This is a genomic window from Actinoplanes sp. KI2 (assembly GCF_025630775.1).
Taxonomy (GTDB): domain Bacteria; phylum Actinomycetota; class Actinomycetes; order Mycobacteriales; family Micromonosporaceae; genus Actinoplanes.
This window is the reverse complement of the sequence record NZ_JAOSZE010000020.1, coordinates 57,672-115,342: the sequence shown is the minus strand read 5'-3', so window position 1 is coordinate 115,342 and position 57,671 is coordinate 57,672. Positions and strand designations below refer to the sequence as shown.

The following is a 57,671-nucleotide window of genomic DNA, read 5'->3' as shown; positions in this document are numbered from 1 at the left end:
CTGGCGGGTGCTGGGCTTCGTCGACGACGACCCAGCGTTGCACGGCACCACCCGGGCGGGACTGCCGATCCTCGGCCCGGTGGACAGCGTGCGGGAGATGGCCGCGGCCGTCGTGGTCTGTGTCGGCAACCCGCGCAACTACACCGCCCGCAAGCGCATCGTGGAACGCCTCGGCCTGCCCGCCGACCGGTACGCCACGATCCTGCACCCGTCCGCGTCGATCGGCGCCGGCAGCGTGGTCGGCCCGGGCAGCGTGCTGCTGGCCGGGACGGTGCTCACCGCCGACGTGACGGTGGGGTCGCACGTGGCGGTCATGCCGCAGGCGGTGCTCACCCACGACGACCGGGTCGGGGACTACGCGACCATCGCCTCCGGTGTCCGGCTGGGCGGTGGCGCGGTGCTGGAGACCGGCGCCTACGTGGGCGCCGGCGCGCTGGTCCGCGAGGGCGTCCGGGTGGGCGCCTGGTCGCTGATCGGGATGGGCTCCGTCGTGCTGACCGATGTTCCGTCCGACGAGATCTGGGTCGGCAGCCCGGCCCGCAAACTACGCAGCGCCGACCTGACAGCTTCACCGAGGAGTTAACGAACCATGACCCGAATCCCGCTCGTCGACCTGGCCGCCGCCCACGCGGAGGTGGCCGAGGAGGTCGAGACCGGCTTCAAGCGTGTCATCGCCGAGACCGCATTCATCGGCGGCGCCGAGGTGGCCGCGTTCGAGCAGGAGTACGCCGCGTTCTCCGGCGTGCCGCACTGCATCGGCGTCGCCAACGGCACCGACGCGCTCGAGCTCGCGTTCCGCGCGGTCGGCGTCGGCCCGGGCACCGAGGTGATCCTCCCGGCCAACACGTTCATCGCGACCGCCGAGGCGGTCGCGCGCACGGGCGGCAGCGTCGTGCTGGTCGACTGCGACCCTCGCACGTACCTCATCGATGTCGAGGCCGCGCTCGCGGCCGTCACGCCGGCCACCCGCGCGATCGCGCCGGTGCACCTCTACGGCCAGATGGCGCCGGTCGAGCAGCTGAAGGCCGGCCTGGCCGGCCGGGACATCGCCATCGTCGAGGACGCCGCGCAGTCGCAGGGCGCCAAGCGGCACGGCCTCGGCGCCGGTGTCGACGGCATCGCCGCGACCAGCTTCTACCCCGGCAAGAACCTCGGCGCGTACGGCGACGCCGGCGCTGTCGTGACGGCGAACGAGCAGTGGGCCGACACCGTCCGCACGCTGGGCAGCCACGGGGGGCTCAAGAAGTACCACCACGACCTGATCGGGGTGAACAGCCGCCTCGACGGGCTGCAGGCGGTCGTGCTGCGCGCCAAGCTGGCCCGCCTCGACGACTGGAACGCCCGCCGCCGCGCCGCCGCCGCCCGCTACGAGGAGCTGCTCGCCGGACTCGACGTCGTCACCCCGGTGACCCTCGACGGCAACGAGCACGTCTGGCACATCTACTGCGTGCGCGTCCCGCGCCGCGACGAGGTGCTGGCCAAGCTCAACGCCGCCGGCATCGGCGCGGGCATCCACTACCCGTTCCCGATCCACCGGACCGGGGCCTTCGGCTACCTGGGCGGCTCGTTCCCGAACGCGGAGCGGACCGCGCCGGAGATCATGTCCCTGCCGATCTACCCGCAGATCACCCCGTCACAGCAGGCGGCGGTCGTCGAGGCCCTCGCGACCGCACTAAGGTAACCGAAGGCACCTATGTACCTGTCCCTGAAAGACCGACCGGGCGATGCCGGCACCGCCCAGCGGCTGAAATCGGTCGCCGTCCCGGCCACCGTGGTGATGCTGGGCGCGGTCAGCCTGCTGACCGACGTGTCCAGCGAGATGGTGAACGCCGTCCTGCCCATGTACCTGACCGCCAAGGTCGGGCTGGGCCTGCTGGCGTACGGCTTCATCGACGGTCTCTATCAGGGAGTCAGTGCTTTCCTGCGCATCGCCGGCGGGTACCTGGGCGACCGGGTTCGCCGGCCCAAATGGGTGGCGGCGGCAGGCTACGGTGCCAGCGCGGTCAGCCGGATCCTCATGCTGCCGGCCACCGGCCTGCTGACCATCACCGGCGTCGTCACCATGGACCGGCTGGGCAAGGGACTGCGCACCGCACCACGGGACTCGATGATCGCCGAGTCGACCGAGCCGGACCAGCTCGGCCGCTCGTTCGGGGTGCATCGCGCGATGGACACCGTCGGGGCCGCCATCGGGCCGCTGGTCGCCTTCGGCATCCTGCTGTGGGTGCCGGACAGCTACAACTCGATCTTCGTCGTTTCGTTCGCGTTCGCCGTCGTGGGTGTCGCCGTGCTTCTGCTGTTGGTGCCGGACGTGCGCACCCGTGCTGTTACGGGGGCGAAGAGCCGGGCTGCCATCCTCAAGGCCGCCGTGGCCCCCGGGCTGCGCAAACCGCTGGTGGCTTTCGGTCTGCTCAGCCTGCTCACCGTCGGGGACGGCTTCCTCTACCTGTCGCTCCAGCAGCGTGACCAGCTTGCGGTCGAGGTGTTCCCGCTGCTGTACGTCGGCACCAATGTCGCCTTCCTGGCGCTGGCCGTGCCCCTCGGCCGGCTCGCCGACCGGATCGGGCGAGGCAGGGTGCTGGTCGGTGGCCACGTGGCGCTGCTCATCGCCTATCTCTGCGCAGGCGGGCCGCTGATCGGTCCGGCGATGACCATAAGCACCCTGGTGTTCCTGGGAGTCTTCTACGCCAGCACCGACGGCGTGCTTTCCGCCCTCGTCAGCCGGATCGCTCCGGCAGAGGGCCGGGGGAGTGCCATCGCCGCCGCGCAGACCGTGGTGGTTCTGGCCCGGTTCGGTGCCTCGGTAGCGTTCGGCGGCCTGTGGGTGTTGATAGGCCCGGAAAAGGGGTTGCTGGCCGCGGCGGTCGCCCTGCTCGCTATGCTGCCGGTGGCGGCGTGGCTGCTGCGCGAGCGGCGGCCGGCCACGCAGCAGCTAGGAGCCACTCAATGACCGAAGAAGCCTCGTCGCCGGCTGGAACCCGCAGCCGGTGGCGGCTCCTCGCGCTTGTCGTGATCGTGGTGGCGGCCCTGGTTGGTTCGTTCGTGTTCGTGCAGCACGCCCGCAACCGGCAGGAGAAGGCGGCGGAGGCGCCGCCGGTGAACCCGGTCAGTGCGGACCTGGCCGCCGTGGAGGCGGTCCCGCACATCGTCTTCCGGAACACCACGCAAGGTCAGGGATACGGCCGGGTGGCGGTAGTGCCCATCACCGCACCGGCCGGTCCGCGCGCGCTGACCCCGGCGACCTGCGATCGGGTGTACGCGACGGCGAAGGAGAGCATCTGCCTCTACGCCAAGACCGGCATTGTCACTTCATACCATGCCACGCTGCTGGGCCAGGACTGGTCACCGATCCGCGAGCTACCGCTGTCCGGCATCCCGAGCCGGACCCGCCTCTCGCGTGATTCGACCCTGAGCGCCACGACGACCTTCGTCTACGGCCACAGCTACGCCTCCCCGGGGCAGTTCTCCACCGCGACGCTGATCAACCGCACCGACGGCAGCCATACCGACAACGTGGAGAAGTTCACGCTGCTGGTCGACGGCAAGGAGATCACCGCGTCGGACCGGAACGTCTGGGGCGTGACCTTCACCCCGGACGACGACCATTTCTTCGCCACGGCGGCTTCTGGTGGCAAGACCTGGCTGGTGTCCGGCAGCATCGCCGAGCGCAAGCTCGTGGCGCTGCGGCAGGATGCGGAGTGCCCTTCGCTGTCGCCGGACGGTACGAAAGTCGCCTTCAAGACACGCGACGGGCAGCCGCCCGGGAACTGGCGGGTCGCGGTCTACGACCTGAAGACCCACACGGCCGTGAAACTGGCGGAGACGCGCAGCGTCGACGACCAGGTCGAGTGGCTGGACGACAAGCAGATCATGTACGGACTGCCGCGCGGGGGCGAGGGCGCCAGCGCCACGGACGTCTGGCTGACCAACGCGGACGGTTCGGGGAAGCCGAAGATGTTCATCGCGGACGCTTGGTCGCCGGCTGTCGTGCGCTGACACGTTCCGTCGCCTCGACATGAGAAACGCCCGGCTGGGAAACCCAGCCGGGCGTTTCATTCGTTTGTCAGGCGGCGATGGATTCCCGCGAGTCGGTGGGCCGCAGCCGCACCGGCGCCTCCAGATAGGCCAGGATGGCATCGGCGACCCGCGCACCCGCGTGTCCGTCCCAGAGCGACGGTGCTCGCTTGGGGGGCGGGTCGGCGAGCACCTTGCGGGCGGTGGACACGATGCGCTCCGGATCGCGCCCGACGAGGAGATTGGTGCCCTCGGTGATGGTGATCGGCCGCTCGGTCGAGTCCCGCATGGTCAGACACGGCACCCCGAGTGCGGTGGTCTCCTCCTGCACGCCGCCGGAGTCGGTCAGCACCAGCCGCGCTGATGCCTGCAACGCGATGAAGTCGAGGTAGCCGGCCGGCGGCACCAGCCGGATACCGTCCGGCAGCCCCACCTCCTCCAGCCGGGTGGCAGTGCGCGGGTGCACCGGCAGGACCACCGGCAACTCCCGGGCGATTTGGCCGAGCGCGTTCAGCAGCCCGGTGAGCATGCCGGCGTCGTCGACGTTGGCCGGCCGGTGCATGGTCGCCAGCGCGTATTCGCCCGGGACCAGCCCGTGCCGGTGCAGCACGTCCGAGGCGAGCGCCCGGTCGAGGTTCGCGTACAACGTATCGATCATGACGTTGCCGGCCAGATGGATCTGATCGTCGTGGTAGCCCTCGGCGCGCAGGTTGTCCACGCCGTCCGGGGACGGTGCGAACAACAGCTCGCTGAGCCGGTCGGTGACGACCCGGTTGACCTCCTCCGGCATGCCCCAGTCGCGGCTGCGCAGGCCGGCCTCGACGTGTGCGACGGGCACCCCGGCCTTGGCCGACACCAGCGCGCACGCCAGCGTCGAGGTGACATCGCCGACCACCACGACCGCGTCCGGCCGGAGCTCGTCGACGAGCGGCTCGAACGCCGTCATCACCCGGGCGGTCTGCTCGGCGTGGGTGCCCGACCCGGTGCCGAGGTGCCGGTCCGGCGGCCGGAGGCCGAGATCGGCGAAGAAGACGTCGTTCATCGCGGCGTCGTAGTGCTGTCCGGTATGGACCAGGACCACCTCGGCGCCGCGCGCCTCGAGGGCGTCCATCACCGGTTTGACCTTCATGAAGTTCGGCCGCGCCCCGGCCACGCAGATGATCCGCGGCATGGTCAGATCACCTCGACGGTGGGGCCGGCGGTCAGTCGGCGGCGGGTGTCGAGGACGCAACGCGATTCGGCCGCGATGAGGTCGTAGTCGAATGCGTCGTGGTCGGCCAGTAGCACGACGGCGTCGGCGGCCCGCAGTTCCTCGGCATCTGCCTTGACCATGGTGAGGTCGGAGGCGCCGTGCACGGCCTCGACCACATGTGGGTCGGCGACCCGGACCTCGGCTCCCATCTGGCGCAGCAGTTGCACCACGCGGACCGCTGGTGACTCTCGAGCGTCGCCGGTGTTCTTCTTGTATGCGAGGCCGAGCAGCAGGATGCGGCTGCCGGCGACCGAGCGGCGGCGGCGGTTGAGGGCCTCGATGAGCCGGCGTACGACGTAGTCGGGCATGTGGTTGTTGATGTCGTTGGCCAGGTCGACGAAGCGGAAACTCTGTCCCAGGGCGCGTTGCACCCGCCAGGACAGGTAGGACGGGTCGATCGGCAGGCAGTGGCCACCGACGCCCGGTCCCGGGGTGAACCGCATGAAGCCGAACGGCTTGCTGGTCGCCGCGTCGATGGCCTGCCACACGTCGATGCCGAGGTCGTGCGAGATCATCGCGATCTCGTTGACGAGTGCGATGTTGACGTGCCGGAAGGTGTTCTCGATGAGCTTGGCCAGTTCGGCTGCGCGCGTGGAGGGGACGCTGACGGTGGTGTCCACGACGGTTTCGTAGAAGGCCTTGACCCTGGCCAGGGATTCCTCGTTGATGCCCGACACGATCTTCGGGGTGTTCACGACGTTCCAGGTGGGGTTGCCCGGATCGATCCGCTCGGGGCTGAAGCCGAGGTGGAAGTCGACGCCGGCGGTGAGCCCGGACTTCTCCAGCAGCGGGCGGACCACCTCGTCGGTGGTGCCCGGGTACGTGGTCGACTCGAGGATCACCGTGGCGCCCGGCCGCAGGTGCGAGGCCAGCAGCTCGGTGCTCGCCTCGACGTAGGACAGGTCGGGTGCTCCGTCGCGCAGCGGGGTCGGCACCGTGATGACCGCGATGTCGTACTCGGCGCAGTCGGCGGGGTCGGTGCTGGCCCGGTATCGGCCGCTGTCGAGCACGGCGCGCAGGCGCTCCGCGGTGATGTCCTCGACGTACGACTCGCCCGCGGCGAGCAGACCGATCCGGACGGTGTCGACGTCGTAGCCGACGACATCGTGGCCGACCTCGGCGGCGCGGACGGCCAGCGGCAGTCCGACGTAGCCCTGTCCGGCGATGACGACGCGCATGTGTGCAGTCTCCTTAGTTGCTTTCGCCGGTCTTCGCGGCTGCGGAGCGGAAGGATCGGACCCATTCGCCGGCGACCAGGCCGACGAACGCTACGTTGGTGGTCAGGTACCGCTTGCCGAGCCGGCGCGGCTCCTGAAGAGCGCGGTAGAGCCACTCGCACCCCAACTGCTGCCAGACCCGCGGAGCGCGCTTGACGACGCCGGCGAGCACGTCGAACGAGCCGCCTACGCCGTGCACCACCTTGGCGCCCGTACGGGCTCCGTGGGTGGCCACGAAGACCTCCTTCTTCGGCGAGGTCATGCCGAGGAAGAGCAGATCGGCGCCGCTGCCCCGGATCGCCTCGGCGACGGAGACGGCCTCGTCGTCGGCGTAGTAGCCGTGGTGGCTGCCGGCGATGCGCAGGGCGGGGTGCTGCACTCGGATGCGCGTGATCATGCGCTCGAGCACCTCCGGCTTGGCGCCCAGGAAGTACACGGAGCGGCCCTGTTGCTCGGCCATGTAGAGCAGGCGCTGGAACAGGTCGATGCCGGCGACCCGCTCGGGCAGCGGCCGGCGCAGCGCCCGGCTGGCCCACACCACGGACTGCCCGTCGGCGACGATCACGTCACAGCCGTTGACCGCATCGCGCAGCGCCGGGTCGCGTCGCATCTTCACGATCTTTGCGGCGTTGACCACGCCTACTTCGAGAAGTTCGCCTGTTTCGACAGCACCCATGCACAGCTGTACGGTTTCGCCCAGGGTGATCGCATCGAGCGGGACGCCGAACAGGTCCTGCTTCGGCCGGCTCGGAGTGTAGAGGTCGTTCTCCGCCACGCCCGGCTCACCGTCCACTGTGCTGCGCGGGAAGCTCCGCGAGCCAGGCGTAGTACAGCCAGCCGAATTCGTACGGGCGGCATTCCTGGTCGAGGTCCCCGGGCCGGTAGATGCTGTCGAGGATCGGCAGGCGCAAACCGGATCGTGCGCGGGTGGTCAGGGTGTGCAATCCGCGGACCACCTTGCGGGGGTCGCCGCGATAGACCTTGCGAACGGTCAGGCCCTCCTCGTCGAGGAGCATCGGATCGCCGCCGCGGCGGGGGCCGAGCTCGGCCGGGCCGAGCAGCCAGCGCAAGCCCTTGCGGATCGGTTCGGCGTAGTCGCCGCCGCCGGCGTCGGTGAGGTCGTTCAGCGCCATCGGGCCCATCGCGTGCTGGTGCACGGAGTAGACCGGGTAGCCCTCGACGACGTCGCCGGTGCGGGCGTCGTAGAACCACCACCACTGACCGTCCGGTCCCTGCAGCCGGCAGATCTGCTCGGCGGTGGTACGCGCGGCCGCCAGCGCCTGCGGGTCGTCGCCGGATCGATGCAGCCGGGCCAATGCCTGGATCGGGTACACCTGGTCGGCGAAGCAGGACACGTGGTCGCGGTACGACTTCACCAGACCCGGTCCGGTCACGTGCGGGAAGAGCGGGCTGCCGGGGTGCGCGCTGTCGAGCAGCCGCGTGCGGGCCGCAGTCAGGTGCTCTTCCACGTCGAGATGGGCGCGCGCAGCGGCCAGGGCCGAGACGACCCAGGCGCACTCAACCACGTACTCCGGTGCGGTGCGACGGTCGAACTCGGTGAGCCGGCGGATCGCGTCCGGCAGGAGCGGGTGACCCGCCTCGGCCGCCGCCCAAGCGATCAGCGCGATGTCGCCGAGATTGGTGCTTGCGGCCTGCCGCTTGACGAGTAGGGCGATGAAGTCGTCCAGTGAGTGTCCGCCGAGCAGGGGCGGCTGCTGCTCGGCCGGAAGCCAGCGTACCCCGAGCGCCACGATGGCGGCGTACCGGAGACTGGTGCCCGACAAACGGGTGGCGACGTGATCACGGTCAGTGGTGAAGATCCGCGTGAACGCGAACTCGTCGGTCTCCGCCCGGAACATCTTGGGCAGTCCGCGCGAGGCGAGGGACATGAGACGGTCGGTGAGCTCGGTTGTCTCGCCGTCGAGATGGGCGTATCTCGCAGGTCGTGGCGTCATGTCGTCCTTCCGGAGGGAGGGGGCGGCGGCGCCCGAAAAGGACAGCCGCGGTTGCGGCGACCTCGGCAGGCGGCATCGGCGGCGTGACCGGACTCCCGAGCAGCCGGCTCGCCGTAGCGCGGCTCCTCAGTCGGGAGCAACCTACTGAGGAGCGTCGGGTCACCGGAAGCTGTGACGCCTTGCCGACATTTAGATATGTCTGATTCGCGTGATCGATTCCGATAGCTCCGTCCGACCGGACGTCCCCCAAATCGCCGTAAAGTATGGGGTCTGCCATCCGAGGGGGCTGCCGCGTCGGTGCGGTGGGCGGATGCGGCGGCGTGACCGAGATAACCGGCCGGGGGCGCGGGGAAGGGTGTCGGCGCCGTGGCCGCGGCGGGCGCCTGCGCCGGGCGTACCGGAAGGCCGGTGTTCCCGGCGATGGCGCGAGGAAGCCGGTGTGCCGGCGCGCGCGTCGGACGTCAGCGCGCGGCCGCGGCGGGTGCCTGCGGCGACGGCGCGAGGAACTCGGTGTGCCGGCGGCGCCGGACGAGGAATTCGTCGAGCCAGAGCGCGAGGGCCACCGACAGGCCCGTGCCGAGCAGCAGTACGCCGGCCAGTGCCCGGGTCCGGGAGTTCGGCAGCTTGTTCGCGGTCGGCTCGGCCAGCATCGAGATGGTGATCCGTTCGCGCGCCGCGACGTTCCACTCGTCCTGCAGCGCGTTGAGCTCACGGGTGAAGGCGGTGGTGATGGTCGCCAGGGAGCGCATCGCGCTCTGCTCGTCGGGCTCGGTCACGGTCACCTGGACAGACGCGATCAGGTACTCCGGGGTCTGCCGGGTGCCGCTGTTGCGCGGAGTCAGCACGTACGGCCCGTGGACGCCGGCCGCGCGAAGGGCGTCCTCGCCGCTCGAGCTGGACAAACGCTGGGCCACGCCGGCCGAGAACGTCGCCACCGACGGTCGCAGGCTCGCCAGCTGGTTCGGAATGTCCGGAGTCTGCGGCGGACGCACCGCGAACACCTCCACGGCGCGGTACGCCACGGGAGGCTGGGCCGCCCAGTAGCCGGCCCCGAGGGTGATGAGGAAACCGCAGGCCAACACCCACCAGCGCCGCGTGACAGCGCGGATAACGTCTGGAAGAAACACGATGCCTCCCTCCGTGGCGACAGGTCCACGGGCGCCGCTAGTATCGCGGCCGTCGAGGCCGGATCATATCTTCCCCGCCAGGTTCGCCAGACATGGCTCTTCGTTCGGTCGGCGAGGGACGGAAGACGGAATTTAGACAAAAACGGGGGGTGGTAGCCTCCGGCGGACACCTTGTATTTTGGTGTTCGCGGGTGGCTCCAAACCCCTTCGTCAGCTAGGAAATTCCGGGCGACTTCGGTCATTCGGGAGCAATGGAGAGGGTATGGATCTCGGCGAGATTCTCCGCGTGATGCGGAAACGCTGGTACCTGATGGCACCCATCATGGTCCTCACCGTGGCGCTGACCGCTCTTGCGTACTTTCTGCTCCCGACGAAGTACGAGTCGACGAGCACGGTCAGCCTGCTGACAGCCGAGCGCGCGTCGATCATCAGCAAGAGCGGCAACACCAACCCGTACCTGACCTTCGACACGTCGCTGGTCGCCACGGCCGACTTCCTTTCCCGGAGCCTGTCGTCCAAGGGCGCCCAGGAGGATCTGAAGAAGCTCGGGGTCGGTCAGGAGTACACGGTCGCTCTGGCCGACAACGCGCAGGGCCCGTTCATCACCATCACCGTCGACGGCAACAATGAGTCCCAGGTTCTGCACTCGACGACGGTTCTGACCGACTATGCCGGCCAGAAGCTCGAGGAGATCCAGAAGGCCAGCGGAGTGAAGCCGGAGGACATGATCCGGCTCACCACGATCGTCCCGCCGCAGACACCGGACGCACTGATCAAGAACAAACTTCAGGTGGTCATTGCGATCGCCGGCGCCGGCACGGCGGCGGCCTTCATGCTGACCTTCGTCACCGAGGGCCTCGCTCGATCCCGTCATGCGGCCGGCTCGGCCGGCAGACCGGCGCTCGCCAGCGTGCGGTCGACGGTGTCGGGCCCGCCGCCGGTGCCGGCCCAGCAGAACGGCTCGGCCGTCGAGTCCGATCGCACGGTCGTCATCAAGGTTCCCCCGAAGTCGCGGACGCCGGCACCGCATCTGGAGGAAACCCAACTCATCATCGGCAGCACGGACCGCGTGGGCGCCAAGACGCCGGTCGGCAACCGCCTGGGCGACGGACCCATGTCCTCGGCCGCGGTCTACCGCTCCAACGCCACCAACGGGAAGTCTCAGGACGATGTCGAAAGATCTCGCGAAGGCGACGACTCGAGAGGCAAGCGCAGGACAGGCGCTTGACCAGACCGTGGTGGTGCGGACCGAGCCGCGACGATCGGCAGCCCTCCAGCGGGTAACAGCGCGGGCCCGGGTCCGCACGGGGGGTGTCAACCCGGCGACGATCCTGACCGTTTACGTCGTTCTGCTCATGCTGGTGCCGTCCCGGCTCGTCGTCGGTGGTCTCGGTGCCGTCGGCACCATGGCCACGATCTGGGCGCTGGTGGGACTGCTCTGGATCGCGGGGAGCTGGTTCACCCGCCGGATTCAGCCGCTGCCCGGGTCCCGGGTGCCCCGGCTGGTCATGGTGCCGCTCGCCGTCGCGGTCATGGTGGCCTATGTCGCCTGCGGCCGGCGCGACGCGTCGGCGCTGGAGGTCAACGCGGCCGACCGCGGTGTCATCCTGCTTGCGGCCTGGTGGGGCATCGTGCTCATCGGCTCGGCGGTCGACGATCTGGCCCGGCTGAAGAAGTTGCTGCGGGTGCTGGTGCGCTGTGCCACGGTGGCCGCGGTCATCGGCATCGCCGAGTTCTTCCTGCACCGTGATCTGCTCGGCTGGCTGGTGATCCCGGGGCTGCAGTCGAACGCGGCCACCGACGCGGTGATGACCCGCGGCGCGTTCACCCGGCCCACCTCGACCGCCATCCACCCGCTCGAGCTGGCGACCACGCTCGCGATGATCCTGCCGTTCGCGCTGCAGCAGGCCTTCGACCCGGCGACCAAGGGCGGGGTCGTCCGCCGGTGGGCCCCGGTGGCGTTGATCGCCGTTGCCTCGCTGGCCACCGTGTCCCGCTCCGCCGTGATCGGCATCGTGCTGGTCTTCCTGGTTCTCTATCCGACCTGGAGTTCGAAGCGCCGCTGGCCCGCGGTCGGCTTCCTGATCGTCGCTCTGGGCGGCCTGAAGGTGGCCATTCCCGGCTTCCTCAGCACGATCACCTCCATGTTCACCGCGTGGTTCAACGGCACGGACACGAGCACCCAGGCGCGCGTCATGGACTACCAGGACGTCTTCGGGTACGTCGCGCAGCGGCCCTGGTCCGGCATGGGTTTCGGTTCGTTCCTGCCGGCCATCTACCGCTACACCGACAACATGTACCTTCTCGCCCTCGTGGAAATGGGGATCATCGGGGTGGCTGCACTGCTGGTGCTGTTCATCGCGATGATTCACAACGGTGGCGCGGCCCGGCGTCGGCTCACCGATCCGGCCGACCGCGAGTTGGCACTCTCGTTCGTGGCCGCCGGCGTGGTCGTGCTGATCTGCACCGCCACCTTCGACACTCTCAGCTTCCCCATGGTGTCGGGGTTGTTCTTCCTGCTCCTCGGGCTGTCCGGCGCGCTCAGTGGCCTGTCCGCGCAGCAGCTGACGGCCGAGGGACAGATGCTTCTGATCAGCAAACAGGCCAGCGAAGAGGTCGTGGTTTGAACAACTTACCCGCCAAGGTCGCGTCCGCAGCCCGGTGGAGCGTCCTGAACACGGTGGTGGTCCGGATCGGCAACTTCGCCACCGGCGTCATCCTTGCCCGCTACTTCCTCTCCCCGTACGACTTCGGCCTGTACGCGGTCGGTGCGGTGATGCTTGCGGTGCTGCTGAGCGCCAACGAGATGGGCGTGAGTCTGGCCATCGTCCGCTGGGAAGGCGACGTACGCCGGTTCGCCCCGACCGTCCTGACCCTGTCCACGGCATCCAGTCTGCTGCTGTATGTCGCGCTTTGGGTCTGCGCTCCCTGGGCCGCGTCGGCGCTCGGCTCGCCGGCCGCGATCGACGTACTCCGAGTCCTGTGCCTCACCGTGGTCATCGACGGCATCGCGTGCGTGCCGGCCGGCCTGCTGACCCGCGAGTTCCGGCAGGGCGCTCGGATGATCATCGACCTACTGATCTTCGTGGTCAGCACGGGCGTAACCATGGCGCTGGCCGTCGCCGGCTTCGGTGCGATGAGCTTTGCCTGGGGCGCCGTCGCCGGCAATATGGTCGGACTGATCGCCACCGCGGTCGCTGCGCCAGGCATGCTGCGTTTCGGCTGGCACCGAGAGATCGCAAAGCGGTTGCTTCGCTTCGGTCTCCCGTTGGCCGGCGCGAGCCTGCTCGTGCTGGCCATGGTCAACGTCGATTCGCTCGTGGTCGGCGCCGCGCTCGGCCCGGCAGCACTCGGTTTCTACCAGATCGCGTCGAACATGGCGGGATGGCCGGTTCGCACGATCTCCGAGGCGGCCCGCCGCGTCTCCTTCGCGGGCTTCTCCCGCGTGGCGGAGGGCGGCCAATCGATGGCCGACGGCTACACCCGGGCCCTGGGAGTCTTGATGAGTGTCGCGGTGCCGGCCTGTGTCCTGCTCGGCACGCTGGCCGAGCCGCTGATCCGAGCCGTGTACGGGGAGCAGTGGACACCCGCGGCTGCCGCCCTGCGCTTCCTTGCAGCGCTCGGCCTCATCCGAGTGGCCTACGAGCTGACCTATGACTGCCTGGTCGCGGCCGGGCACCGGAAACTGCTGATGGGTGTCCAAGCGATCTGGCTGGCCACCCTGGTGCCGGTGCTGATCCTGATGGTGCACCCGTTCGGGATCGCCGGTGTGGCGTCGGGCCACGTGCTGGTCGGTGTCCTGGTGGTCATACCGATCTTCGGCTGGGCGCTGGCCCGGGCCGGCATCGCCCCGCGGGCCATCGCTCGCCAGGTGGGGCGGCCGTTCCTCGGCGGCATTGCGGTCGCCTTGACCGGATGGCTCGTGTTCCACGTGGTGGGTCGTGGCCTCCTCGGCCTGGCCGTCGCCGGGATCGCGTCTCTCGTCGTCTATGTGCCGTTCATCCTCCCGCTGCTGCGCTCGACGCGGCCGTCCCGCCCGCCGGAGCCGGAGCCGGTGCTGGCCGTCGCGGAACAGGTGGTTGGCTGACATGCGAGCGGCCAAGAGATTGCTGCGGCGCCACGTCGGCTGGCTTCCGCTTTACGAAATGCGGAACAAGGTGCTGCTGTCGCATACCGCGGTGCCGCTGCGCCGGTTCGAGGACGCCGAGGTGGCCCGGCTGGCCGGCGCGCTGGACGGCAGCCGTCCACGTGCGACAGTGGCCACCGTCATCCTCACTTACCGACGGCCGCACGACCTGCGCCGCGCCATCGATTCGGCGCTCGGCCAGACCTTCCGGGACCAGGTGGTCATGGTGGTGGACGATGGTGGGGGTCTGCCCGGTGACCTGCCGGACGACCCGCGGCTGTCCGCCGTCAGTCTCTCTCGCAACATCGGCGTGGCCGGGGTCAGCCGCAATGTCGGCATCCGGCTCACCGCCTCCGATTACGTGGCATTCCTCGACGACGACAACCTCTGGCATCCCGGGCATCTGGAGACGGCCGTGAGCCGACTGCGAGAGGACCCTGCCGACGGCGCGCCGCGGCCGGACGCGGTCTACACCGCGATGCGGCGAGTCACGCCCGACGGGACGCTCCGGGACATCCTCTCGGTGCCGTTCGACCGGAGCGCGGCCCGCAACAACAGTTTTCTCGACCCCAACCCGCTGGTCGCCAGGCGCACTCCGGAGCTGCACTTCAGCCGGATTCGGCGCGGCAAGGAGGTGGCGCCTCGGGAGGACTGGGAAATGATCTTCCGGTACAGCCGCCGCCACCGCGTCGAGCACGTGCCGGTTCCCACCGTCGATTACCTGGTGAACCCGGATAGCTACTGGACCTCGTGGGAACAGAACTAGGCACGAACCAGGCCCGCGGCGTGACGCTTTGCACGGGCCGCGGGCTTATGGGCAGAGCGCACCTAGTTCTTGCTCGTGCCGACCGCCCCGGCCCGGCCGAGCTCGAGCGTGGACGGGCGGACCAGCGCGCGCAGAGCCTGGCGGCTGCGTTCCTGCCCGAGCGCGGCGCGTAGCGCCTCCCGCAGCGCTACCGCCGACCAGTAGCCCGCCGCGGCCGGCGTCGAGTGTCGCATCCGGTACAGCCGCACCCGGTTGACGGTCAGGAGGCTCCACAGCCGGGGGGAGACCCTGGAGTCGCCGCCCAGGTGGGTCACCTCGGCCTCGGGGACCAGGACGGTGGCGTAGCCGTGGTCGGCGGCCCGCAGGGCGAACTCGGTCTCTTCGGAGTAGAGGAAGAACGACTCGTCCCACGGCCCGCAGTCGGCCAGGCACGCCCCCGACATGAGCATGATGGCGCCGGTCGCCCAGTCCACCACGGTCGGCCGACGGTAGGCATCGTCGTCCAGTACGGTCTCGCCGAACGGGGCCAGCCGCCCGGCACGCTGGCCGGCGAGCGCCTCGCCGAGGGCTCGGGCAATGGTCGGCCTGCGCCGCAGCGAACGGGCCAGGTGCCCGTTCTCGTCGAGGATCCGCGGCACGGCGATGCCGACCCGGTCGGGGCCGCGCTCGCCCAGTGCCGCATACAGCTTGCCGATGACGCCGTCGCCGAGCCGGACGTCGGGGTTGAGCACCAGCGCGGCGTCGAACTCACCCGCGTGGGCCAGGCCCGCGTTCAATGCGGCCGCGTAGCCCGCGTTGCGGCCCATTCGCACGATCCGGCAGCCGGGCACCGCGCTGTCGGCGAGGGTCACCGAGTCGTCGGCCGAGTCGTTGTCGGCGACGATGAGCCGCCAGTCCAGGCCGGCGAGGCCGGCCGGTAGCGATGCCAGCAGACCGGGCAGCGGGCCGGCGCTGTTGTAGGTGACCACCACGACGGCGACCCGGGGTGCGGTCATCGACTTGCTCTCTCTCATGCGGTGCGGCTGCTCTCATCGCGCAGCCACGTGCTGAAGTCGCCCTCGCGGACCGGCTTGCGTGCCTTCAGCCGGGCGATGACGGTGACGGCCAGGAACACGGCCACGTGCGGTAGCAGGGCCGGCTGCCCGCGCGTCAAGCGAACCAGGTCCGCCCGGCTGGTGCGAGCCTGATCGGTATGTTCCGGGCTGATCTCGCGCATCTGGGCGGTGGCGGTCAACGACCGCACGCGTCGCTTGATCAGGTCACGGGTGGTGCGGGGCGGATGCACCTCGACAACCGCTTCCTCGACCACCCGGCGTTCGGTGGGCGCAAACGCCACCGAGGCGGCCAGGTCGTCGCCCATGGCCTCGGGCATCTCGGCGATCCGCTGGTGGCCGCCCTCGGCGATGGCGACGACACCTCGCCCGTACAGGCCCTCGCGCACCGAAGGCAGCAGTTCCCAGACGCGGTAGTACCACCGCACCACCAGGGCGCGTCCGGTCATGTTCAGCCGCCGGGCCGGCGCGGCCGCGAGCACGCCCGGCTCACTGAGCGCGTCGGCGAGATGACGGACCGCCGCGGCGTCGAGGACGACATCGCCGTCGACGTAGACGCGGGGGTGATGACCGGCGTGCCGGTCGCCCAGCCGGAGGGCGTGGTGCTTGTTCGCCACCGGGGTCTCGACCACGGTCACCGATTCACCGAACGAACGGGCGATCGCGGCGGTGTCGTCGGTGCAGCCATTGGGGACCACGACGATGTCGAACTCGCCCGGCCGCGCATCGGCGACCAACGCGGTGAGTAGTCGGCCGATGACTGCTGCCTCGTTGTGGGCGGGGACCACGACGCTCGCGCGGGTTTCTGTTCCGGTCACCGACCGAGTATCCGGAAAGGACGCGGTTCCGCGCCATCGTGATCGGGTGGGAGGGGTATCGGATGTTGGACAAGCGCGTCCGTCGATCGGTCCGCCGAAGGTGTCCGCATGGCCGGGGTGAACGGGCGCCGTGCCTTCAGCGCTGAATGCTAAGGTTCGATCCGCCCCGCCGTGCCTAGCGCTCACGCCTTGACAACGAGGGTCTTTCATGTCTAAACATCGCCGTTTCGGCGTTGCCCGGCTGCTGTTCCGCCCGCTGCTGGTGGTACCGGCCATCCTGCTCATCGTCGCGGCCACGACGGCCGTGGTTTGGCTGTCCCGCGACGACGCCGACGAGAATTCCGGCTGTGCCGCCGGGGGCGTCGACTGCGTGGCCGAGCCGTTGCCGGGCACCTCGTCCGGCTCGAAGTCCGCGGCCGCGCGTTCGGCGCCGTCCTCCGCCCGGAGTCTCGGTCCCGCCGCCACCGCGTCCTCGTCGCCATCCACGGAGGCGGCGTCGGCGCAGACGAGCGGCAAGCCGACCGGGCCCTGCGCGTCCGGTCCGGCCTGCGGCTATCCGAGTGCCGGCAGCACCGGCCCGCGAAAGGCGCCGTCCATCCGTAAGAGCGGCAATATCTCGATCACCAAGAAAGGTCAGGTTCTCGACGGCTGGAACCTTGCCGGTTCACTGGACATCTATGCCAGCAACGTCACAGTGACCAACTGCAATATAACCTCGCGTAACTGGTGGGGAATCAATCTGCGACCAGGTTTCACGGGTCTCGTGGTTACCCACTGCAAAATCACCGACACGCCGGGCGAGGGGCCGGACAACGGTGGCTCCAACTACGCGATTTCGAATATGAGCGACGGGTCCATCGAGGTGGGCTTCAACGACATCTCCGGCTTCGGAAACGTCCTGTCGATGGGGCATGGGACGATTCACGACAATTACGTGCACAATATGTCCACTTTCGTCACCCAGTCGGGTGAATGGCAGCACACCGACTCGGTCATCAGCAACGGCAGCGACAACGGCGGCCTTGTCGTCCGGCACAACACGCTGCTGAACGAGAGCACGATCGACAAGGGCGCCACCGCCGCGGTCGGTCTCTTTGCCGACAACGGCCCGGTGCGCAACACGACTGTGCAGGACAACTGGATGGCCGGTGGGGCATACGTCCTCTACGGCGGGGGCGCGGGGTCGTCCAATGTACACGTGATCGACAACGTCTTCTCGACCCAATTGCACCCCAAAGGCGGCATTTACGGATTTGCCGCCGCGTGGAATCGGAGCGGTCCCGGGAACGTCTGGAGCGGCAATCGAACGTCCGACGGCGTTCCCATTCCGCCGCCCTCGTTGTAATGCCCCGATTTGCGGATCGGCCGCGGGATCACCTTTGCTGGCCGTTGGTATGAGGCGGCCACGACCATTGTGGCGAAGAGCGCGCCCGACTGCGCCATAACGGGCGTCGAGTCGCGGAGTCGATGCGTCGCGGGGGCCGTGTAGGCTCCCGCGCAGCGGAAGCTCTCACCCCCCTTCGGCTCGTGGACAGGCGCTCATACATGAGATCTCGATTCATTCCCTTCGCAATGGTGGCATTGGTCGCCGGCGCGACAGTGTTACTCCCAGCTGCGTCCAGCAGCGCGGCCGACGCGTGCGGCGCCGGCTCCAACCCCGTCGTTTGCGAAAATTCCAAGGCCGGTACGCCCTTCGAAGACTGGTACACACCGAGCGCATGGGGTCAAATCGGGGGATTCACCACGAAGGAGAGCGTCGCGCCCGGCGAGACCCTGCAGTTCAAGGTCCAGTCGCCGGTGTCCTACAAGGTGTCCATCTTCCGGCTCGGCTACTACGGTGGCGACGGCGCGCGGCTCATGCCCACGTCGCCCACGCAGACCTTCCCGGCCAACAACCAGAGCAACTGCGACCACGACACGGGCACCGGCCTGGTCGACTGCGGCAAATGGGCGATCACCGGCAGCTGGGCGGTGCCGTCCGACGCGGTGTCCGGCGTCTACCTCGCCATGTTCGACCAGAGTGACGGCAACGGCGTGATGCCGTACCCGTTCGTCGTGCGTGAGTCGACCCCGCACTCGCAGGTCGTCATCCAGACCGACGACCAGACCTGGCAGGCCTACAACGACTGGGGCGGCCAGGACCTGTACGGCGGAGGCGGCCCTGCGCCCGACGGCCGCGCCTACAAGGTCAGCTACAACCGGCCGATGGACATCTTCGGCGACAACGGCATCTTCGGGGCCGAGTACGCGATGATTCAGTGGGTCGAGCGCAACGGATACGACGTCAGCTACCAGTCCGGCATCGACACCGCCACCCGGCCCAGCTCGGTCCTCGGTCGCAAGATCTTCATGTCCTCCGGCCACGACGAGTACTGGACGCAGGGCCAGTGGGACAACGTCGTGGCGGCCCGTGAGTCCGGGGTGAACCTCGCCTTCTTCAGTGGCAACGAGGTCTTCTGGCGCACCCGCCTGGAGCCCAGCATCGACGGCAGCAACGCCGCCAACCGGACCCTCGTCACGTACAAGATGACGAAGATGGCACAGAACAACGGCATCGCGGACCCGAGCGGTCAGTGGACCGGCACGTGGGTGGACCCCGCCGGCGCCGGCAAGGGCGGCAACACTCCGCCGAACCAGCTCACCGGCACGCTGTTCACCGTCAACGGCAGCCGCTATGACGCCATCGAGGTCCCGTACGCCTACAGCCGCATGCGTCTGTGGCGTGACACCTCGATCGCCAGTCTGCAGCCTGGTCAGAAGGCGACGTTCCAGACCGGCACGCTCGGTTACGAGTGGGACAGCGACGTGGAGAACGCGGTCCGGGCGCCGGGCGCGATCGACCTCTCCTCGACCACGGTCGCCATCAATGACGGCAAGCTCCTCCTGGACCAGGGCAACACCTTCGGCAACGGAACCGCGACGCACAGCATCGTGATGTACCGGGACGAGTCCTCCCACGCCCTCGTCTTCGGCTCCGGCACGGTTCAGTGGTCGTGGGGCCTCAGCACCATTCACGGTGACGGTGCGACCACGACCGAGGACGTTCGGATGCAGCAGGCAACCCTGAACCTCTTCGCCGACATGGGCGTGCAGCCGCTCACCCGTCAGTCCAACCTGCACGCGGAGGTGGCCTCCACGGACACCAGCGCGCCGACCGTGACCATCACGTCGCCCGCAGCCGGCGCCACGCTGCCGGTGCTGTCGCAGGCCACGATCTCGGGCACCGCGGCCGAGGTGGGCGGCGGCCAGCTCGCCCGCGTTGAGGTGTCCGTCGACGGCGGCACCACCTGGAAGAAGGCGACCGGCCTCGGCACCTGGACGTACACCTGGACCCCCACCGCCACCGGTGCGGCGCAGATCAGCGTGCGCGCCGTCGACGACAGCGTGAACATCGGCACCCCGGCCACCCGCGCGGTCACCGTGGGTCCCCAGCAGTGCCCCTGCACGGTCTTCGCCGCCACGGACGTGCCTGGCACGATCAACGCGGGTGACGGCAGCTCGCTCGAGCTCGGCGCCAAGTTCAAGGTGACCACGGCGGCCTCGGCGATCGGTGTCCGCTTCTACAAGTCCACGGCCAACACCGGCACCCACACCGGCTCGATCTGGACCTCCGGCGGCACCCTGCTAGCCACCGGCACGTTCCAGAACGAGACCGCATCGGGCTGGCAGTCGCTGACCTTCGGCAGCCCGGTGCCGCTGGCGGCGAACACCACCTATGTCGTCTCCTACTACGCGCCCAATGGCGGCTATTCGGCCGACGGCAGCTACTTCGCCAACAAGGGTGCGGGTCTCGCGCCGGTGCAGGAGCTTCAGTCGGGCGGATCCACCGGCGGGAACGGTGTCTATCGATACGGCGTGAACGGCGGCTTCCCGTCGTCGAGCTACAACGACACCAACTACTGGGTCGAGCCGGTGGTGGACACGGCCGGGGTGAGCAGCCAGCCGCCGACGGTCACGACAACCGCGCCGGCGTCGAACGCGACCGGGGTGGCGCTCAACGCCGCCGTGACGGCGACGTTCAGTTCCGCCATCGACCCGGCCACGCTGAACTTCAGCCTGACGGTTCAGGGCGGTGCGGCGGTGACGGCCGACACCAGCTACACGGCGGCCACCAAGACCGCCAAACTGACCCCGGACACCCCGCTGCTGACGTCGACGACCTATCAGGTCTCGGTAACCGCTGCGGACGTGTACGGGAACGCCATGACGTCGCCGACCACCTGGACGTTCACCACCGGCAGCACGCAGGGGGCGCCCTCCTGCCCGTGTTCGCTGTGGTCTTCGTCGGCCACGCCGGCCACCGCGAACGTGAACGACAGCAGCTCGGTCGAGCTCGGCCTGAGGTTCAAGCCGGCCATCGACGGCTTCGTCACGGGGGTTCGCTTCTACAAGGGCTCGGCCAATACCGGTACGCACACCGGATCGCTGTGGTCGAGTGACGGTACCCTGCTGGCCACCGGCACGTTCCAGAACGAGACCAGCTCCGGCTGGCAGAGCCTGACGTTCGCCACCCCGGTCGCGGTGACCGCCGCCACGGTGTACGTGGTGTCGTACCATGCACCTAACGGCAACTACTCCGCTACCGGCAGCTACTTCACCAATGCCCGTACGGTCTATCCGTTGACCGCACTGGCCGACGGCGACGGCGGCGGCAACGGCCTCTACCGGTACGGCGCGGCGAGCTTCCCGAACAGTACGTACGGGTCGACCAACTACTGGGTTGATCCCATCTTCGCTACCACTGCCAACTGATCCACCAACCTCTCTCTGGCGCCGGCCGGATGTCTGACATCCGGCCGGCGCTCTTGGTCGATATGACGAAGTGAGGCGATTGATGAGCTCCGTCAGCGTCGTTATCCCGTGCTACAAGTACGGTCAGTACCTGAACGCCTGCGTGCGCAGTGTGCTCGACGACAACCCCGGCGTCGATGTCCGCGTCCTGATCATCGATGACGCCTCACCGGACAACTCCGCGGAGGTGGCTCGCTCCATCGCGGCGGCCGACCCCCGCGTCGCAGTCCGGGTGCACGAGACGAACAAGGGCCACCTGGCCACGTACAACGAAGGTCTTCTCGAGTGGGCCGACGGGGACTACTCGGTGCTGCTGTCAGCCGACGACCGGCTCACTCCGGGCGCGCTGACCCGCGCCGTCGCGTTGCTCGACGCGAACCCCTCGGTGGGCTTCGTCTACGGCCGGCCGGTGCACTTCACCCACCCCGGCCCGCCGCCGCCGGCCAGGACCCAGGTGCGCGGACACAGCGTGTGGCCCGGCCATTGGTGGCTGGAGCGTCGTTTCCGTGAGGGCCACGGCTGCATCACGTCACCGGAGGTCGTGGTGCGTACGGACCTGCAGCGAAAGCTCGGCGGCTACGACCCGCGGCTGCCGCACTCCGGCGACATCGAGATGTGGATGCGGTTCGCCGCGCACGCCGACGTCGGCTATCTCCGCGGCGCCGACCAGGCCTACTACCGGCTGCACAACAACAACATGTCCGCACCGCATTTCGCCGCGCTGGTCGAGGAGCTCGGTCAGCGCCGGGCGGCGTACGAGGTGACCCTGGAACGCAACGGTGACCTGCTTCCCGATCGGGACCGCCTTGATCGAATGATCCACCAAAAACTGGCTCGCATCGCCCTCCGGCGCGCTCTGCGGGCGTACGACCGAGGCCGAACCGCGCTCGTGCCGGTCGATGAGCTGGTGGAGTTCGCCGCGGACTGCTGGCCCGCCTACGAGTCGCTTCCGGAGTACCGTGGTCTGCGTCTGCGCCGCCGAATCGGCACCAGGGCGATGCCGTACCTGCAGCCGCTGGTGCTGAGCGCGGTGTACAACAAGGGCCGCGAGTGGCTGTGGTGGCAGTCCTGGAGCCGGCGCGGCATCTGAAGCGCGGGGTAACGCGAACGGGCCATCGGGGAGCTGCCGGCGGCCCGTTCTTGGTGTTGGGGTTCAGTAGGCTCCGGAGCTGCGGACCACCGCGCTCACGGTACGCGCCAGGATCGCCAGGTCCATCGCGAGCGACCAGTTCTCGACGTAGGTGAGGTCGAGCCGGATCGACTCGTCCCAGGAGAGGTCGGAGCGGCCCGAGACCTGCCACAGGCCGGTGAGGCCCGGCTTGACGACTAGGCGGCGGCGCATGTCGGCGGGGTAGCCGGCGACCTCCCTGGCCAGCGGCGGCCGCGGGCCGACCAGCGACATGTCGCCCTTGACCACGTTGATCAGTTGCGGCAATTCGTCCAGCGACAGCCGGCGCAACCAGCGGCCCACCGGCGTGACCCGCGGGTCGTCGCGCATCTTGAACAGCTCGCCGTCGGTGTCGTTGAGATTGCGCAGCTCCTGCAGGCGCGCCTCGGCGTTGACCACCATCGTGCGGAACTTGTAGAGAGTGAACAGGATGCCGTCCTTGCCCACCCGTTCCTGCCGGAAGATCACCGGCCCGCGACCGCCGGGCCCCAAGGCCACCAGCCCGGCGATCACCGCCAGGAGCGGGGCGCTGACCACCAGCAGGAAAAGCGCACCGACCCGGTCGAAGGTGGCCTTCACGAGGCGGGAGCTGCCCTTGAGCCGTGGGTGTTCGACGTGCAGCATCGGCAGGCCGTCGACCGGGCGGATGGTGGTGCGGTCGCCGGCCACGTCGACCAGGGTGCTGGCGACGATGAGGTCGATCTCGTCGCGCTCGAGCTGCCAGGCCAGGCGGCGCAGCGCGGGACCGTCGATCTCGGGGCAGGCCAGCACCACGACCGTGTCCGCGCCGGTGAGGCTGACCGCCGCGGCGACGCCGTCGAAGTCGCCGTAGATCTCCGGCAGGCCTGCGGTGGAGTCGAACTCCCTGATCTGTGAGGCCGGCACGCAAGCGCCGAGGATGCCGAGGCCGTGGTGACTCTCGCGCCCCAGCCAGCGTGCCATGTCGGCGACGGCCCGCGCATGCCCGACCAGGATGACCCGATGCAGGCGGTCACCGCGAGCCCACGAACGGTGCAGCATCTGCCGGTACGCGTATCGCGCGCCGAGTCCCAGGACGGTGGCCAGCGGAACCGCGATGAGAACGTATCCGCGTGCTAAACGCAGATCGAACGCGAAGGAAAAAATGGCCAGCGTAGCGGTCAGGCCCAGGCCCGATCGAACTACTCTCGCGTATTCGTCGGTGCCGACGAACAGGTGCCGGGCCTCGTGTGCCCGGTTGAGTGCGAGCACCGCTATCCAGGCGAGCGGGAAAAGCAGGGTCAGCAGCACATAGATCAGTAGGAAAGGCAACGGACCGTAGTTGCCGAAGCGCAGGAAGAGAGCCGAGCAGGCCGCCACGAGACCGACCGCATAGTCGATGAGGTACAACACCCACGCGTAACGGCGGCGCCAGTCGGCGCGCGGGGCGGGCTGCTGGAACTCCGGCTGCCGCAAGGGCATGAGCTGCTGTTCTCCCCCGGTGATCTCGACTGCCGATCTCGGGTCGATCGTCTGCACGCCTAGCCCTCCGTCATTGATGGCGGTCAGCCACGGTCCGTTTTTCGAGCCTCTGTCGGACATGCTGGTCGAGGCGGTGGGTAACTGGTTCATCTTTTCGCCGGCGGGAGGCCGACCGCCGGACTCCAACAGAGAGCCTGCTTAATCCGCCGTCCGTCCGCTACACCTTTCCGTGTGAGACGTGTTACCGAATCGGACGATGCCTTTCTCGTCGAGGTACAGGGCAGTAAAATCGGGCGTTTCGGAACAATTACATGAATCGGAAATTGCGCTGCATTTAATGCGCCCGAACCGGTGATCTGTACTCTGTCCGGCCGTTCCGGTCAATCGTCTGAACGGAAAAGGAGAATGTATTAAATCCGACGTCGTCCTTCGATATATGTGTTGCCTGCCTCATTTCGCGCAGCCGGCCCGCGATCCGGAGCTCCGAGTCGAGGGGTGCACGCCGGGCTCGTGCCCCGATGGGCGTTACGTGCCCGGGAGCCGGTCTTGGGCGAGCGTCGGGCCGCCTCGGGTGACAACAGCGACAACTCCGCTTCCAGGCCGTCGGCCGTTCGGCCCGCTCCGGCCACCCGGGTGGCCGGAGCGGCGTGGGCGGTAGGTCGAAGCGGCCGGTCGTCGGCCGCTCGCGATTGCCGGATCATCCGACAAATCCGGGCAATATCGGGCCATATACTTCTTTTCGCGCCTCCCGGGCGCGACCCGCTAGATGAGGAGCGCGGATGACTGCGGTTGCCTGCCGACTGTGCGGTGCGAGCTTGACCGCGACGTTTGTCGACCTGGGCATGTCGCCGCTGTGCGAGAGCTTCGTCCCGGCCGACCGGACCGACGGGCCGGAGACGTTCTACCCGCTGCACGTGCGGATCTGCGCCGACTGCCTGCTCGTCCAGCTGGCAGCCTACGTACCCGGGGAGGACATCTTCTCCGACTACCTCTACTTCTCGTCGTACTCGACCTCCTGGGTCGAGCACGCCCGCCGGTACGCCGCCGACATGACCGAGCGGCTGGCACTCGGCCCCGACTCGCTCGTCGCCGAGGTGGCCAGCAACGACGGCTACCTGCTGCAGCACTTCGTCGCCGCCGGTATCCCGGTGGTCGGCGTCGAGCCGGCGGCGAACATCGCCGAGGTGGCCCGGGAGAAGGGCATCCGCACCGAGGTCGAGTTCCTGGGCGCCAGGACCGGCGCGGCGGTGGCCGCCAAATACGGCCGGGCCGACCTGGTCGCCGGCAACAACGTGTACGCGCACGTGCCGGACATCGTCGACTTCAGCGCCGGGCTGGCCGCCCTGGTGAAGCCCACCGGCCTGGTGACGCTGGAGTTCCCGCACCTGCTGCGCCTGATCGAGCGCAACCAGTACGACACCATCTACCACGAGCACTACCAGTACCTCTCGCTGCTCACCGCCTCCCGTGCGCTCGCCACCGCCGGCCTGACCGTGGTCGACGTCGACGAGCTGAGCACGCACGGCGGCTCGCTCCGCGTGCACGCCCGCCCGGCCGGTGCGGTGGGGGAGCCGTCGGCGACCGTGAAAGCCGTGCTCGCCGCCGAGGAAGCCGCCGGCCTGCACACCCTCGAAGGCCACGCCGGCTTCGCCGAGGCCGTCTTCGGCATCAAGCGGGACCTGCTGACCTTCCTGATGGGCGCCCGCGCCGAAGGCAAGACCGTCGTCGGCTACGGCGCCCCGGGCAAGGGCAACACGCTGCTGAACCACTGCGGCATCCGGTCCGACCTGCTCGCGTACACGGTGGACCGCAGCCCGCACAAGCAGGGCTGGTTCCTGCCCGGTACGCACATCCCGATCCACCACCCCGACAAGATCGCCGAGACCAGGCCCGACTACGTCCTCGTCCTGCCCTGGAACCTGCGGACCGAGATCACCGAGCAGCTCGCCTACATCCGCGAGTGGGGCGGCAAGCTGGTGTTCCCCATCCCGACGCTCGAGGTGGTGTGACCATGAAGGTGGTGCTGTTCTGCGGCGGCCTCGGCATGCGGATGCGTGAGGGGCCGACCAGCGCGCCCAAGCCGATGAACATGATCGGGGACCGGCCGCTGCTGTGGCACGTGATGCGCTACTACGCGCACTTCGGCCACAAGGACTTCGTGCTCTGCCTCGGCTACGGCGCCGCCGCGGTCAAGGACTACTTCATCAACTACGACGAGACACAGTCGAACGACTTCACCCTGGCCGGTGGCAGCCGGAACATCGAGCTGCACCGCACCGACATCGACGACTGGAACATCTCGTTCATCGACACCGGCCTCAACACGTCGATCGGCGAGCGGCTGATGCGGGTCCGGCATCTGGTGCAGGACGAGGAGATGTTCCTCGCCAACTATGCCGACACGCTGACCGACGCCCCGTTGGACAAGCTCATCGAGCGGTTCGAGCAGTCGCCGAACGCGGTGGCCAGCATGCTGGCCGTCCCGCCGGTCTCCACCCACCACGTGGTCGAGATCGCCGAGAACGGCGAGGTGACCGGGGTCCGCTCGGTGGCCGACCTGATGCAGTACGAGAACGGCGGATACTTCATCCTGCGCCCCGGCATCTTCGACGAGCTGCGCGTGGGCGAGGACATGGTGCCGCAGGCCTTCGACCGGCTGATCCCCCGGCGCGAGCTGCTCGCCCAGCGGCACGGCGGCTTCTGGCGGGCCGCGGACACCTTCAAGGACCGCGCCGAACTGGAGGACATGTACCACCGTGGACAGTGCCCCTGGATGCTCTGGGACCCGCAGCGCAGCGGCAGGTCGCCGGTGACGGTGTCGGAGCTCCTGCCGAGGCAGCCGTCCGTCACCAACGCCGCCCTCGTCGCGTAGGCATGCTGAACCTGTCCTTGGCCGGGGTGCGGTCGCTGACCGTGGTCGGAGCGCACCCCGACGACATCGAGATCGCGGCCGGCGGCCTGCTGTTGTCCCTGGCGGCGGCCAACCCCGGCCTGCGTGTCCACTATGTCCTCTGCACCGGAAGCCCCGACCGCCAGGCGGAGGCGCGGGCCGCCGCGGCCGCGTTCCTGCCCGGCGCGGAGCTCACCTTCGCCCTGCACACGCTGCCCGACGGGCGGTTGCCGGCGCACTGGAACGCGGTCAAGGACATCCTGCACGAGGCGGCCGGCACGCTCTCGCCCGACCTGCTGCTCTGCCCGGCTCGCAACGACGCCCATCAGGACCACCGGCTGCTCGGCGAGCAGGCCCCCACGGTGTTCCGGGACCAGTTGGTGCTGCACTACGAGATCCCGAAGTGGGACGGCGATCTGGCCCGGCGCAACGTCTACGTGCCGCTCGCCGACGAGGTCGCCCGGCGCAAGGTGGAGCTGCTGCACGCGTCGTTCCCGTCGCAGAAGCATCGGGACTGGTGGGACGACGAGGTGTTCCTCGGGCTGGCGCGGCTGCGCGGGATGGAGTGCCGGTCGCGCTACGCCGAGGCGTACGACTGCACCAAGGCGGCCCTTCGACTGGGGTGAGGCTCGTCAGGCGATCAGCAGCTCGGCTTCGACGCCCAGCTCGCGCAACGCCTCGGCGATCTCCGCCCGGTACGCCGGGTTCGTGATGATCACGGCCTCGGGGCGCAGCTCGGTCAGCGTCTCCGGGGCGTCCACCCGGTGCGCGGTCACCGGCAGGTAGCGGCCCCACTTGCGCGGGTTCACGTCCACCACCGCGGACAGCCGCCGGTCGGCGTCGGCGAACGTCAGGAACTGCACGCCGCGCGAGCCGGCGCCCCAGAGCACCGGGTTGGCGCCCCGCTCGACCAGCTCCCCGATCCGCCCGCGCCACCGCGAACGCTCGGCCCGGTTGCGCTCGGCGAAGCCGGACACCGCGGCGAGCTGGCGGTCGCGCGCGTCCTCCCGGGGGATCGGCTGGTCGCCGAGGCGCGGCCGGTCACCGGCGTTCACCGACATCTCGATGAAGCGGAACATGCCGCCGAACAGCGTTCCCGTGTCCTCGACCCGCCAGCCGGCTCGCTCGACGATCCGCACCAGGGAGGACGCGTCGAAGTACGAGACGTGCGGGTAGATGACCTCCCAGCCCGCCGTGGCCAGGTCGTAGACGGCGTCCGGCACCTCGAGATAGCCGTACGCCCGGCGGTCGCCGGCCCGCTCGCGCAGGTCGGCAAGGAACTCGTACGGATCGGCGAGGTGCTCGAACCAGTGCCGGGAGGTGAACAGGTCGAAGTCGGGCAGCGCCGCGCCGCGCGGGGCGTACCCGGTGTGGAACTCGGCACCCGACGGGTCGCGACCCTGCGGGCCGGCGTACATGGCGTCGTAGCCCACGCCGGTCGCCCCGGCGGTGTGGCACAGCTCCCGCAGGAACTCGCCCTGACCGCACCCGATGTCCAGCACCCGCTTGCCACTCAGCCGGTAGCGGTCGGCGAGGTGCTTCACGAGCTCGGCCGAGAACGCCTGGAACGCCGGGGAGTGGTGCAGGTTGGTGTCCATCGTCGTGTCGTACACCATCAGCGCCGGGTCGAACGCCGTGTTGCGGACGTAGGCGCAGTTCGGGCAGTAGGCCAGCGTCATCCGGCCGACCGGGCTGGCCGCGGCCGCCCCGGCGTCGGCCCAGTGCACGCCGCACAGCACCGGGATGTCCCCGAGATCGGCGAACGGAATGAGCGTGGCCTCCGCGCACGCGTCACACGAATGGGACAAGACTTTCTCCTCGAGGTGGCGGTTCGGCCCAATAGATTCGTAGGCGTGCGAGGTGAGTCCTCATCGGTATGGCAAAGGGCGTCGATTTTCGGTGTCACCTGTGTCGCATTGTTGATTGTGGTGTATGCCCTCGCCGTCTTCACGGTGCCTGGGCAGCGGTTCGAGGACGCCGTGTTGCGCGCCGCCGATGCCGTTGCCGGCAGCCCCGAACAGGCGGCCGCCCTCAATACTTTGGGCCTGATCACCGTTCCGACGGCGGTTGCCGGCGTGCTCCTGGTTTTTCTCGTGGGCGCGTTGCGACGTCGGTTCTTGCTGGCCACGCTCGCTGTTGTCGCGATGGCCGGGGCAGTTGTCACCACCGAGTTGATTCAGCGTTACGGCATACGGCCGATCCTCCTTCAGCACGGTCACCGGCGATACGACCAAAGCTTTCCCAGCGGACACACGACGGTCGCGACGGCTCTCATGTGTGGGCTGGTGCTGGTCGCGCCGTATCGGTTTCGCGGCCTGACCGTGGCCCTGGGCCTGCTGTTCGCCACGGGTGTCGGGGTGGCGACGGTGACCGCGAGCTGGCACCGGCCGAGCGACACCATCGGTGCCACCCTCATCGTCGTCGGATATGGCTGTGCGACCGTCGCGGTGCTGACCAAGTTCCGTCGGGTTCGACCGGCGGCCCTCCCGACCGTCCTGGGGCGTACCCTCCGGGTGTCGCTGGCCACGGTTGTCGCCGGCGTGGCCGTGCTCTCGTTCGCCGGTGCCGCGGTTGCCGTTGTCATCGCCCTGCGGCCCGCACACGAGAGCGGCAGTGTCCCCGCCACGCTGGCTGCTGGACGGCTGCTGGCGCTGGGCGCGGGCGCGTCTGCCGGAGCGGCGCTGCTCGCGTTGCTACGCCGCGTGGACATCGGTGCTCCGCCGGAGCCCGTCAATCCTTCTCCGTCCAGCGCAGGTCGGCGTCGATCCGGCCCTGCTCGGTCAACGCGTTGATCCGCTTGAGGCGCTGGTGCCGCTCGCCCATCAGGTCGGCCAGCTGCAGGTCGTACCGCTGGTAGGCCTCGGCGAGCTGCTCGATGCCGCTGTGCAGGGTCCACCGCGGGCGGAAGGCCGGCACCTCGCGGGCGATCAGGTCACAGGTGACGCGGTAGTTGCGCGCGTCCGCACCGGCGCCCTCGGCGAACGTCACGGTGCCGCCCACGACGTCCCGGACAGCCTCGGCGACGTCGCGGATCAGGTAGTTGCCCGCCGAGTCGCCGACGTTGAACGCCCGCGCGTGCACGGTGTCGCGCGGCGCCTCGAGCAGGGCCTGGAAGGCCAGGGCGATGTCGTCGGCATGCACCAGCGGCCGCCAGGCCATGCCGTTGCTGCGCAGGCGTACCTCACCGGTCAGCAGGGCGTTGCCGACCAGGTCGTTGACGACCAGGTCGCCGCGCAGCCGCGGGGAGAACCCGTACGCGGTGGCGTTGCGCAGGAACACGGGGGAGAAGTCGTCGTCCGCCAGCGGCCGGAGGTCCTGCTCCGAGCGGATCTTCGATTCGCCGTACGGGGTGACCGGCGCGAAGCCGGCGTTCTCGTCGAGCGGGGAATCGTCCGTGCCGGCGCCGTAGAGGCTGCACGACGAGGCGAACAGGAACCGGGACGCCCCGGACTGCTTGGCGGCTCGGGCCAGCCGGATCGTCGACCGGTGGTTCACGTCGTAGGTGAGGTCGGGGTTGAGGTCGCCGAGCGGGTCGTTGCAGAGGGCCGCCAGGTGCATCACCGCGTCCGGCGCCACCTCCGCCAGGTGCTCGGCGGTCACGTCCCGCACGTCGACCCGCAGGGTCGGCACCGGGTCGGGGACCGGGCCGACGACGCAGTCGGCGAACCAGCCGGTGTCGAGGCCGATCACCTCGTGCCCGGCGGCGGTCAGACGGGGGACCAGGACGCTGCCGAGGTAACCCTCATGGCCGGTGACGAGAACGCGCATGCGGTACTCCAGCTACGTGGAACGGGCTGGTTTGATGGTATGCGCGCCAACAGTGCGGCTGAGGGTAATTTGGCCCGGTTGGTGGTGAGGGCGTCAGTATGCTCCGTGGCTTCGGACGACGGCGCTGACGGTGCGGGCCAGGATGGCCAGGTCCATGGCGAGTGACCAGTTCTCGACGTACGTGAGATCGAGCCGGATCGACTCGTCCCAGGAGAGGTCGGAGCGGCCCGAGACCTGCCACAGGCCGGTGAGGCCCGGCTTGACCGCCAGACGGCGGCGCATGTCGGACGGGTAGCCGGCGACCTCGCGGGCCAGCGGCGGTCGCGGGCCGACCAGGGACATGTCGCCCTTGACCACGTTGACCAGTTGGGGCAGTTCGTCCAGCGAGAAGCGGCGCAGCCAGCGGCCGACCGGGGTAACCCGGGGGTCCTGGCGCATCTTGAACAGCTCGCCGTCGGTGTCGTTGAGGTTGCGAAGCTCCTGCAGGCGAGCCTCGGCGTTGACCACCATGGTGCGGAATTTGTACAGCATGAAGGGCTTGCCGTCCTTGCCCACCCGTTCCTGCTTGAAGATGGCCGGCCCGCGGCCGTGAGGACCCCATGTCACCAGCGCGGCGATCACGGTCAGTAGCGGCAAGCTGAGCGTGAGTAGCGTCAGTGCGCCGACCCGGTCGAAGGCTTCCTTGATGGCGCGTGAGCTGCCCTTGAGCCGTGGGTGTTCGACGTGCAGCATCGGCAGGCCGTCGACCGGGCGGATGGTGGTGCGGTCGCCGGCGACGTCGACCAGCGTGCTGGCCACGATCAGGTCGATCTCGTCGCGCTCGAGCTGCCAGGCCAGGCGCCGCAGCGCGGCGCCGTCGATCTCGGGGCAGGCCAGCACCACGACCGTGTCCGCGGCGGAGAGGGTGACGGCGGCCGAGACGTTGTCGAAGTCGCCGAAGATCTCCGGCAGCCCGGCGATGGTCTCGCCGGCCTGCCCCGAGGGCAGGCAGGCGCCGACGATGCCGAGGCCGTGGTGGCTCTCCCGGCGCAGCCGCCGGGTCATGTCGGCGACGGCGCGGGCGTGCCCGACCAGGACGACCCGGTGCAGATGCTGACCGCGGGCCCACTTGCGGTGCAGGTGCTGACGGTAGAAGTAGCGAACGCCGACATCGAGCAGCGTGGCCATCGGCAGCGCGATGATCACGTAGCCGCGGGCCAGGCGCAGGTCGAGGGCGAACGAGAAGACGGCGAGCGTGGCGGTCAGGCCGAGGCCGGAGCGGAACACCCGGGCGTACTCGTCCGTGCCGACGAAAAGGTGCCGCGCTTCGTACGCCCGGTTGATCGCGAGAACCGCCATCCAGGCCAGCGGGAACAGCAGGGTCAGCAGCAGGTAGTTCCAGAGGAACGGGAACGGCTGGGCGCCGTAGGAGCCGAAGCGGAGCAGCAGAGCAGAGGACGCCGCGGCGAAGCCGACCAGATAGTCGATCAGGTAGAGGGCTTTCGCGTACCGCCCGCGCCAGTCGGTGCGAGCGGCGGGCGCCCGGAACTCGGCCGAGCGAACCTTTGTGAGGCGGGGCCCATCATCGGTGATCTCGACGGTCGATCCTGAGCCGATCGTCTGCACGCCTTGCCTCCGTCATTGATGGCGGTCAACCACGGTCCGTTTGATTCCGCGTCAGCCGGGCATCCGGCCGATTCGGAGCGTATCTGGGTGAGATACGGCCGGCGGGTGGGTGGTGGTCCACCTCCCGGACTCCACCGGAGAGCCTGCTGACTCCCGTGGTCCGGCCGCTACACCTTTCCGTGCGAGAGGAATGGCGAATCGGACGATGTCGCTCCTCAAGCCGGCACGGGGTGGGCAAATCGGGCGTAACGGCTTAGCCACATATATCCGATCCAATCGTGGCGGATTTGCGGAGTGAACCAGTAACCCTTACTCCATTCACGAGCCCGGGTCAATCGTCCGAAGAGGACAGCGGAGTGTATTAATCCCGACTACGCTCGGCGACGTATATGGCGCAGGTCTCGTAGTCCGGGAGCAGGCCGGCGGCCCGGGCCTCGGCGAGTGAAGGGGCGGCGGCGTCCTTCGTGGACAGCAGCGGCGTCGCGACCGGCCAGGCGATGCCGAGCTCGGGGTCGAGCGGGTTGACGCCGTGCTCGTGTCCCGGCCGGTAGGTGCTCGAGCAGAGGTACGTCACGGTGGCGCCCTCGGTCAGCGCGCAGAACGCGTGGCCCAGCCCCTCGGCGAGGTAGACCGCCTTCCGTTCCCGGTCGTCGAGCGGCACCGCCTCCCATGCGCCGAACGTGGGGGAGCCGACCCGGATGTCCACGATCACGTCGAGCACCGAGCCGGTCACGCAGGTGACGTACTTGGCCTGCCCCGGCGGCACGTCGGCGAAGTGGATGCCGCGGACCACGTCGCGGGCCGAGGTGGAGAGGTTGGCCTGGGCCAGGTCGAGCGGGTGGCCGACGGCCTCGGCCAGCCGGTCGAAGCGGTACCACTCGAGGAAGGACCCGCGGGCGTCGCCGTGCTGGACCGGCGTGATCTCGTACGCGCCCTCGACGGTCAGTGGTCTGATCTTCACAGCACGCCACCATATCGACCGGTGTCCAGCAGTTGCATCAGGTAGTCACCGTACCCACTCTTGAGCAGCGGCGTGGCCAGTTCCTGCAGCTCGTCGTCGGTGACGAAGCCGAGCCGCCAGGCCGCCTCCTCGACACAGCCGATCTTGAGGCCCTGCCGCTCCTCGATCACCCGGACGTACTCGGACGCCTGGACCATCGACTGGAACGTGCCGGTGTCCAGCCATACCGTGCCCCGGTCGAGCACCGTCACCTCGAGCCGGCCCTCGCGCAGGTACGCCTCGTTGACCGCGGTGATCTCCAGCTCGCCCCGCGCGCTGGGCACCAGGCCGTCCACGATCCGCACCACGTCGGCGTCGTAGAAGTAGAGGCCGGGAACGACGTACGTGGACTTGGGCTTCTCGGGTTTCTCCTCGATCGACAGCACCTTGCCGGTCTCGTCGAACTCGACGACGCCGTACCGCTCCGGGTCGGACACCGGGTAGGCGAAGACGCGCCCGCCGGTCGGCTCGGCGAAGCGGGCCAGCTGCCGGCCCAGGCCCGCCCCGTGGAAGATGTTGTCGCCCAGCACCAGCGCCACTGGCTGGTCGTCGATGAAGTCCGCGCCGATCCGGAACGCCTGCGCGATGCCGTCCGGGCGATCCTGGGTGGCGTACTGCAGCGACAGCCCGAGCCGGCTGCCGTCGCCGAGCAGGCGCTGGAACAGCGGCTGGTCCTCGGGGGTGGTGATGACGAGGATCTCGCGGATGCCCGCCGACACCAGCGTCGTGAGGGGGTAGTAGATCATCGGCTTGTCGAAGATCGGCATCAGCTGCTTCGACATCGCCATCGTGATCGGCCACAGCCGGGAGCCGGTTCCACCGGCCAGAAGGATTCCGCGCACCGAAGGAGACTAAACAACGGCCCGGATACCGGTACACTCGCCAGCCGTGCAGATTTTCGTGACCGGGGGTGCCGGTTTCATCGGTTCGGCCTACGTGCGGGCCCTCTTGCAGGACGAATTCGCCGGCGCGGTCGGCGCCACGGTGACCGTTCTGGACCTGCTTTCGTACTCCGGCAACCGCAGCAACCTTCCGATGACAGATCCCCGGCTGCGTTTCGTGCAGGGGGACATTACGGATTCGGCCCTGCTGCGTGAGCTGCTTCCCGGTCACGACGTGATCGTCCATTTCGCGGCGGAATCGCACGTCGATCGCTCGATCGCCGGGGCGCTGCCGTTCGTCACCACCAACGTGCTGGGCACCCAGACGCTGCTGGACGAGGCCCGGGCCGCCGGCGTCGGCCGGTTCCTGCACGTCTCGACCGACGAGGTCTACGGCTCGATCGAGGACGGCTCCTGGACGGAGGAGTGGCCGCTCGCGCCGAACTCGCCGTACGCCGCCTCGAAGGCCTCCTCCGACCTGATGGCGCTGGCCGCGCACCGCACGCACGGCATGGACGTGGTGGTCACCCGCTGCTCGAACAACTACGGCCCGCACCAGTTCCCGGAGAAGGTCATCCCGCTGTTCGTCACCAACCTGATGGACGGCATCGAGGTGCCGCTCTACGGCGACGGCGGCAACATCCGCGACTGGCTGCACGTCTCCGACCACTGCCGGGGCATCCAGCTGGCGCTGGAGAAGGGCCGGGCCGGCGAGGTCTACAACATCGGCGGCGGCACCGAGCTGAGCAACCGCGAGCTCACCGAGCGGCTGCTCGCGGCGAGCGGCGCCGGCTGGGAGATGGTCCGCCCGGTGGCCGACCGCAAGGGGCACGACCGCCGCTACTCGCTCGACATCACCAAGATCAACAACGAGCTCGGGTACGAGCCGCAGGTCACCCTCGAGCAAGGGCTGGCCGACACGGTGGCCTGGTACCGCGCCAACCGTGCCTGGTGGGAGCCGCTCAAGGGCCGGGCGGCGCTCTGATGCGCTGGCTGGTCACCGGCGCCGGCGGGATGCTCGGCCGCGACCTGGTCGTGGCCCTGGCCGAGGCCGGGGAGACGGACGTGCTCGCGGCCACCCGCGCCGAGCTCGACATCACCGACCCCTCGGCCGTACGCGATGCGGTGAAAAACGCCGACGTGGTGCTCAACGCCGCCGCGTGGACCGACGTCGACGGGGCGGAGAGCGCCGAGCAGGCGGCCACCGCGGTGAACGGCGAGGCGGTGCGCGTCCTCGCCGAGGCGGCCGGCCGGCGGCTGATCAGCGTCTCCACCGACTACGTCTTCGACGGGACGGCCACCACCCCGATCCCCGAGGGCACCCCGCACGCGCCGCTCAACGCGTACGGCCGGGGGAAGGCCGTAGGGGAGAAGGCGGTGCTGGCGGCCGGCGGGTACGTCGTGCGCACGGCCTGGCTGTACGGCGAGCACGGGCCGAACTTCGTGCGCACGATGCTGCGGCTGGCCGCCGACCGGGACACCCTCGACGTCGTGGACGACCAGCGGGGCTCGCCCACCTGGTCGCTCGCCCTGGCCCGGCAGTTGGTCGCGCTCGGCCGTGCCCAGGCCGCGGGCCGGGTCGCGCCGGGCGCCTACCACGGCACCGCGGCGGGCTCGACCACCTGGTGCGGGCTGGCCCGGGCGGCGTTCGAGGAGGCCGGCCTCGACCCGGCCCGGATCCGCCCGACGACCAGCGACAGGTTCGTGCGGCCGGCCCGCCGCCCGGCGTACAGCGTGCTGGGTCATGCCCGCTGGGCGGGTACCGGGGTCGAACCGCTGTCGGATTGGCGTCCGATGTTGTCCGCGGCGATGCCCTCCCTGCGGGGCTGAGCCGAACCGTTCCCCGTGCTCCGGCGTTTGTCAGGTATGGCCCGCAAGGGTCGCCGGGCGCGGGGTCCAGGGGAATCCCGGAGGCGATCAGTGGCGGGCCAGGCGCACTCTGAGGCCAACGAAACGCACCGACATCGGAGATGATCGAAATGCGCAGCCAGCTTCTCGCCGCCCGGGCCGCCGCCCTGTTCGCCAGCGACCTCCCGACCGGCACCCGCCCAGCGCCCACCGCGGTCGCCGCCGCCATCGCCGCCTCCGTCCACGCGTGCGGGGGCACCCGCGGTTGCGTGGCCGTGATGGCCGCCGCCTACGGCGACTACCCGGAGACCGCCGCCCCGCGCATGCGCTGGGCGCTCAGCGTGGCCTCGATGGCACCCGGAGCCACCCGGCCCGAACCGGACAGGGAACTCGTCGCGGCGTGAACCGGGCCGCCTGAGAGCTCACTGAGTGACCGCGGTCACGCTGTCGGAAAACGGGATGCCGCTCGAGCTGCCTCGATGGCAGGATCCAGGGCGAACATACGTACAGTGACAGCGATCTCTGGAGCATTCCGTGACTGATCAAGCGGCTGCGCCGCCCGAGAAACTCGACGCCGCAGTATTCAAGATTGCCGGCGTCGTGGTGCTCGGCGCCATCATGTCGATCCTCGACATCACGGTCGTCAGCGTTGCGCTTCCGACGTTCCAGACCGAGTTCAACGCCACGTACGCCCAGGTCGCCTGGACCCTGACCGGCTACACGCTCGCCCTGGCCACGGTGATCCCGCTGAGCGGCTGGGCGGCCGACCGCTTCGGCACCAAGCGGCTCTACATGCTGGCCCTGGTGCTGTTCACGATCGGCTCCACGCTCTGCGCCACCGCCACCTCGATCGAGCAGCTGGTCGGCTATCGCGTGCTGCAGGGCCTCGGCGGCGGCATGCTGATGCCGCTCGGCATGACGATCATGACGCGGGCCGCCGGCCCGGCGCGGATCGGCCGCCTGATGGCGGTCCTCGGCATCCCGATGCTGCTCGGCCCGATCGGCGGCCCGATCCTCGGCGGCTGGCTGATCGAGGCGGCGAGCTGGCACTGGATCTTCCTGATCAACGTGCCGATCGGCGCGGTCGCCCTGGTGTACGCGTACTTCGCGCTGCCGAAGGACAACCCCACGCCGTCCGAGTCGTTCGACTTCATCGGCATGCTGCTGCTCTCGCCCGGCCTGGCGCTGTTCCTGTTCGGCGTCTCGTCGCTGCCGCAGGAGGGCACGATCAGCGCGCCCAAGGTGTGGATACCCATGCTGATCGGCGTGGTCATGATGATCACGTTCGTGTTCTACTCGTTCAAGCCCCAGCACCCCCTGCTCGACCTGCGGCTGTTCCGCAACAGGCGGCTGACGGTCTCGACGGTCGCGCTGTTCGTGTTCATCATCGCGTTCATGGGCGCCGGGCTGCTGTTCCCCAGCTACTTCCTGCAGGTGCGCGGCGAGTCGACACTGCACGCCGGCCTGCTGATGGCGCCGCAGGGCATCGGCGCGATGATCACCATGCCGATCGCCGGCACGCTGGCCGACCGCGTCCCGGTGGGCCGCACGGTGCCGTTCGCGATGGCGCTGATCGCGCTCGGCTTCTTCACCTTCACCCAGGTCGGCGTCGACACGTCGTACGTGCTGCTGTGCGGTTCGCTGTTCGTGATGGGCCTCGGCATGGGCGGCACGATGATGCCGATCATGACCTCGGCGCTGCGCACCCTGAACCACCACGACGTGGCGCGCGGCTCCACGCTGGTCAACATCCTGCAGCAGATCGGCGGCTCGATCGGTACCGCGACCATGTCGGTGATCCTGACCAGCCAGCTCAACGGCTCGACGGTGATCCCCGGTGCGACGAACCCGAAGACGGGCGAGGCGGTCACCGAGGCGCAGGTCGCGATCGCCCACCAGCAGGGCATCAACATTCCGGGGATTCCGGCCGCCATGATCGAGCGCGGTCTGCAGTTCGTGGCCGACTGCTTCGCCAACACCTTCACGGTCGGCTTCTTCCTGGTGCTCTGCACGTTCATCCCGATCGCCTTCCTCCCGCGCAAGAAGGAAGCGGCCGTGGAGGGCGGGGCCGGCGAGGGCGCCGCCGAGACCCCGGTGATGATGCACTGACCGGAAAATCGGTCGCCCGCCACGGGTGATCTTCGTACCCTTCCTGCATTACCGCGAACACGGGGGAGGGGGCCAGCGATGCGTGACCGCAACGCCGCCCCCACCCCCGTTTCGCGTTTCGAGCTGATCCTCGTCTCCGGCGTGCCCAGTCCCGGGTGCGCCGCCGGGGCTGGACGCGCCTGACCGCTCTTTCCGGCGGTCGGGCTGGGCGCCGTCCATCGTCAGATCGCTCGAAAGCCTGAATCATGCGCGTACGCAACCTCGGCATCCTGGCCCACGTCGATGCCGGCAAGACCACCCTGACCGAACGCGTCCTGTTCACCACCGGCGCCACCTACAAGCGCGGCGAGGTGCACGACGGCACCACGGTCACCGACTTCGACCCGCAGGAACGCGACCGCGGCATCACCATCTTCGCGGCCGCGGTCAGCTGCGACTGGGCCGGCCACCGGCTCAACCTGATCGACACCCCCGGGCACGTCGACTTCGCCGACGAGGTCGAGCGCTCGCTGCGGGTGCTCGACGGCGCGGTGGTCGTGTTCGACGGCGTGGCCGGGGTCGAGCCGCAGACCGAGGCCGTCTGGCGCGTCGCCGACCGGTATCGGGTGCCCCGGATCGTCTTCGTCAACAAGCTGGACCGGCCCGGCGCCGACCTCGACCGGGTCGTCGACGACATCCGGGCCCGGCTGCGGGTCGAACCACTGGTCGCCCAGGTGCCGATCGGCCGCGAGTCCGACCTGGCCGGCGTCGTCAACCTGGTCGGCATGCGTCGCCTGACCTGGTCGGACGGTGCCTTGAAGGAGGAGCATGCCGACCGCGACGGTGCGGTCGGCGCCGCGCGGCGCCGGCTGGAAGAGGCGGTGGCCGAGCGGCACGCGGGTGCATTGGATGAAATGGACGACATGTCCGATGCGACCCTGCGGCGGGCGCTGCGCGACCTCACCCTCGCCGGCGAGGCGGTGGTCGTGCTGTGCGGCTCGGCCTACCGCCAGATCGGCGTCGAACCGCTGCTCGACGCGGTGGTCGACTACCTGCCCGCGCCGGCCGGTGACCCCGCCGGGAACCTGGCCGCACTGGTGTTCAAGGTGCACTCCGCCCGCACCGGGCGGCTCACCTATCTGCGGATCTACGACGGCACGCTACGAAAGGGGGACATCGTGTGGGATGCGGGCGCGCAACGCACCGAGCGGGTCGCCCGGATTCTGCGGGTGCAGGCCGACCGGCACACCGCCATCGACCGGGCGGCGGCCGGCGACATCGTCGCGGTCGCCGGGGTGAAGACGGCCCGGCCCGGTACGACCCTGTGCGCCCGCGAGCACCCGGTGCTCCTCGAACAGCCGCGCACCGCCGAGCCGCTCGTGTCGGTGGCCGTCGAGGCGCGCACCCGGGCCGACGCCGAGCGTCTGACGACCGCGTTGGTCACCCTGGTCGACCAGGATCCGTCCCTGTCCGTACGCGTGGATGCCGAAACCGGCCAGACCCTGCTCTCGGGTCTGGGCGAACTGCACCTGGAGGTGGCCGTGACGAAGCTCCGCCGAGACGCCGGCCTGGACGTGACCGTGGGCCGCCCGCAGGTCGCGCACCGGGAGACGATCGTCCGTGGGGTCACCGGCTTCCGGTACCGGCACGCCAAGCAGGACGGCGGCGCCGGCCAGTTCGCCGACATCGTCCTCGATGTGCGGCCGGTCCTCGATGTGCGGCCCGTCCGTGACGTGCGGCCCGGCTTCGGCGTGCGGCCCGTTCTCGGCGTGCGGCCCGGCGAGGGCTTCGCGTCCACGGTGACCGGCGGCCGGGTGCCGGCCGAGTTCGTCCGGGCGGTCGAGGCCGGCTGCCGGGAAGCTCTCCAGGCGGGCCCGCTCGGCGGTCATCCGGTGGTCGGCGTGCACGTGACGCTGACCGACGGCGGCACCCACCCGAAGGACTCGTCGGAGCTCGCCTTCCGTACGGCCGGCAAGCTCGGCCTGCGCGCGGCGCTGGCGACCTGCGAGATGGCGCTGCTCGAGCCGGTCGTCGACGTCACGGTGACGGCGCCGGCCGAAACGCTCGGTGGGGTGCTCGGCGATCTGGCCGCCCATCGCGGGCAGATCACCGACAGCACCGGCGAGACCATCACGGCAACGGTTCCGCTGGCGGCGTTGTTCGGCTACGCCACCCGGCTGCGTAGCCAGACGCACGGGCGGGGCGTGTTCACCGCCCGGCCGGCCGGCTACCGTCCGGCCGCCTGAGAAGGGCGCGTTCACCGCCCGGCCGGCCGGCTACCGTCCGGCTGCTTGAGAAGGGCGCGTTCACCGCCCGGCCGGCCGGCTACCGTCCGGCCGCCTGAGGAATGGCGCGGGCCTCGACCACCGCGGTCGGGGCCCGCGCCCATCCGCGCTGGACGTCGCGGTCTGCTCCTCCACCGCCGCGCAGTTGCCTCGGTCGTCGATTCTGAGGCGGCCGCCGCTCAGCGATCGCCTTCCTGATCGGCGGTGGGCCACGGGTCGGCGACCGCGTGCAGCAACCGGGCGATGGCCGATGGGTCTCCCACGACGGCGGCACTGCCGTCGGCGCATGCCCGGGCGAGCGTGGCGGGCTCGGTCAGCAGGGCGCTGAGCGTCTCGGGCGCGGCGCGCAGGGAGGCGTCGGCCGTTGCCGGCTCGCCCGGCTCCACGTGGATCCGGCCGGACGCCATGCGGACCGTCCAGACCCGGCCGTCGAGCTCGAGCCGGCAGGTCGCCGGCGCCGCGGGGTCGGGCCGGGCAGCACTCTGCAGGAAGATCAGCACGGAGGTGGCGCTGAGCGCGGCCGGTGGCGGCGGCTGCGGCGCGTCGATCCCCCAGTCGCCCAGCGCCAGCACGATCGGTTCCAGCTTCCGGCCCCACTCGGTCAGCTCGAAGGCCGGCTCCGCGGTACGGCGGATCACACCGTGCTTCTCGAGCTCGCGGAGGCGATCGGCGAGCACGTTCGCGCTGACACCCGGCAGGGCGTGCCGCAGCTCCGAGAAGCGCTGCGGGGTCAGGAGCAGCTCGCGGACGACCAGCAGCGCCCAACGCTCCCCGACGACGTCGAGGGCGCGGGCGATCCCGCACGAGTCCCGATAGCTGCGGCTGGTTGGCATGGGTCTGATCCTAAACCACCATGACGGCTAGTCGTTTTTAACAACCAAGAGTGGTTGCATGACAGGTATGACTGGATTGCTGCTCGAGGACAGGAACGCCGTGATCTACGGGGGCGGGGGCGCCATCGGCGGCGCCGTCGCGCGGGTGTTCGCCCGGGAGGGCGCGAGGGTGTTCCTCGCCGGGCGAACGCGGGCGCGGCTCGACGCGGTGGCGCGGGACATCGCCGCCGCGGGCGGAAAGGCCGAGACCGACCAGGTCGACGTCTTCGATCAGCAGGCGGTCGAGAAACACGCCGAGGCGATCGCCGCGACGGCCGGAAGCATCGACATCGCCCTCAACGCGGTGAGCGTCCCGCACGATCAGGGAACTTTGCTGGCCGGGCTGTCGCTCGAGGAGTTCATGCGGCCGATCGACGGCTTCCTGCGGACGCTGTTCATCACCAGCAAGGCCGTGGCGCGGCACATGGGTCGCAGGCGTCCGGGCGTCATCCTGACCCTGTCCGAGCCGGGCGCCAAGCTGGCGGTGGGCGGCATCCTGGGCCACGGCGTGAGCGCGGCCGGCAAGGAGGCGTTCGCCCGGCTGCTGGCCGCGGAACTGGCCCCGGCCAACATCCGAGTCGTCGACATCCGGCCGCACGCCGCCGTCGACGGGCCGGCCGCGGGCTCGTACACCAAGGACCTGTTCCGGCCGATCGCGGCCGCGGCCGGCCAGTCGGTCGAGGAGTTGCTCGACGGCGGGGCGATGGCGCAGGGGACGCTGCTCAAGCGGCTGCCCACGCTCGCCGAGATCGCCGAGGCGGCCGCGTTCCTGGCGTCCGACCGCGCCGGCGCCATCACCGGAACGATCGCCAACCTCTCCGCCGGCGCCCTCGTCGACTGAACTCCGGCCGACAGCCCCGCCGGGCGAGACAGCGGCCGGAGCGCGGCGAGGCGGCGGCCGGAGCGTGGCGAGGCGGCGGCCGGAGCGTGGCGAGGCGGCGGCCGGAGCGTGGCGAGGCGGCGGCCGGAGCGTGGCGAGGCGGCGGCCGGAGCGTGGCGAGGCGGCGGCCGGAGTCCCGCGAGGCGGCGGCCGGAGCCCGGCGAGGCTGCCGGCCCGAGCCCGGCGAGGCGAAGGCGGGAGCGCGGCGAGGGCGTTACGCGGCGGCTACTCGAAGGTCTCGCCGGCGCGGGCCTTCGCCAGCAGCAGCGCCGGCGGGGCGAACCGGTCCCCGTACCGAGCCGCCAGCTCGCGTGCCCGATCGACGAACCCCGGCAGCCCGCCCGGGTACTGGTTGACGTACTGCAACACGCCGCCGGTCCAACCCGGATAGCCGATCCCGAGGATCGAACCCACGTTCGCCTCGGGCACCGAGTTGAGCACGCCCTCGTCCAGGCACTTCACGCTCTCCAGGGCCTCGATGAACAGGAAGCGCTCCTTCAGGTCCTCGAGCGGGACCCGCACATCGGGCCGCGCGAACGCCGACAACCCCGCCCAGAGGCCGGCGCGCTTGCCCTCCTCGTACACATAGAAGCCCGCCCCGGACGAACGGCCCGGACGCCCGAACTCATCGATCATCCGATCCATGACCGCGTCCGCGGGGTGTGCCACCCACGAGTCGCCGAGCGCCGCCTGGTACTCGCGGCGGATCTTGCGGGGGAGGGTGAGGGTGAGCTCGTCCATCAGTTGCAGCACCGGCGCCGGATAGCCGGCCTGGCTGCTGGCCTGCTCGATGCTGGCCGGCGGCACCCCTTCGGCGAGCATCGCGAGGCCCTCGCTGGTGAACGTGCCGATCACCCGGCTGGTGAAGAAGCCGCGGCTGTCGCCGACCACGATCGGGGTCTTGCGCAGCAGCCCGACCACCGCGAGCGCCCGGCGCAGCGCCTCGTCGCCGGTCTTCTCCCCGGGGATGACCTCGACCAGGGGCATCTTGTCGACCGGGGAGAAGAAGTGCAGGCCGATGAAGTCGTTCTGCCGGCGGACCCCCTCGGCGAGCAGCGTGATCGGCAGCGTCGACGTGTTCGAGCAGAGAAGCGCGTGCGGCGCCACGATGTCCTCGATCTCGGCGAAGACCCGGTGCTTGAGACCGACGTCCTCGAATACCGCCTCGATCACCAGGTCGGCACCGGCCAGGTCGGTCAGGTCGGCGGTCGGCGTGATGCGATCCAAGAGCTCGGCGTTCCCGCGCCGGCTCACAATCTTTTCCGCGTACGCCTTCCCGCGCGCCGCCGCCTCAAGGGTGACGTCGCGGAGCACCACATCCAGACCGGCCCGCGCGCACACGTAGGCGATGGCCGCGCCCATCATGCCGGCGCCGAGCACGGCCACCTTGCGCACCGGTGGCACCTCGCCGACGTCCCGCTTGTTCACCGTGTTCAGGTCGTAGAAGAACGCCTTGATCATGTTCTTCACGGTCTGGCCGGTGGCGAGGCTCGCGAAGTAGCGGGCCTCGACGGTGAACGCGGCGTCGATGTCGAGTTGGGCCCCCTCCACGGCCGCGCACAGGATCGCCCGGGGAGCGGGGTAGGGCGCGCCCTTGAGCTTCTTCTGCAGATTCGCCGGGAACGCCGGCAGCTGGGCCGGCGGGACGCCGCCCGGGATGCGGTAGCCGGGGCGGTCCCAGGGCTGAGCGGCGTCGGGGTTGTGGTGAATCCAGGTTCGCGCGGCCGTCATCAGCGCGTCCCGATCCGGCACCAACTCGTCGATCAGGCCGAGCTCGCGCGCGGCCGGTGCGCGGTGCCGGGCGCCGGTGAGCAGCACCTCGGTCAGCGCGGTGGCCAGCCCGAGCAGCCGGACGGTGCGCACCACACCGCCGCCGGCCGGCAGCAAACCGAGAGTCACTTCCGGCGCGCCCACCTCCAGTTTGGGGTCGTCGAGGGCGATCCGGCGGTGGCAGGCGAGCGCGATCTCCAGGCCGCCGCCGAGCGCCGAGCCGTTGAGCGCGGCCACCACCGGGCACCCGAGCGTCTCGAGCCGGCGCAGCTGGGCCTTCACCTCGGTGGACTGCCGCATCGCCTCCTCGGCCTGATCGGGGCCGATCGCCCGGAGCCGGTCGAGGTCGCCGCCGGCGAACCAGGACTTCTTGGCCGAGGTGATGATCACGCCGGCGATGTCGTCGCGCTCGGCCTCGAGGCGGTCGATCATCGCGCCCATGCTCCGCACGTACGCCTGGTTCATGGTGTTGGCGCCGCGCGCCGGATCGTCCAGGGTGAGTACGACGATGCTGTCGTCGCCCCGCTCCCAGCGGATCGTCTCGCTCATTGCCGGCCCCCGCTCCGCGGATCGGCGCTCGTCCGCCGTTTTGGTCCGGGCCGTAGCCGCACCGCTGCGCTCACTGGATCACCTCCACGACGGTCGCGGCGCCCATGCCGCCGCCGATGCAGAGCGTGGCCAGGCCGTATCGGCCGCCGCGCCGCTCCAGCTCGTCGACCAGCGTCCCGATGATCATCGCGCCGGTCGCGCCGAGCGGGTGGCCGAGCGCGATCGCGCCGCCGTTGACGTTGACGATCTCCGGGTCGACCTTGAGGTCGTCGACGAAGTGCAGCACCGCCGCCGCGAACGCCTCGTTCATCTCGACCAGGTCGAGGTCGTCGACGGTGAGGCCGGCCTTGTCGAGGGCCTTGCGGCAGGCCGGCGCCGGGCCGGTCAGCATGATCGTCGGGTCGGCGCCGCTGAGCGATGCCGAGACGATGCGCGCCCGCGGGGTGAGGCCCGCTCGCTCGCCGGCCGCCTCCGAACCCACGACCACCAGCGCGGCACCATCCACAATGCCGGACGAGTTGCCGGCGGTGTGCACGTGGTCGATCCGTTCGATCCAGTGGTACTTCTGCAGCGCCACCGCGTCGAAGAAGTCCATCTTGGCGAAGGACGGCGGCAGGGCGCCGAGCCCCGCCATCGTCGTCCCGGGCCGCACGTGCTCGTCGTGGTCGAGCACGACGAGGCCGTTCAGGTCGCGCACCGGCACGACCGAGCGGTCGAAATACCCGTTCGCCTTGGCGTGCGCGGCACGTTGCTGTGACTTCAGCGCGTACGCGTCGACGTCCTCCCGGGAGAAGCCGTCGAGCGTGGCGATCAGGTCGGCGCTGATGCCCTGCGGCACGAAGCCGGTGGCCAGGTTGGTCTCCGGGTCGAGCGCCCACGCCCCGCCGTCCGAGCCCATCGGCACCCGGGACATCGACTCGACACCGCCGGCGAGCACCAGGTCTTCCCAGCCGGAGCGGACCTTCTGTGCGGCCAGGTTCACCGCCTCGAGCCCGGCGGCGCAGAAGCGGTTGACCTGCACACCGGCCACGGTTTCCGGCAGTCCGGCGGCGAGTGCGGCGGTCTTGGCGATGTCGGCGCCCTGCTCGCCGACGGGGGAGACGACGCCGAGCACGACGTCGTCGATGGCGGCCGGGTCGAGGCCGGGCGCGCGCCGCCGAAGCTCGTCGATCAGGCCGGTGACCAGCGCGACCGGCTTGGTGCCGTGCAGCGAACCGGTCTTCTTCCCTCGCCCGCGGGGGGTGCGGATCGCGTCGTAGAGGAACGCCTCATGGCTGCGAATCATGATTAACTTAGTCACGTATAACTGCTTGTTGTCAAGGCTGCTGAAATTCGGCAGGAGAGAATCCGGGCTAACTCGCGTAGGCTGTGCCGGTGCAGAGCCCCACGGTTGGCCGGCGACGGCCGAAGGATCGCAAGGACCGGATCGCGCAGGTCGCGGCCGAGCTCTTCGGCGAGCGGGGCTACCACGGCGTCAGCCTCGAAGAGATCGCGGCCGTGGTCGGGATCAGCGCCCCCGCGGTCTACCGGCATTTCGGCAGCAAGTACGCGATCCTGGTCGCGGCCACCCGCGGTCTGGTCGACGCGGCGCTGACCGCCACCGAGGTCGAGGGTATCCCCGCGACGGTCGACGCGCTCGCCACCTTCGCCGTGACCCACCGCAAGACGGCCGGGCTCTACCAGTGGGAGTGGCGCTACCTGGCCGCGGAGCACCGGCTCGAGTTCGGCGACGACCTCACGCTGCTGCTGCGCCGGGTGGCCGAGCCGCTGCTGGCGGACCGGCCGAGCCTGACCCCCGCGGGCGCCGACGCGATGGCCCGGGCCGTGCTGAGCATCTTCGGCAGCCTGAGCACCCACCGGGCGGTGATCGCGCGGAGCCGGGCCGAGGGTGTGCTCCGCCGGGCCGCGCTCGCGGTGCTGCGGGAGGAGCCGCCCACCCCGGCCGGCCGGCCGTCGGTCGTGCCCTACGCCGTGGTCCGGGTCACCGATCGCCGCGAGCTCCTGCTGGCCTCGGCGATCCGGCGGTTCCGCCACTTCGGCTACCACGCGGTCAACGTTGACGACATCGCGAGCGGGGCCGGCCTCAACGCGTCCAGTGTGTACCGCTACTTCCCGGGCAAGGCCGAGCTGCTCGCGGCGGCGTTCTACCGGGCCTCCGACCGGGTGGCCGAGGCGACCGCGGCCGCGCTGGAGGGCGCGCGGGACGACAAGGACGCGCTGCACCGATTGATCGAGTCGTACGTGGAGCTGACCTTCGAGCGCAGTGACCTCGTCTCCGTCTACCTCGCCGAGAACAACAGCCTGCCCGAGTCCGACCGGCACGAGCTGCGCAAGGCGCAGCGGCTGCACGTGGAGGAGTGGGTGCGGCTGCTGCTCGCCGTCCGACCGGCGCTGGTGGCCTCCGAGGCGCGCGTGCTGACCCACGCCGCGCTGAACCTGGTCACGGACCTGGGCCGATGGGTGCGATTCGATCGGCGCACCGCCATGGACCACCATCTGGTCCGCCTCATGCGGCGCGTCCTGATGGCTTAAGTTAATCTCGCTTCTACCGCCGCGCCAGCCCTGAGATGCGAAAAATCGCGCCATAAGCGCGTAGGTCTTCCCACGAAGTTAATCGTCGTTTACGTTGCCGGGGTGGATACCAACGTAGCTCCGCCGGCTGATGGTCCAGGCTTCGGCAGGGCCACAGCGCGGCGATGCGCCGAGATCGCGTCGGGCCAGACCGTTCCCGCCTTGCTGCACCGCAACGCCACCACCTTCGGCGACCGGCCGGCCCTGAGCATGCTCGGCAGCGACATCACCCGCACCTGGCGTGAGCTGCGCGACGAGATCGCGGCGCTCGCCCGCGGGCTGGCCGAGCTCGGCCTCACCTCCGGCGACCGGATGCTGATCATGATGTCCGGCCGGCCCGAGCACTGGATCGCCGACCTGGCCGCGACCCACCTGGGCGCGGTGCCCTCCACGGTGTACGCGACGCTGGCGCCCGAGCAGCTGCGCTACGTCGCCGCGCACAGCGGCGCCCGGATCCTGGTGCTCGAGTCGCCGGAAGCCCACGACCAGTGGAAGCCGATCCTCGACTCGCTGGCCGAGCCGCCGCGGGTGCTGGTCGTCGGCGGCTCCCTCGAGGAGGCCGCGGCGCGCGGGGCCGACCTGCACCGAGCCGACCCGTCGGTGTTCGAGACGACCTGGCGAAAGATCGTTCCCTCGCAGCCGGTGACCCTGCTCTACACGTCGGGCACGACCGGCGATCCGAAGGGCGTCGTGCTCACCCATGCGAACGTGATCTACCAGTCCGCGGCGCTCGAGGCGACGGTTCCCACGCCCGATCACATGCCCTCGCTCGCGTACCTGCCGCTCGCGCACATCGCCGAGCGGATGCTCGGGATCTACAACCCGATCTATCGGGCCGGGCACGTGACGATCTGCCCCGACCCGGCTCAGCTGCTCGCCGGCCTGGTCGCGGTGCGGCCGGTGTCGTTCTTCGGGGTGCCGCGCATCTGGGAGAAGATGGTCGCCGGCCTGCAGGCCCAGCTCGCCGCGGCCGACCCGCCGGTGCGCGCGGCCGTGGAGAACGCGAGCGCCCTCGCCCTGCAGGCCTACGAGTTGCGCGCCGCCGAGCAGGAGGTCCCCGACGACCTGGCCGCGCGGTTGCTGGCGGTCGACTCGCTGGTGCTGCGGCCGCTGCGGGCCCGGCTCGGGCTCGACAACATGCTGTGGGCGGGCAGCGGCGCGGCGCCCATCCCGGTGGAGGTGCTGCGCTACCTCGCCGGCATCGGGGTCGACGTCCTCGAGGTCTGGGGGATGACCGAGACCACCGGCACGGCGACGATCAACACCCCCGACCATTTCCGTACGGGGACGGTGGGCCGGGTCAACCCGGGCATGGAGCTGAAGCTCGGCGAGGACGGCGAGATCTTCGTCCGCGGGCCGCTGGTCTGCGCCGGCTATCTGCGCCCGGACGGCGAGGTCGCGCCGGTCGTGGATGCCGAGGGCTGGCTCGCGACCGGCGACGTGGGCGTGCTCGACGAGGACGGGTATCTCACGATCACCGACCGCAAGAAGGAACTGATCATCACTTCGGCGGGCAAGAACATCTCGCCCGCGCAGATCGAGAACCTGCTCCGGGCGCATCCGCTGATCGCACAGGCGGTCGCGATCGGCGACCGGCGGCCGTACGTGACCGCTCTGATCGTGCTCGACGAGGAGGCGGCGCCGATGTGGGCCCGCGCCCGCGGCATCACCGATGTCTCGGTCGACTCGCTCTCCTCCGATCCCGCGGTGCTGGCGGAGATCGGCGAGGCGGTGGCCGCCGCCAACGCCCGCCTGGCCCGGCCCGAGCAGGTCAAGACCTTCCGGGTGCTGCCCACGGTCTGGTCCCCGGTGAGCGGCGAACTGACCCCGACGCTCAAACTCCGGCGGCGGGTCGTGCAGGAGCGGTACGCGGACACCATCGACCAGCTCTACTCCGAGCGGTAAAGCCGGGACGAGCCCGGCCGGGTCACTCGACGCGACCCTCCCGGGCGTCGTCAGGCGCGGCGTAGGTGTTCGACCGGGAGGTCCGGGCAGTGGCGCCCCGGCGTCGTCAGGCGCGGCGTAGGTGTTCGACCGGGAGGTCCGGGCAGTGGCGCCCCGGCGTCGTCAGGCGCGGCGTAGGTGCTCCACCGGGAGGTCCGGGCCGGGCGCGGGGCGCCCAGGTCCGCCGGCTGGTAGCCGGTCGGGTAGCCGGGGTAGGTGCGGTTGCGCTTGGAGACGCCCAGGACCGAATGGCGGCGCGGGGGCAGCAGGCGTACGGCGGCGGCGCGGGCGTGCAGGCCGCCCGATGCCACCTTGCCCACCCAGGCCGGGGCGGGATCGAAGCCGAAGGCGCGCAGCATCGGCTCGTCGAGCATGCCCCGGACGCCGAGCCGCACCGCGGGGCGCAGGAAAGCCGGGAACCAGGCGGCGAACAGGCCCACCGTGTACTCGCCCACCCGGCGGTTGGTGTCCGAGTAGACGAAGTGCTCGGCTTCGTAGGCGCGCTTGAAGGCGGCGAACTCGTCGTAACTCGCCGGGATGTCGTGGATGCCCATCCGGGTGCCGACGGCGCGGTAGTAGTGGAACGCGGCCAGCCGCTCGTTCTCGTGCAGCGGGCGCCAGCCGTACCGGGCCAGCCACGCGATCGGGTCGTAGACGAAGGTGGACAGCACGTAGAGCATGTCGTCGTTGGCGATGGCGTAGCGGCCGTGGGCCCGGTTGACCACCCGCAGCGCCTCGCGGCCGCGCGGCGAGTCGTAGCCGTGGGCGGCGATCTCGCCCATCAGCAACGCCGTGTCGTCGTAGCGCTGCTGGGGGCGCTTCTCGAACTCGCCGGTCGCGGCCAGCAGGCGGGAGATCGTGGGCACGCAGTACGTGCGGAACAGCGCGAACTCCAGGGCCCGGGTGTAGTCCCAGGGGAACTCCAGGCCGGCCGAGATCTGGTAGATCTCCAGGTGGTCGCGGGCCGGGTCCAGGGCGGCGATGCGCCGCAGGTTGCGGTGTCGGCCGAACATCAACCCATCAACTCCCTCACTCGGGGCGATCAGGCCATCGTATTTGATATTTGATACCGTCGGCCCATGCGACCTCAGCTTTCCGACGAGGTGGCCACCGCGCTGCGGGAGCGGATCATGTCGGGCGAGCTGCGTCCGGGCGCCCGGATCCGGCTCGAGGAGGTCGCCGCCCAGCTCGGCGTCAGCATCACGCCGGTGCGCGAGGCGCTGCTGACCCTGCGCGGCGAGGACATGGTCGAACTGCAACCCCGCAAGGGGTACGTGGTGGCGCCACTCGCCAAGCAGGACATCGCCGACCTGTTCCAGCTGCAGGGCGACATCGCGGGGGAGTTGGCCGCCCGGGTCGCCGAGCGGATCACCGACGCGCAGCTGTCCGAGCTGACCGTGGCGAACGCGGCGTTGCTGCGCGCCGCGCGGGCCCGGAAGGTCGACGAGATCGAGCGGCTGGAGTACGAGTTCCACCGCACCATCAACCGGCTCGCCGACGCCCGCAAGCTGAGCTGGTTCCTGCACACGGCGACGCGCTACACGCCGGCCCGGTTCTACGCCGCCGACCAGGCCTGGCGGGCGAGCATGCGGCAGGACCACGAACTGCTGCTGGGCGCGTTCGAGCAGCGCAGCCCGGCGGCCGCCCGCACCATCATGACCGGCCATTTCACCGACGGCGCCGCGCTGCTCATCAAGCACCTGGATGACCTGGCCATCTGGACCTGATCCGGATCACTTGGCGCCGCGGGCGTGGCGCATGCGGAACACCCTGACCGCCCGATCCAGTACGGCCTGGTCGCGGCCCAGCCTCATCAGGTCCAGCGGCGCCTTGAAGCGCTGCCAGGTGACCGACTGGGCGCGGCTGAACTCGCGCAGCCCGTCCGGACCGTGGATGCGTCCGAACCCGGAGTCGCCCACGCCGCCGAACGGCAGGGCCGGCACCGCCGCGAAGCCGAGCACGCCGTTGACCGAGGCGGCCCCGGTGCGCAGGCGCGCGGCGAGCCGAACCGCCTCGCGCCGGTTCCGGGAGAAGATCGAGGCGGCCAGGCCGTACGTGGTGGCGTTCGCCCGGCGGACCGCGTCGTCGAGGTCGTCCACGGGATTGACCACCAGCGTCGGGCCGAAGGTCTCCTCGGTCATCGCCGCCGAGTCCTCCGGGACGTCGGTGAGCACCACCGGGAAGATGTACGGCGGCCGCACCGCCTCCGGGCCGCCGACGACCGCCGTGCCGCCCCGGGCCACCGCGTCGTCGATGTGCCGCCGCACGATGTCCACCTGCGACGGCACCGTCATCCGCCCGTACGGCAGCTGGTCGCCGTCCTCCGGGAGCGCCGACGCGATCGCCGAGAGCCGATCGACGAACTCCCGGTAGACCGGCCGCTCGACATAGACGCGCTCGACGCCGGCGCAGGTCTGCCCGGCATTGCCGAACCCGCCGAACGCCGCCGCCTTGGCCGCCGCGTCGAGGTCGGCATCGGCCGCCACGATCATCGCGTCCTTGCCGCCACCCTCGATCACCACCGGGGTGAGCGTCTGCGCGCAGGCCGCCATCACCTTGCGCCCGGTGGCGGCCGAGCCGGTGAACGCCACCTTGTCCACCCCCGCCGCGCACAGCGCCGCCCCGACCGCACCGTCCCCGGTGACCACCTGCAACACCGGCTCACCCACCGCCGAACTCCACGCCTCCGCGAGCCACTGGCCGGTCCTCGGCGTGTGCTCGCTCGGCTTGAAGACCACCGCGTTTCCCGCCGCCAGCGCGTACGAGAGGGATCCCATCGGCGTGTAGACCGGGTAGTTCCACGGCCCGATCACCCCGATCACGCCCAGCGGCCGGTACGCCAATGCCGCCCCCTGATCGGCGGCCAGCAGCCCCGACCGCACCCGCCGCCGGCGCAGCACCCGGGACGCGTTCCTCGCCGCCCAGTCGAGATGCTCGACGGCCAGCATGATCTCGAGCAGCGCGTCGCCGACCGGCTTGCCGGTCTCCTCGCTGATCACGGCAGCCAGCTCGTCCGAGCGGGCCGCGACGGTGCGTTTCCAGGCGAGCAACCGGGCCCGCCGTTCGTCGAAATCGAGCGCGCCCCACCAGGTGGCGGCGCGGCGGGCGGCGGCGAGAGGAGCTTGCAGGCGGACCTCGGTGGTGGCGACCATGACACCCTCCAGATTTGATATTTGATATGCTACGTTCGCTGTCAATCCCAGGTACCAGCCCCGGAAGGGATTGACATGTATCTCGACTTCACCGACGAGCAGCGCGCCTTCGCCGAGGCGGTCACCGACTTCTGCAAGCGCGAGGCCGGCACCCGGCAGCGGCGCGACGAGCTCACCGACGGCGGCCGGCACGCGCACAACCAGGCCCTCTACCAGAAGCTCGCCGATCTCGGCTGGCTCGAGGTGGCGCTCGGCGAGCGGATGGTCGACACCTGCCTGTTCCTGGAGCACACCGCGTACGGGATGGCGCCGATCGGCGGGTTCGCGACCTCGTCGATCGTGGCCGGGGCGATCCAGCGTTTCGGCTCGCCGGCGCAGAAGGCGGCCGTGCTCGGCGGGGTCGCGGCCGGCCGGACGTATGCGATCGCCATGTCGGAACCGGAGGCGGGCTCGGACGTCGCCGCCCTCGCCTGCCGCGCGGAGGCCGCCGACGGCCGCGGTTACGTCATCGACGGGCAGAAGACGTGGTGCTCGAACGCGCACTTCGCCGATGCGATCCTGCTGGTCGCGCGCACGTCGGGCGGGCCGGGCGAGCACGAGGGGCTCACCATGCTGCTGGTGCCGGCCGACGCGGCCGGGCTGCGGATCAGCGGCATCGACACGATGGGCGGCCGTGAGGTCAACGACCTGTACTTCACTGGCTGCGCGGTGCCGGCCGACGCCGTGGTCGGCACCGCCGGGCAGGGCTGGCGGCAGCTGATGGCCGGGCTCAACCTGGAACGGCTCATCCTCGCCGCGTTGATGCTCGGCACCGCCCGCCGCGCCTTCGACGACGTGCTCACCTACGTGCGCGACCGGCGCCAGTTCGGCCGCCCGATCGGCAGCTTCCAGGCGCTGCGCCACCGGATCGCCGACCTGGCCACCGAGATCGAGTGCTGCAAGTTACTGGTGTATCGCACCGCCGCATTGGTCGATCGCGATCCGTCCCGGGTGCTGCCCCGGGAGAGCTCGATGGTCAAACTCAAGACCACCGAGGTCGCGCGCGAGGTGGCGCTGGCCGGCATGCAGATGATGGGCGGTTACGGCTACGCGACCGAGTACGACATGGAACGCCACGTTCGCGCCGCCCTGGTCTCGACCGTCTACGGCGGCACGAGCGAGATCCAGCGTGACATCATCGGAAAGACGTACGGCCTATAGATCTTGGCGGTCGTCAGATCTTGGCGGCGATGATCGGCGCCAGCCGGTCGGTGATCTTGCGATGGCCGGCGTCGGTCGGATGCGTGCCGTCGGTGAAGTCGGCGCTGGTCAGCCAGCCTTCCGTGCTGACGTAGAAGACGTTCGCGTCGCCGGCCGCCGCGCGGGCCTGCACCGCGGCCTGGGTCTGCACCCCGAACCGCTTGCTGAAGGTCTCCATCGCGAAGATCTTCGCGTTCGGGTACTTCGCCCGCACCTCCTCCAGGAGATGCAGGTAGTGCGGCTGGAAGGTGGTCGTGTGCGTGCCGTGCGCGAGATCGTTGGTGCCCAGGTTGATGATCACCGCGTCGGCCGTGTACCGGCTGAAGTCCCACGCCGGTGAGTTCGCGGCGCTGCTGAGCCGGAGGAAGTAGTCCTCCAGGCCCACGCAGCCGTCCGCGGTGGTGACCAGGCACGCCCCGCCCTGCGCGATCTGGGTGTGCCGGGCGCCGAGCCGCTCGCCGATCAGCCACCCGTACGCGGTCAGCGCGTTTTCCGAGGTGGTGGTGCCTACGGTGATCGAGTCGCCGACGAACTCGAGGAGCTTCGCCGGCCGGGCCGGCGCAAACGTTGCCGCCCCGGAGTCGAGCACGAGCCCCTGGAAGATCGCATCGCCGTGGTACGAGCCGGCCACCACCCGGTACGAGACGCGTAGTGTGTGCCGCCCGGCGGCGAGCTTCGTCGGGGTGAGATCCACCGTGCCGGTCCGGTTGGTCAGGTACTTGTCGGCGCCGCCGTCGATCGAGTAGTAGAGGTCGATGCTGTTGCGCTGCTTGAGTTTCACGGTGGTCCCGGTGAACCCGGTGCTCAGGTACGCGCCCGCCCACTCCGGCAGGTAGCCGCCGGCGTTGCCGGTGTCCCACCGCCCGACGAAGGCGATGTTCGGGTCGGTCGGCGACCCGTCGCCGGTCGCCGCGACCGCTCCCGTAAAGGCACCGCGAGGCCTGGCCGATGCGCTCGCCGCGGCGGGCAGGATCGGCGTCAGCAGGGCCAGGGCGGCAACGAACGCCAGGCGTTTCATGCAACATTCCTTTCCGGTACGGGTCGGGAGCGCTCCCACATTTATAGCAGTCGATATGATCCGATCATGGGCATGGTGGATTTCGAGCTCGCGGTCCAGGACACGCACGGCCTTCGGGTGGCCGCGCGGCTAGGCGTCGATCGGGTCGAGTTGGGCACGGCCCTGGCGCTCGGCGGCCTCACCCCGTCCCGGGGCCTGATCGAGACGGCCGTCGAGACGCCCGGTATCCCGCCGGTGCACGTGCTGGTCCGGCCCCGGCCCGGCGGCTTCGACTACGAACCCGACGAAACGACGCTCATCCTGCGCGACATCCGGAATGTTCGAGCGGCCGGAGCGGCCGGCATCGTGGTGGGCGGTGTGCGCGAGGGCAGGGTGGACGCCGACCTCGTCGAGCGGGTCGTCGCGGCGGCCGGCGAACTGCCGGTGACCTTCCACCGCGCGTTCGACACGCTCGCCGATCCGCAGCGGGCGGTGGAGACCCTGGTTCCGCTCGGCGTCCGGCGAATCCTCGCGTCGGCGACCGACCTGGACCGGCTGGCCGGAGCGGTCGACGCCGCGGCCGGCCGGATCGAGATCATGGCGGGCGGAGGAGTCCGGCCCGACCTGGTCGACGAGATCGTCCGCACCGGTGTGGACGCGATACATGCCTCGGCCAAGCACACCGTCGGCGCCCCGGTCGGCGTCACCCTGGGAAGCTCCGCCCAGGCCGGCAGCCAGGGGCGGGAAACCACCGACGAGCGCCAGGCCGCCCAGATCATGGCCACGCTGCGACTGGCGCAGGCGCCCCGAAACCACGCCTGACCGGCCCCGCCCCGGCCCGCCGGCCCCGCCCCGCCCCGCCGGCCCCGCCCCGGCCCGCCGGCCCCACCCCGGCCCGCCGGCCCCACCCCGGCCCGCCGGCCCCGCAGGGCCGTCGGGCCGCACGGCTCACGGCGCCGCGGGAACGCTGCGGGACCGTCGGGCCGCACGGCTCACAGCCCCGCGGGAACGCTGCCGGACAGTCGGACCGCACGGCTTATGGCCCCGTGAGAACGCCGCCGGGCGCGTCGCACGGCTTACGGGCCCGCGGGCACCGGCCGCAGCGCCTCGAAGCGCACCTGACTCACCGGCCGGAACCGGTCGTCCAGGGTGATCAGCAGGCTGAGCAGCACCGCGAAGAACAGCGCCACCCCCAAGTTCAGGTCCCCGCCCACCTGGTTGAGCACCCAACTCGCGCCCACCACCAGCCCGGCGTTGACCACCGCCCGCAGCCCGAACGCCGCCGCGGCCGACTCCGCGCTCCCGGCCCGCCGAGCCACCCCGAGGCTGATCGCCACGTTGACCACGACGAACGCCGCGATGCCGACGAACAGCTCCAGCTCGCTGGATTGCACCCCGGGCAGCACCTCGCCGTAGATCACCGAGAGCAGCCCGATGAGCACCACCTTCTCGAGGGTGGCCGACGACCAGATCTGCCAGTGCTGCGCGACCCACCGGTCCCGGTCGGCGGCCGTGTCCATCTCCGCCGGCAGCGGCTCGGCCGCCACGCGCAGCTTCCACGCCGGCTCCGGCAGCCGCGGCCACAGCCATAGCCAGATCCAGAGCGTGGCGCCGATCGCCAGCGCCGCGAGGATCGGGATCAGCACGGGGTGGGCGGCGACCGTGTCGGTGAAGTCCAGCTGGGCGACGTGGATCCACCACTCCTGCGGCAGCTTCACGAAGACCCAGATGCACCCCGCGGTGATCACCCAGCGTCGGAAGCTCACGGTCATCGGGTTCCACCGCAGGCGCACGATCTCGTACGCGATGAAGAAGTACTCGAAGGTGTTCGGGAAGATCAGGAGCAGGATCCGGTTGTCGAACAGCTCGAAGAGCACCACGCCGACCAGCCGGTAGAAGAACAGGAAACGCGCGACCTGGTACGCCGGATGGCTCGTCCAGTTGCGCAGCACCGACAGGTAGGCGACGGACAGGTAGAACATGTCCATCGCCTTGTCGTAGCCCTGGTAGCCGGGCGGGTCGAAGCCGAACCACTGGAAGATCGTCTGGTCCATCCCGTCGATGACCAGCGCGAGCACGATGGCCGGCAGCGGGAAGCGTGGGATGAACAGCGGCACGACGAAGCGCGCGCCCAGCACCGTCAGGAAGACCAGTGTCGCCTGTGCGCTCATGACCCGGCCCTCCGGCAGCTGGATTTTCCGGATAGTCCCAGGTGGATCCGCGGGCACACAAGGATTCCGCAGACCTTTCATCTGCTGCGGATGAGGGGGGTGTGCCGCTACTACTGGCAACGGAACGGGCCGCGGGTGCGGCCCGTTCCGATCCGATCAGGCCAGGGCGAACTTCTGCGCGCCCGAGGAGTTGCAGTCCCAGATCTGCAGGCGGGTCCCGTTCGCGGTGGCGCCGGACGGCGAGTCGATACACCGGCCGGTGGTCGGGTTGGACATCGAGCCGTCGCCGTTCACCACCCAGTTCTGGTATCCGCCGCCGTTGCAGGTGGCCAGCTGCAGCTTGGTGCCGGCCGCGTTGACCCCACCCGCGATGTCCAGGCACCGGCCCAGCGAGCGCAGGGTCTGCCCGCTCCAGGTCCACTTCTGGTCCTTCGACGTGGCCTGCTGGCAGTCCCAGAGCTGCACCGCGGTGCCGTCGCCGCCGGTGTCGTCGCCGGCCACGTCCACGCACTTGCCGCCCGGCCCGTAGATCGGGGTGCCGATGGCGAACTTCTGCGCGCCCGAGGAGTTGCAGTCCCAGATCTGCAGGCGGGTGCCGTTGGCCGTGGCGCCCGAGGGCGAGTCGATGCACCGGCCGGTCGTCGGGTTGCGCAGCGAGCCGTCCGGCTGCGTCACCCAATTCTGGTAGCCGCCGCCGTTGCAGGTGGCCAGCTGCAGCTTGGTGCCGGCCGCGTTCACCCCGCCGGCGATGTCCAGGCACTTGCCGAGCGTCTGCAGCGTCTGCCCGCTCCAGACGTAGTGCTGGTCCTTGGCATACGACTGACAATCCCACAGTTGTACGGCGGTGCCGTCCCCGCCGGTGTCGTCGCCCGCGACGTCCACGCACTTGCCGCCCGGCCCGGCGATGGTCTGCCCGGTCACCGTGCCGCCTCCGCCGCCGCCCGAGCCGCCCTTGTTGTAGACCGCCACCGAGTCGATCACGAGCTTGCCGCCGGAGACCGTCGAGGCGTTCGGCCCGCCGCCGAAGGCGTCCGGGAAGCCGCCGCCCATCGCCAGGTCGTAGATGATGAAGAACGGATGGTCGACCGCGTTCGCCCAGGTGGTGGCGTCCACCGCGGTCGCCTGGACCGTGAAGAAGTTGCTGCCGTCCAGGTAGAACCGGATCTGCTCGGGCGAGGTCGAGCGGTCGATCTCGACGGCGTAGTCGTGGAATCCGGTCTGGCAGCCCGGACAGGCCCGCTCGCCGGAGCCGATGCCGGTGGACTCGTTGCACGGCCCGCCGGGGTTGACGCCGCAGTGCAGGGTGCTGAACAGCGAGCCGCGGCCGTTGATGTCCTCCATCACGTCGATCTCGCCGGAGCCGGGCCAGGCGACGCCGGAGCGCAGCGGCGCGCCGAGCATCCAGAAGGCCGGCCAGTAGCCCGCGCCGTTGGCG

The 57,671-nt window shown here is 70.2% G+C and carries 47 protein-coding genes (2 of these 47 cut by a window edge); 26 read left to right on the top strand and 21 right to left on the bottom strand.

The features are described from left to right. The 4 genes in view from ODJ79_RS22050 to ODJ79_RS22035 are tightly spaced (at most 12 nt apart) and all read left to right on the top strand, a layout consistent with a single transcriptional unit that may run on beyond the window. A protein-coding gene (locus ODJ79_RS22050) for an acetyltransferase (protein ID WP_263025424.1) crosses the window boundary here: on the top strand, window positions 1-583 show its 3' portion. The gene continues 68 nt to the left of window position 1, outside the view; 583 of the gene's 651 nt are visible here — the last part of the coding sequence; its start codon lies off the left edge, out of view; the stop codon is at window positions 581-583. 6 nt (window positions 584-589) lie between these two features. Beyond that, window positions 590-1,681, top strand: a complete 1,092-nt coding sequence (locus ODJ79_RS22045; protein ID WP_263025423.1) for a DegT/DnrJ/EryC1/StrS family aminotransferase — start codon at window positions 590-592, stop codon at window positions 1,679-1,681. A 12-nt stretch (window positions 1,682-1,693) separates the two neighbouring features. Continuing rightward, window positions 1,694-2,950, top strand: a complete 1,257-nt coding sequence (locus ODJ79_RS22040; protein WP_263025422.1) for an MFS transporter — start codon at window positions 1,694-1,696, stop codon at window positions 2,948-2,950. Further along, window positions 2,947-3,996: a hypothetical protein gene (locus ODJ79_RS22035; protein WP_263025421.1), complete on the top strand. Its 1,050-nt coding sequence runs from the start codon at window positions 2,947-2,949 to the stop codon at window positions 3,994-3,996. The genes ODJ79_RS22040 and ODJ79_RS22035 overlap by 4 nt, the downstream gene beginning before the upstream one ends. A gap of 67 nt (window positions 3,997-4,063) precedes the next feature. Here ODJ79_RS22035 and wecB read toward each other — a convergent pair whose 3' ends face one another. The 5 genes from wecB to ODJ79_RS22010 all read right to left on the bottom strand — a co-directional run bounded on the left by wecB (window position 4,064) and on the right by ODJ79_RS22010 (window position 9,565). Then, window positions 4,064-5,185, bottom strand: coding sequence for a non-hydrolyzing UDP-N-acetylglucosamine 2-epimerase (gene wecB / locus ODJ79_RS22030; protein ID WP_263025420.1), 1,122 nt, complete (start codon window positions 5,183-5,185; stop codon window positions 4,064-4,066). 2 nt (window positions 5,186-5,187) lie between these two features. Further along, window positions 5,188-6,444, bottom strand: coding sequence for a nucleotide sugar dehydrogenase (locus ODJ79_RS22025; protein WP_263025419.1), 1,257 nt, complete (start codon window positions 6,442-6,444; stop codon window positions 5,188-5,190). 13 nt (window positions 6,445-6,457) lie between these two features. Continuing rightward, the gene (locus ODJ79_RS22020) at window positions 6,458-7,258 is read right to left on the bottom strand and encodes a WecB/TagA/CpsF family glycosyltransferase (RefSeq protein WP_263025418.1); all 801 of its coding nucleotides are present in this window, start codon (window positions 7,256-7,258) and stop codon (window positions 6,458-6,460) included. Between the two features lie 7 nt (window positions 7,259-7,265). Further along, entirely contained in the window at window positions 7,266-8,438 is a 1,173-nt protein-coding gene (locus tag ODJ79_RS22015) for a pectate lyase (RefSeq protein ID WP_263025417.1), read from the bottom strand. 461 nt (window positions 8,439-8,899) lie between these two features. Beyond that, complete coding sequence (locus ODJ79_RS22010) at window positions 8,900-9,565, bottom strand: hypothetical protein (protein ID WP_263025416.1); 666 nt, start codon at window positions 9,563-9,565, stop codon at window positions 8,900-8,902. Window positions 9,566-9,827: 262 nt separating this feature from the next. Between ODJ79_RS22010 and ODJ79_RS22005 the strand changes: the two genes are divergently transcribed. The 4 genes from ODJ79_RS22005 to ODJ79_RS21990 are packed head-to-tail and all read left to right on the top strand — an operon-like array spanning window position 9,828 to window position 14,457. Next, window positions 9,828-10,793 carry a hypothetical protein gene (locus ODJ79_RS22005; RefSeq protein WP_263025415.1) on the top strand — a complete coding sequence of 322 codons (966 nt, stop codon included), beginning with the start codon at window positions 9,828-9,830 and terminating at the stop codon, window positions 10,791-10,793. Further along, window positions 10,735-12,192 (top strand): O-antigen ligase family protein, encoded by a 1,458-nt coding sequence (locus tag ODJ79_RS22000; RefSeq protein ID WP_263025414.1) that lies wholly within the window; start codon window positions 10,735-10,737, stop codon window positions 12,190-12,192. Before ODJ79_RS22005 ends, ODJ79_RS22000 begins: the two co-directional genes overlap by 59 nt. Beyond that, a complete protein-coding gene (locus ODJ79_RS21995) occupies window positions 12,189-13,652 on the top strand; it encodes an oligosaccharide flippase family protein (protein ID WP_263025413.1) in 1,464 nt (487 codons plus the stop codon). Before ODJ79_RS22000 ends, ODJ79_RS21995 begins: the two co-directional genes overlap by 4 nt. A gap of 58 nt (window positions 13,653-13,710) precedes the next feature. Further along, entirely contained in the window at window positions 13,711-14,457 is a 747-nt protein-coding gene (locus ODJ79_RS21990; protein ID WP_263025412.1) for a glycosyltransferase family 2 protein, read from the top strand. 62 nt (window positions 14,458-14,519) lie between these two features. On the opposite strand, the gene ODJ79_RS21985 is transcribed toward ODJ79_RS21990, so the two are convergent. Both ODJ79_RS21985 and ODJ79_RS21980 read right to left on the bottom strand, forming a co-directional pair. Next, window positions 14,520-15,470, bottom strand: a complete 951-nt coding sequence (locus ODJ79_RS21985) for a glycosyltransferase family 2 protein (RefSeq protein ID WP_263025411.1) — start codon at window positions 15,468-15,470, stop codon at window positions 14,520-14,522. Then, complete coding sequence (locus ODJ79_RS21980; RefSeq protein ID WP_263025410.1) at window positions 15,467-16,327, bottom strand: glycosyltransferase; 861 nt, start codon at window positions 16,325-16,327, stop codon at window positions 15,467-15,469. The genes ODJ79_RS21985 and ODJ79_RS21980 overlap by 4 nt, the downstream gene beginning before the upstream one ends. Before the next feature lie 208 nt (window positions 16,328-16,535). Between ODJ79_RS21980 and ODJ79_RS21975 the strand changes: the two genes are divergently transcribed. From ODJ79_RS21975 to ODJ79_RS21965, 3 genes are all read left to right on the top strand, one after another. Beyond that, window positions 16,536-17,672 carry a right-handed parallel beta-helix repeat-containing protein gene (locus tag ODJ79_RS21975; protein WP_263025409.1) on the top strand — a complete coding sequence of 379 codons (1,137 nt, stop codon included), beginning with the start codon at window positions 16,536-16,538 and terminating at the stop codon, window positions 17,670-17,672. Between the two features lie 452 nt (window positions 17,673-18,124). Next, window positions 18,125-21,079 (top strand): DUF4082 domain-containing protein, encoded by a 2,955-nt coding sequence (locus ODJ79_RS21970; protein ID WP_263025408.1) that lies wholly within the window; start codon window positions 18,125-18,127, stop codon window positions 21,077-21,079. An 82-nt stretch (window positions 21,080-21,161) separates the two neighbouring features. Continuing rightward, entirely contained in the window at window positions 21,162-22,208 is a 1,047-nt protein-coding gene (locus ODJ79_RS21965) for a glycosyltransferase family 2 protein (protein ID WP_263025407.1), read from the top strand. A gap of 63 nt (window positions 22,209-22,271) precedes the next feature. Here ODJ79_RS21965 and ODJ79_RS21960 read toward each other — a convergent pair whose 3' ends face one another. Continuing rightward, on the bottom strand, window positions 22,272-23,783 hold the full coding sequence (locus ODJ79_RS21960; protein ID WP_263025406.1) for a sugar transferase: 1,512 nt from the start codon (window positions 23,781-23,783) through the stop codon (window positions 22,272-22,274). A 722-nt stretch (window positions 23,784-24,505) separates the two neighbouring features. On the opposite strand from ODJ79_RS21960, the gene ODJ79_RS21955 reads away from it, so the two are divergent. The 3 genes from ODJ79_RS21955 to ODJ79_RS21945 are packed head-to-tail and all read left to right on the top strand — an operon-like array spanning window position 24,506 to window position 27,242. Next, window positions 24,506-25,735, top strand: a complete 1,230-nt coding sequence (locus ODJ79_RS21955) for a class I SAM-dependent methyltransferase (RefSeq protein ID WP_263025405.1) — start codon at window positions 24,506-24,508, stop codon at window positions 25,733-25,735. Window positions 25,736-25,737: 2 nt separating this feature from the next. After that, window positions 25,738-26,598 (top strand): glucose-1-phosphate cytidylyltransferase, encoded by an 861-nt coding sequence (locus ODJ79_RS21950; protein ID WP_263025404.1) that lies wholly within the window; start codon window positions 25,738-25,740, stop codon window positions 26,596-26,598. Window positions 26,599-26,600: 2 nt separating this feature from the next. Beyond that, on the top strand, window positions 26,601-27,242 hold the full coding sequence (locus ODJ79_RS21945; protein WP_263025403.1) for a PIG-L deacetylase family protein: 642 nt from the start codon (window positions 26,601-26,603) through the stop codon (window positions 27,240-27,242). A gap of 6 nt (window positions 27,243-27,248) precedes the next feature. Here the strand turns inward: ODJ79_RS21945 and ODJ79_RS21940 are convergent, their stop codons facing one another. Further along, a complete protein-coding gene (locus tag ODJ79_RS21940) occupies window positions 27,249-28,424 on the bottom strand; it encodes a class I SAM-dependent methyltransferase (RefSeq protein ID WP_263025402.1) in 1,176 nt (391 codons plus the stop codon). Window positions 28,425-28,469: 45 nt separating this feature from the next. Between ODJ79_RS21940 and ODJ79_RS21935 the strand changes: the two genes are divergently transcribed. Continuing rightward, window positions 28,470-29,408 carry a phosphatase PAP2 family protein gene (locus ODJ79_RS21935; protein WP_263025401.1) on the top strand — a complete coding sequence of 313 codons (939 nt, stop codon included), beginning with the start codon at window positions 28,470-28,472 and terminating at the stop codon, window positions 29,406-29,408. On the opposite strand, the gene ODJ79_RS21930 is transcribed toward ODJ79_RS21935, so the two are convergent. From ODJ79_RS21930 to rfbA, 4 genes are all read right to left on the bottom strand, one after another. Continuing rightward, window positions 29,347-30,384 (bottom strand): NAD-dependent epimerase/dehydratase family protein, encoded by a 1,038-nt coding sequence (locus ODJ79_RS21930; RefSeq protein ID WP_263025400.1) that lies wholly within the window; start codon window positions 30,382-30,384, stop codon window positions 29,347-29,349. The genes ODJ79_RS21935 and ODJ79_RS21930 overlap by 62 nt on opposite strands. Before the next feature lie 93 nt (window positions 30,385-30,477). After that, window positions 30,478-31,989, bottom strand: a complete 1,512-nt coding sequence (locus ODJ79_RS21925; RefSeq protein WP_263025399.1) for a sugar transferase — start codon at window positions 31,987-31,989, stop codon at window positions 30,478-30,480. Window positions 31,990-32,350: 361 nt separating this feature from the next. Then, window positions 32,351-32,950, bottom strand: a complete 600-nt coding sequence (locus ODJ79_RS21920) for a dTDP-4-dehydrorhamnose 3,5-epimerase family protein (RefSeq protein WP_263025398.1) — start codon at window positions 32,948-32,950, stop codon at window positions 32,351-32,353. Further along, a complete protein-coding gene (rfbA, locus tag ODJ79_RS21915) occupies window positions 32,947-33,831 on the bottom strand; it encodes a glucose-1-phosphate thymidylyltransferase RfbA (RefSeq protein ID WP_263025397.1) in 885 nt (294 codons plus the stop codon). Before rfbA ends, ODJ79_RS21920 begins: the two co-directional genes overlap by 4 nt. A gap of 46 nt (window positions 33,832-33,877) precedes the next feature. Between rfbA and rfbB the strand changes: the two genes are divergently transcribed. The 5 genes from rfbB to ODJ79_RS21890 all read left to right on the top strand — a co-directional run bounded on the left by rfbB (window position 33,878) and on the right by ODJ79_RS21890 (window position 40,052). Continuing rightward, window positions 33,878-34,855, top strand: coding sequence for a dTDP-glucose 4,6-dehydratase (rfbB, locus tag ODJ79_RS21910; protein ID WP_263025396.1), 978 nt, complete (start codon window positions 33,878-33,880; stop codon window positions 34,853-34,855). Then, the gene (gene rfbD, locus ODJ79_RS21905) at window positions 34,855-35,700 is read left to right on the top strand and encodes a dTDP-4-dehydrorhamnose reductase (RefSeq protein ID WP_263025395.1); all 846 of its coding nucleotides are present in this window, start codon (window positions 34,855-34,857) and stop codon (window positions 35,698-35,700) included. Before rfbB ends, rfbD begins: the two co-directional genes overlap by 1 nt. Window positions 35,701-35,849: 149 nt before the next feature. Further along, window positions 35,850-36,122: a hypothetical protein gene (locus ODJ79_RS21900; RefSeq protein WP_263025394.1), complete on the top strand. Its 273-nt coding sequence runs from the start codon at window positions 35,850-35,852 to the stop codon at window positions 36,120-36,122. A gap of 130 nt (window positions 36,123-36,252) precedes the next feature. Continuing rightward, window positions 36,253-37,827 carry a DHA2 family efflux MFS transporter permease subunit gene (locus ODJ79_RS21895; protein WP_263025393.1) on the top strand — a complete coding sequence of 525 codons (1,575 nt, stop codon included), beginning with the start codon at window positions 36,253-36,255 and terminating at the stop codon, window positions 37,825-37,827. A 245-nt stretch (window positions 37,828-38,072) separates the two neighbouring features. Beyond that, entirely contained in the window at window positions 38,073-40,052 is a 1,980-nt protein-coding gene (locus ODJ79_RS21890) for an elongation factor G (RefSeq protein ID WP_263025392.1), read from the top strand. A gap of 218 nt (window positions 40,053-40,270) precedes the next feature. On the opposite strand, the gene ODJ79_RS21885 is transcribed toward ODJ79_RS21890, so the two are convergent. Continuing rightward, on the bottom strand, window positions 40,271-40,924 hold the full coding sequence (locus ODJ79_RS21885) for a winged helix-turn-helix transcriptional regulator (RefSeq protein ID WP_263025391.1): 654 nt from the start codon (window positions 40,922-40,924) through the stop codon (window positions 40,271-40,273). 67 nt (window positions 40,925-40,991) lie between these two features. Here ODJ79_RS21885 and ODJ79_RS21880 point away from each other — a divergent pair, with 67 nt between their 5' ends. Beyond that, complete coding sequence (locus ODJ79_RS21880; RefSeq protein WP_263025390.1) at window positions 40,992-41,804, top strand: SDR family NAD(P)-dependent oxidoreductase; 813 nt, start codon at window positions 40,992-40,994, stop codon at window positions 41,802-41,804. Between the two features lie 264 nt (window positions 41,805-42,068). On the opposite strand, the gene ODJ79_RS21875 is transcribed toward ODJ79_RS21880, so the two are convergent. Together ODJ79_RS21875 and ODJ79_RS21870 are read right to left on the bottom strand one after the other, a co-directional pair. After that, the gene (locus ODJ79_RS21875) at window positions 42,069-44,162 is read right to left on the bottom strand and encodes a 3-hydroxyacyl-CoA dehydrogenase NAD-binding domain-containing protein (RefSeq protein ID WP_263025389.1); all 2,094 of its coding nucleotides are present in this window, start codon (window positions 44,160-44,162) and stop codon (window positions 42,069-42,071) included. A 70-nt stretch (window positions 44,163-44,232) separates the two neighbouring features. After that, a complete protein-coding gene (locus ODJ79_RS21870; protein WP_263025475.1) occupies window positions 44,233-45,447 on the bottom strand; it encodes an acetyl-CoA C-acetyltransferase in 1,215 nt (404 codons plus the stop codon). Between the two features lie 89 nt (window positions 45,448-45,536). On the opposite strand from ODJ79_RS21870, the gene ODJ79_RS21865 reads away from it, so the two are divergent. Beyond that, window positions 45,537-46,694 (top strand): TetR/AcrR family transcriptional regulator, encoded by a 1,158-nt coding sequence (locus ODJ79_RS21865; RefSeq protein ID WP_263025388.1) that lies wholly within the window; start codon window positions 45,537-45,539, stop codon window positions 46,692-46,694. A 201-nt stretch (window positions 46,695-46,895) separates the two neighbouring features. Then, complete coding sequence (locus ODJ79_RS21860; protein WP_263025387.1) at window positions 46,896-48,638, top strand: AMP-dependent synthetase/ligase; 1,743 nt, start codon at window positions 46,896-46,898, stop codon at window positions 48,636-48,638. A gap of 50 nt (window positions 48,639-48,688) precedes the next feature. Here ODJ79_RS21860 and ODJ79_RS21855 read toward each other — a convergent pair whose 3' ends face one another. Beyond that, the gene (locus tag ODJ79_RS21855) at window positions 48,689-49,690 is read right to left on the bottom strand and encodes an oxygenase MpaB family protein (protein ID WP_263025386.1); all 1,002 of its coding nucleotides are present in this window, start codon (window positions 49,688-49,690) and stop codon (window positions 48,689-48,691) included. Between the two features lie 66 nt (window positions 49,691-49,756). On the opposite strand from ODJ79_RS21855, the gene ODJ79_RS21850 reads away from it, so the two are divergent. Beyond that, on the top strand, window positions 49,757-50,404 hold the full coding sequence (locus tag ODJ79_RS21850) for a GntR family transcriptional regulator (RefSeq protein ID WP_263025385.1): 648 nt from the start codon (window positions 49,757-49,759) through the stop codon (window positions 50,402-50,404). A gap of 6 nt (window positions 50,405-50,410) precedes the next feature. On the opposite strand, the gene ODJ79_RS21845 is transcribed toward ODJ79_RS21850, so the two are convergent. Then, a complete protein-coding gene (locus ODJ79_RS21845; RefSeq protein WP_263025384.1) occupies window positions 50,411-51,829 on the bottom strand; it encodes an aldehyde dehydrogenase family protein in 1,419 nt (472 codons plus the stop codon). Window positions 51,830-51,904: 75 nt separating this feature from the next. On the opposite strand from ODJ79_RS21845, the gene ODJ79_RS21840 reads away from it, so the two are divergent. After that, entirely contained in the window at window positions 51,905-53,029 is a 1,125-nt protein-coding gene (locus tag ODJ79_RS21840) for an acyl-CoA dehydrogenase family protein (RefSeq protein WP_263025383.1), read from the top strand. A 13-nt stretch (window positions 53,030-53,042) separates the two neighbouring features. On the opposite strand, the gene ODJ79_RS21835 is transcribed toward ODJ79_RS21840, so the two are convergent. Then, complete coding sequence (locus ODJ79_RS21835) at window positions 53,043-54,086, bottom strand: SGNH/GDSL hydrolase family protein (RefSeq protein ID WP_263025382.1); 1,044 nt, start codon at window positions 54,084-54,086, stop codon at window positions 53,043-53,045. Window positions 54,087-54,152: 66 nt separating this feature from the next. On the opposite strand from ODJ79_RS21835, the gene ODJ79_RS21830 reads away from it, so the two are divergent. Continuing rightward, window positions 54,153-54,887, top strand: a complete 735-nt coding sequence (locus ODJ79_RS21830) for a copper homeostasis protein CutC (RefSeq protein ID WP_263025381.1) — start codon at window positions 54,153-54,155, stop codon at window positions 54,885-54,887. Between the two features lie 254 nt (window positions 54,888-55,141). Here the strand turns inward: ODJ79_RS21830 and ODJ79_RS21825 are convergent, their stop codons facing one another. Both ODJ79_RS21825 and ODJ79_RS21820 read right to left on the bottom strand, forming a co-directional pair. Further along, window positions 55,142-56,236, bottom strand: a complete 1,095-nt coding sequence (locus ODJ79_RS21825; RefSeq protein WP_263025380.1) for a hypothetical protein — start codon at window positions 56,234-56,236, stop codon at window positions 55,142-55,144. A 156-nt stretch (window positions 56,237-56,392) separates the two neighbouring features. Further along, window positions 56,393-57,671, bottom strand: the 3' portion of a protein-coding gene (locus ODJ79_RS21820; protein WP_263025379.1) for a ricin-type beta-trefoil lectin domain protein. The gene runs 431 nt beyond the window's last position; only the last 1,279 of its 1,710 coding nucleotides appear in the window; the start codon falls outside the window, past its right edge; it ends in the stop codon at window positions 56,393-56,395.

What these genes read in the sequence shown, in the direction of transcription:
- ODJ79_RS22045 (WP_263025423.1), top strand. Translation starts at nt 590, where the DNA reads ATGACCCGAATCCCGCTCGTCGACCTGGCCGCCGCCCACGCGGAGGTG.
- ODJ79_RS22040 (WP_263025422.1), top strand. Translation starts at nt 1,694, where the DNA reads ATGTACCTGTCCCTGAAAGACCGACCGGGCGATGCCGGCACCGCCCAG.
- ODJ79_RS22035 (WP_263025421.1), top strand. Translation starts at nt 2,947, where the DNA reads ATGACCGAAGAAGCCTCGTCGCCGGCTGGAACCCGCAGCCGGTGGCGG.
- wecB (WP_263025420.1), bottom strand. Translation starts at nt 5,185, where the DNA reads ATGCCGCGGATCATCTGCGTGGCCGGGGCGCGGCCGAACTTCATGAAG.
- ODJ79_RS22025 (WP_263025419.1), bottom strand. Translation starts at nt 6,444, where the DNA reads ATGCGCGTCGTCATCGCCGGACAGGGCTACGTCGGACTGCCGCTGGCC.
- ODJ79_RS22015 (WP_263025417.1), bottom strand. Translation starts at nt 8,438, where the DNA reads ATGACGCCACGACCTGCGAGATACGCCCATCTCGACGGCGAGACAACC.
- ODJ79_RS22005 (WP_263025415.1), top strand. Translation starts at nt 9,828, where the DNA reads ATGGATCTCGGCGAGATTCTCCGCGTGATGCGGAAACGCTGGTACCTG.
- ODJ79_RS22000 (WP_263025414.1), top strand. Translation starts at nt 10,735, where the DNA reads ATGTCGAAAGATCTCGCGAAGGCGACGACTCGAGAGGCAAGCGCAGGA.
- ODJ79_RS21990 (WP_263025412.1), top strand. Translation starts at nt 13,711, where the DNA reads ATGCGGAACAAGGTGCTGCTGTCGCATACCGCGGTGCCGCTGCGCCGG.
- ODJ79_RS21985 (WP_263025411.1), bottom strand. Translation starts at nt 15,470, where the DNA reads ATGAGAGAGAGCAAGTCGATGACCGCACCCCGGGTCGCCGTCGTGGTG.
- ODJ79_RS21975 (WP_263025409.1), top strand. Translation starts at nt 16,536, where the DNA reads ATGTCTAAACATCGCCGTTTCGGCGTTGCCCGGCTGCTGTTCCGCCCG.
- ODJ79_RS21965 (WP_263025407.1), top strand. Translation starts at nt 21,162, where the DNA reads ATGAGCTCCGTCAGCGTCGTTATCCCGTGCTACAAGTACGGTCAGTAC.
- ODJ79_RS21955 (WP_263025405.1), top strand. Translation starts at nt 24,506, where the DNA reads ATGACTGCGGTTGCCTGCCGACTGTGCGGTGCGAGCTTGACCGCGACG.
- ODJ79_RS21950 (WP_263025404.1), top strand. Translation starts at nt 25,738, where the DNA reads ATGAAGGTGGTGCTGTTCTGCGGCGGCCTCGGCATGCGGATGCGTGAG.
- ODJ79_RS21945 (WP_263025403.1), top strand. Translation starts at nt 26,601, where the DNA reads ATGCTGAACCTGTCCTTGGCCGGGGTGCGGTCGCTGACCGTGGTCGGA.
- ODJ79_RS21930 (WP_263025400.1), bottom strand. Translation starts at nt 30,384, where the DNA reads ATGCGCGTTCTCGTCACCGGCCATGAGGGTTACCTCGGCAGCGTCCTG.
- rfbD (WP_263025395.1), top strand. Translation starts at nt 34,855, where the DNA reads ATGCGCTGGCTGGTCACCGGCGCCGGCGGGATGCTCGGCCGCGACCTG.
- ODJ79_RS21900 (WP_263025394.1), top strand. Translation starts at nt 35,850, where the DNA reads ATGCGCAGCCAGCTTCTCGCCGCCCGGGCCGCCGCCCTGTTCGCCAGC.
- ODJ79_RS21890 (WP_263025392.1), top strand. Translation starts at nt 38,073, where the DNA reads ATGCGCGTACGCAACCTCGGCATCCTGGCCCACGTCGATGCCGGCAAG.
- ODJ79_RS21885 (WP_263025391.1), bottom strand. Translation starts at nt 40,924, where the DNA reads ATGCCAACCAGCCGCAGCTATCGGGACTCGTGCGGGATCGCCCGCGCC.
- ODJ79_RS21880 (WP_263025390.1), top strand. Translation starts at nt 40,992, where the DNA reads ATGACTGGATTGCTGCTCGAGGACAGGAACGCCGTGATCTACGGGGGC.
- ODJ79_RS21875 (WP_263025389.1), bottom strand. Translation starts at nt 44,162, where the DNA reads ATGAGCGAGACGATCCGCTGGGAGCGGGGCGACGACAGCATCGTCGTA.
- ODJ79_RS21870 (WP_263025475.1), bottom strand. Translation starts at nt 45,447, where the DNA reads ATGATTCGCAGCCATGAGGCGTTCCTCTACGACGCGATCCGCACCCCC.
- ODJ79_RS21855 (WP_263025386.1), bottom strand. Translation starts at nt 49,690, where the DNA reads ATGTTCGGCCGACACCGCAACCTGCGGCGCATCGCCGCCCTGGACCCG.
- ODJ79_RS21850 (WP_263025385.1), top strand. Translation starts at nt 49,757, where the DNA reads ATGCGACCTCAGCTTTCCGACGAGGTGGCCACCGCGCTGCGGGAGCGG.
- ODJ79_RS21845 (WP_263025384.1), bottom strand. Translation starts at nt 51,829, where the DNA reads ATGGTCGCCACCACCGAGGTCCGCCTGCAAGCTCCTCTCGCCGCCGCC.
- ODJ79_RS21840 (WP_263025383.1), top strand. Translation starts at nt 51,905, where the DNA reads ATGTATCTCGACTTCACCGACGAGCAGCGCGCCTTCGCCGAGGCGGTC.
- ODJ79_RS21835 (WP_263025382.1), bottom strand. Translation starts at nt 54,086, where the DNA reads ATGAAACGCCTGGCGTTCGTTGCCGCCCTGGCCCTGCTGACGCCGATC.
- ODJ79_RS21830 (WP_263025381.1), top strand. Translation starts at nt 54,153, where the DNA reads ATGGGCATGGTGGATTTCGAGCTCGCGGTCCAGGACACGCACGGCCTT.
- ODJ79_RS21825 (WP_263025380.1), bottom strand. Translation starts at nt 56,236, where the DNA reads ATGAGCGCACAGGCGACACTGGTCTTCCTGACGGTGCTGGGCGCGCGC.